At 43.8% G+C, this 48,897-nt stretch carries 55 protein-coding genes; 25 read left to right on the top strand and 30 right to left on the bottom strand.

Annotation, left to right across the window (positions count from 1 at the left end; translation table 11 throughout):
- Window positions 1-127 precede the first annotated feature (127 nt).
- Both H6F44_RS04495 and H6F44_RS04500 read left to right on the top strand, forming a co-directional pair.
- Window positions 128-1,123 carry a histone deacetylase family protein gene (locus H6F44_RS04495; protein ID WP_190349758.1) on the top strand — a complete coding sequence of 332 codons (996 nt, stop codon included), beginning with the start codon at window positions 128-130 and terminating at the stop codon, window positions 1,121-1,123.
- 70 nt (window positions 1,124-1,193) lie between these two features.
- Window positions 1,194-1,520 (top strand): ArsR/SmtB family transcription factor, encoded by a 327-nt coding sequence (locus H6F44_RS04500; protein ID WP_190349759.1) that lies wholly within the window; start codon window positions 1,194-1,196, stop codon window positions 1,518-1,520.
- Window positions 1,521-1,622: 102 nt separating this feature from the next.
- Here the strand turns inward: H6F44_RS04500 and H6F44_RS04505 are convergent, their stop codons facing one another.
- The 8 genes from H6F44_RS04505 to psbN form a co-directional block, all read right to left on the bottom strand.
- Window positions 1,623-3,377: a helicase HerA domain-containing protein gene (locus H6F44_RS04505; RefSeq protein ID WP_190349760.1), complete on the bottom strand. Its 1,755-nt coding sequence runs from the start codon at window positions 3,375-3,377 to the stop codon at window positions 1,623-1,625.
- A 160-nt stretch (window positions 3,378-3,537) separates the two neighbouring features.
- The gene (locus H6F44_RS04510) at window positions 3,538-5,916 is read right to left on the bottom strand and encodes a SpoIIE family protein phosphatase (RefSeq protein WP_190349761.1); all 2,379 of its coding nucleotides are present in this window, start codon (window positions 5,914-5,916) and stop codon (window positions 3,538-3,540) included.
- 25 nt (window positions 5,917-5,941) lie between these two features.
- A complete protein-coding gene (gene dnaK / locus H6F44_RS04515; protein WP_190349762.1) occupies window positions 5,942-7,912 on the bottom strand; it encodes a molecular chaperone DnaK in 1,971 nt (656 codons plus the stop codon).
- Window positions 7,913-8,126: 214 nt separating this feature from the next.
- On the bottom strand, window positions 8,127-8,612 hold the full coding sequence (locus H6F44_RS04520; RefSeq protein ID WP_190349763.1) for a CAAD domain-containing protein: 486 nt from the start codon (window positions 8,610-8,612) through the stop codon (window positions 8,127-8,129).
- A 173-nt stretch (window positions 8,613-8,785) separates the two neighbouring features.
- Window positions 8,786-9,103 carry an STAS domain-containing protein gene (locus H6F44_RS04525; RefSeq protein ID WP_190349764.1) on the bottom strand — a complete coding sequence of 106 codons (318 nt, stop codon included), beginning with the start codon at window positions 9,101-9,103 and terminating at the stop codon, window positions 8,786-8,788.
- 229 nt (window positions 9,104-9,332) lie between these two features.
- A complete protein-coding gene (locus H6F44_RS04530; protein WP_190349765.1) occupies window positions 9,333-9,947 on the bottom strand; it encodes a DNA-3-methyladenine glycosylase in 615 nt (204 codons plus the stop codon).
- A complete protein-coding gene (locus H6F44_RS04535) occupies window positions 9,941-10,384 on the bottom strand; it encodes a molybdenum cofactor biosynthesis protein MoaE (protein ID WP_190349766.1) in 444 nt (147 codons plus the stop codon). Before H6F44_RS04535 ends, H6F44_RS04530 begins: the two co-directional genes overlap by 7 nt.
- A 71-nt stretch (window positions 10,385-10,455) precedes the next feature.
- Window positions 10,456-10,587: a photosystem II reaction center protein PsbN gene (psbN, locus tag H6F44_RS04540; protein WP_190349767.1), complete on the bottom strand. Its 132-nt coding sequence runs from the start codon at window positions 10,585-10,587 to the stop codon at window positions 10,456-10,458.
- A 107-nt stretch (window positions 10,588-10,694) separates the two neighbouring features.
- On the opposite strand from psbN, the gene psbH reads away from it, so the two are divergent.
- The 4 genes from psbH to mnmG all read left to right on the top strand — a co-directional run bounded on the left by psbH (window position 10,695) and on the right by mnmG (window position 14,165).
- Window positions 10,695-10,889, top strand: a complete 195-nt coding sequence (psbH, locus tag H6F44_RS04545; protein ID WP_190349768.1) for a photosystem II reaction center phosphoprotein PsbH — start codon at window positions 10,695-10,697, stop codon at window positions 10,887-10,889.
- 282 nt (window positions 10,890-11,171) lie between these two features.
- Window positions 11,172-11,495 carry a TatA/E family twin arginine-targeting protein translocase gene (locus tag H6F44_RS04550; RefSeq protein ID WP_190349769.1) on the top strand — a complete coding sequence of 108 codons (324 nt, stop codon included), beginning with the start codon at window positions 11,172-11,174 and terminating at the stop codon, window positions 11,493-11,495.
- Complete coding sequence (gene pth, locus H6F44_RS04555) at window positions 11,488-12,105, top strand: aminoacyl-tRNA hydrolase (protein WP_199301988.1); 618 nt, start codon at window positions 11,488-11,490, stop codon at window positions 12,103-12,105. Before H6F44_RS04550 ends, pth begins: the two co-directional genes overlap by 8 nt.
- Window positions 12,106-12,233: 128 nt before the next feature.
- Complete coding sequence (gene mnmG / locus H6F44_RS04560) at window positions 12,234-14,165, top strand: tRNA uridine-5-carboxymethylaminomethyl(34) synthesis enzyme MnmG (RefSeq protein ID WP_190349770.1); 1,932 nt, start codon at window positions 12,234-12,236, stop codon at window positions 14,163-14,165.
- Between the two features lie 77 nt (window positions 14,166-14,242).
- Here the strand turns inward: mnmG and H6F44_RS04565 are convergent, their stop codons facing one another.
- A complete protein-coding gene (locus H6F44_RS04565) occupies window positions 14,243-15,610 on the bottom strand; it encodes a hypothetical protein (protein ID WP_190349771.1) in 1,368 nt (455 codons plus the stop codon).
- Window positions 15,611-16,014: 404 nt separating this feature from the next.
- On the opposite strand from H6F44_RS04565, the gene H6F44_RS04570 reads away from it, so the two are divergent.
- On the top strand, window positions 16,015-17,349 hold the full coding sequence (locus H6F44_RS04570) for a M16 family metallopeptidase (RefSeq protein WP_322096165.1): 1,335 nt from the start codon (window positions 16,015-16,017) through the stop codon (window positions 17,347-17,349).
- 2 nt (window positions 17,350-17,351) lie between these two features.
- Entirely contained in the window at window positions 17,352-18,608 is a 1,257-nt protein-coding gene (locus H6F44_RS04575; protein WP_190349772.1) for a M16 family metallopeptidase, read from the top strand.
- An 80-nt stretch (window positions 18,609-18,688) separates the two neighbouring features.
- On the opposite strand, the gene H6F44_RS04580 is transcribed toward H6F44_RS04575, so the two are convergent.
- The 5 genes from H6F44_RS04580 to recO form a co-directional block, all read right to left on the bottom strand.
- A complete protein-coding gene (locus H6F44_RS04580) occupies window positions 18,689-19,102 on the bottom strand; it encodes a putative toxin-antitoxin system toxin component, PIN family (protein WP_190349773.1) in 414 nt (137 codons plus the stop codon).
- Complete coding sequence (locus tag H6F44_RS04585; protein ID WP_199301989.1) at window positions 19,095-19,310, bottom strand: hypothetical protein; 216 nt, start codon at window positions 19,308-19,310, stop codon at window positions 19,095-19,097. The genes H6F44_RS04580 and H6F44_RS04585 overlap by 8 nt, the downstream gene beginning before the upstream one ends.
- A gap of 306 nt (window positions 19,311-19,616) precedes the next feature.
- Window positions 19,617-19,781, bottom strand: a complete 165-nt coding sequence (locus H6F44_RS04590; RefSeq protein WP_190349774.1) for a hypothetical protein — start codon at window positions 19,779-19,781, stop codon at window positions 19,617-19,619.
- A gap of 100 nt (window positions 19,782-19,881) precedes the next feature.
- Entirely contained in the window at window positions 19,882-21,273 is a 1,392-nt protein-coding gene (locus tag H6F44_RS04595) for an MFS transporter (RefSeq protein WP_190349775.1), read from the bottom strand.
- A complete protein-coding gene (gene recO / locus H6F44_RS04600; protein ID WP_190349776.1) occupies window positions 21,270-22,079 on the bottom strand; it encodes a DNA repair protein RecO in 810 nt (269 codons plus the stop codon). The genes H6F44_RS04595 and recO overlap by 4 nt, the downstream gene beginning before the upstream one ends.
- Before the next feature lie 74 nt (window positions 22,080-22,153).
- Between recO and H6F44_RS04605 the strand changes: the two genes are divergently transcribed.
- Together H6F44_RS04605 and H6F44_RS04610 are read left to right on the top strand one after the other, a co-directional pair.
- Window positions 22,154-22,669, top strand: coding sequence for a GAF domain-containing protein (locus H6F44_RS04605; protein ID WP_190349777.1), 516 nt, complete (start codon window positions 22,154-22,156; stop codon window positions 22,667-22,669).
- Between the two features lie 18 nt (window positions 22,670-22,687).
- Window positions 22,688-24,808, top strand: a complete 2,121-nt coding sequence (locus H6F44_RS04610) for a lytic transglycosylase domain-containing protein (protein WP_190349778.1) — start codon at window positions 22,688-22,690, stop codon at window positions 24,806-24,808.
- A 4-nt stretch (window positions 24,809-24,812) separates the two neighbouring features.
- Here the strand turns inward: H6F44_RS04610 and ispE are convergent, their stop codons facing one another.
- Together ispE and pipX are read right to left on the bottom strand one after the other, a co-directional pair.
- Complete coding sequence (gene ispE, locus H6F44_RS04615; protein ID WP_190349779.1) at window positions 24,813-25,721, bottom strand: 4-(cytidine 5'-diphospho)-2-C-methyl-D-erythritol kinase; 909 nt, start codon at window positions 25,719-25,721, stop codon at window positions 24,813-24,815.
- Window positions 25,718-25,987 (bottom strand): transcriptional coactivator PipX, encoded by a 270-nt coding sequence (gene pipX / locus H6F44_RS04620; RefSeq protein ID WP_190349780.1) that lies wholly within the window; start codon window positions 25,985-25,987, stop codon window positions 25,718-25,720. Before pipX ends, ispE begins: the two co-directional genes overlap by 4 nt.
- A 290-nt stretch (window positions 25,988-26,277) precedes the next feature.
- Here pipX and H6F44_RS04625 point away from each other — a divergent pair, with 290 nt between their 5' ends.
- From H6F44_RS04625 to H6F44_RS04645, 5 genes are all read left to right on the top strand, one after another.
- Window positions 26,278-26,718 carry a hypothetical protein gene (locus H6F44_RS04625; protein WP_242016437.1) on the top strand — a complete coding sequence of 147 codons (441 nt, stop codon included), beginning with the start codon at window positions 26,278-26,280 and terminating at the stop codon, window positions 26,716-26,718.
- A gap of 208 nt (window positions 26,719-26,926) precedes the next feature.
- Window positions 26,927-27,133 carry a hypothetical protein gene (locus H6F44_RS04630; RefSeq protein ID WP_190349781.1) on the top strand — a complete coding sequence of 69 codons (207 nt, stop codon included), beginning with the start codon at window positions 26,927-26,929 and terminating at the stop codon, window positions 27,131-27,133.
- On the top strand, window positions 27,133-28,167 hold the full coding sequence (locus tag H6F44_RS04635; protein WP_190349782.1) for a fatty acid desaturase: 1,035 nt from the start codon (window positions 27,133-27,135) through the stop codon (window positions 28,165-28,167). The genes H6F44_RS04630 and H6F44_RS04635 overlap by 1 nt, the downstream gene beginning before the upstream one ends.
- Before the next feature lie 111 nt (window positions 28,168-28,278).
- Window positions 28,279-29,562 carry a polysaccharide pyruvyl transferase family protein gene (locus H6F44_RS04640; RefSeq protein WP_190349783.1) on the top strand — a complete coding sequence of 428 codons (1,284 nt, stop codon included), beginning with the start codon at window positions 28,279-28,281 and terminating at the stop codon, window positions 29,560-29,562.
- A gap of 54 nt (window positions 29,563-29,616) precedes the next feature.
- Window positions 29,617-31,140 carry a glycosyltransferase gene (locus H6F44_RS04645; RefSeq protein ID WP_190349784.1) on the top strand — a complete coding sequence of 508 codons (1,524 nt, stop codon included), beginning with the start codon at window positions 29,617-29,619 and terminating at the stop codon, window positions 31,138-31,140.
- A gap of 37 nt (window positions 31,141-31,177) precedes the next feature.
- Here the strand turns inward: H6F44_RS04645 and H6F44_RS04650 are convergent, their stop codons facing one another.
- The gene (locus tag H6F44_RS04650) at window positions 31,178-32,278 is read right to left on the bottom strand and encodes a glycosyltransferase family 4 protein (RefSeq protein ID WP_190349785.1); all 1,101 of its coding nucleotides are present in this window, start codon (window positions 32,276-32,278) and stop codon (window positions 31,178-31,180) included.
- Entirely contained in the window at window positions 32,278-32,502 is a 225-nt protein-coding gene (locus H6F44_RS04655; RefSeq protein ID WP_190349786.1) for a prevent-host-death family protein, read from the bottom strand. The genes H6F44_RS04650 and H6F44_RS04655 overlap by 1 nt, the downstream gene beginning before the upstream one ends.
- Window positions 32,503-32,587: 85 nt before the next feature.
- On the opposite strand from H6F44_RS04655, the gene H6F44_RS04660 reads away from it, so the two are divergent.
- From H6F44_RS04660 to H6F44_RS04675, 4 genes are all read left to right on the top strand, one after another.
- Window positions 32,588-33,472, top strand: coding sequence for a prephenate/arogenate dehydrogenase (locus tag H6F44_RS04660; protein WP_190349787.1), 885 nt, complete (start codon window positions 32,588-32,590; stop codon window positions 33,470-33,472).
- Between the two features lie 336 nt (window positions 33,473-33,808).
- Window positions 33,809-34,042: a 50S ribosomal protein L31 gene (gene rpmE, locus H6F44_RS04665; RefSeq protein WP_190349788.1), complete on the top strand. Its 234-nt coding sequence runs from the start codon at window positions 33,809-33,811 to the stop codon at window positions 34,040-34,042.
- A 63-nt stretch (window positions 34,043-34,105) separates the two neighbouring features.
- Entirely contained in the window at window positions 34,106-35,224 is a 1,119-nt protein-coding gene (gene prfA / locus H6F44_RS04670; RefSeq protein ID WP_190349789.1) for a peptide chain release factor 1, read from the top strand.
- Between the two features lie 103 nt (window positions 35,225-35,327).
- On the top strand, window positions 35,328-36,815 hold the full coding sequence (locus H6F44_RS04675; protein WP_190349790.1) for an isochorismate synthase: 1,488 nt from the start codon (window positions 35,328-35,330) through the stop codon (window positions 36,813-36,815).
- 338 nt (window positions 36,816-37,153) lie between these two features.
- On the opposite strand, the gene H6F44_RS04680 is transcribed toward H6F44_RS04675, so the two are convergent.
- The 7 genes from H6F44_RS04680 to H6F44_RS04710 form a co-directional block, all read right to left on the bottom strand.
- On the bottom strand, window positions 37,154-37,636 hold the full coding sequence (locus H6F44_RS04680; protein WP_190349791.1) for an AAC(3)-I family aminoglycoside N-acetyltransferase: 483 nt from the start codon (window positions 37,634-37,636) through the stop codon (window positions 37,154-37,156).
- A 122-nt stretch (window positions 37,637-37,758) separates the two neighbouring features.
- Entirely contained in the window at window positions 37,759-38,292 is a 534-nt protein-coding gene (locus H6F44_RS04685) for a hypothetical protein (RefSeq protein ID WP_190349792.1), read from the bottom strand.
- Window positions 38,293-38,469: 177 nt separating this feature from the next.
- On the bottom strand, window positions 38,470-39,042 hold the full coding sequence (locus H6F44_RS04690; protein ID WP_190349793.1) for a Uma2 family endonuclease: 573 nt from the start codon (window positions 39,040-39,042) through the stop codon (window positions 38,470-38,472).
- 217 nt (window positions 39,043-39,259) lie between these two features.
- Entirely contained in the window at window positions 39,260-39,661 is a 402-nt protein-coding gene (locus H6F44_RS04695; RefSeq protein WP_190349794.1) for an HNH endonuclease, read from the bottom strand.
- Between the two features lie 4 nt (window positions 39,662-39,665).
- Window positions 39,666-40,019, bottom strand: a complete 354-nt coding sequence (locus tag H6F44_RS04700; RefSeq protein ID WP_190349795.1) for a hypothetical protein — start codon at window positions 40,017-40,019, stop codon at window positions 39,666-39,668.
- Between the two features lie 150 nt (window positions 40,020-40,169).
- Window positions 40,170-40,313 (bottom strand): PIN domain-containing protein, encoded by a 144-nt coding sequence (locus tag H6F44_RS04705; RefSeq protein WP_199301990.1) that lies wholly within the window; start codon window positions 40,311-40,313, stop codon window positions 40,170-40,172.
- A 36-nt stretch (window positions 40,314-40,349) separates the two neighbouring features.
- Window positions 40,350-40,595, bottom strand: coding sequence for a DUF2281 domain-containing protein (locus tag H6F44_RS04710; RefSeq protein ID WP_190349796.1), 246 nt, complete (start codon window positions 40,593-40,595; stop codon window positions 40,350-40,352).
- Window positions 40,596-40,825: 230 nt separating this feature from the next.
- Here H6F44_RS04710 and H6F44_RS04715 point away from each other — a divergent pair, with 230 nt between their 5' ends.
- Both H6F44_RS04715 and H6F44_RS04720 read left to right on the top strand, forming a co-directional pair.
- Complete coding sequence (locus H6F44_RS04715; protein WP_190349797.1) at window positions 40,826-41,044, top strand: hypothetical protein; 219 nt, start codon at window positions 40,826-40,828, stop codon at window positions 41,042-41,044.
- Window positions 41,037-41,432 carry a pepsin/retropepsin-like aspartic protease family protein gene (locus H6F44_RS04720; protein ID WP_190349798.1) on the top strand — a complete coding sequence of 132 codons (396 nt, stop codon included), beginning with the start codon at window positions 41,037-41,039 and terminating at the stop codon, window positions 41,430-41,432. The genes H6F44_RS04715 and H6F44_RS04720 overlap by 8 nt, the downstream gene beginning before the upstream one ends.
- 108 nt (window positions 41,433-41,540) lie before the next feature.
- Here the strand turns inward: H6F44_RS04720 and H6F44_RS04725 are convergent, their stop codons facing one another.
- A complete protein-coding gene (locus H6F44_RS04725; protein ID WP_190349799.1) occupies window positions 41,541-41,957 on the bottom strand; it encodes a putative toxin-antitoxin system toxin component, PIN family in 417 nt (138 codons plus the stop codon).
- A 5-nt stretch (window positions 41,958-41,962) separates the two neighbouring features.
- A complete protein-coding gene (locus H6F44_RS04730) occupies window positions 41,963-42,226 on the bottom strand; it encodes a hypothetical protein (protein WP_190349800.1) in 264 nt (87 codons plus the stop codon).
- Between the two features lie 357 nt (window positions 42,227-42,583).
- Here H6F44_RS04730 and H6F44_RS23490 point away from each other — a divergent pair, with 357 nt between their 5' ends.
- The 3 genes from H6F44_RS23490 (at window position 42,584) to H6F44_RS04740 (ending at window position 44,155) form a co-directional block, all read left to right on the top strand.
- Complete coding sequence (locus tag H6F44_RS23490; RefSeq protein WP_277874104.1) at window positions 42,584-42,718, top strand: hypothetical protein; 135 nt, start codon at window positions 42,584-42,586, stop codon at window positions 42,716-42,718.
- Between the two features lie 55 nt (window positions 42,719-42,773).
- Window positions 42,774-43,727, top strand: a complete 954-nt coding sequence (locus H6F44_RS04735) for a restriction endonuclease (RefSeq protein ID WP_190349801.1) — start codon at window positions 42,774-42,776, stop codon at window positions 43,725-43,727.
- A gap of 74 nt (window positions 43,728-43,801) precedes the next feature.
- Entirely contained in the window at window positions 43,802-44,155 is a 354-nt protein-coding gene (locus tag H6F44_RS04740) for a hypothetical protein (protein ID WP_190349802.1), read from the top strand.
- Here the strand turns inward: H6F44_RS04740 and H6F44_RS04745 are convergent.
- Window positions 44,145-44,927 carry a hypothetical protein gene (locus H6F44_RS04745; protein WP_190349803.1) on the bottom strand — a complete coding sequence of 261 codons (783 nt, stop codon included), beginning with the start codon at window positions 44,925-44,927 and terminating at the stop codon, window positions 44,145-44,147. The two genes, H6F44_RS04740 and H6F44_RS04745, sit on opposite strands and share 11 nt — an antisense overlap.
- 217 nt (window positions 44,928-45,144) lie before the next feature.
- Entirely contained in the window at window positions 45,145-45,699 is a 555-nt protein-coding gene (locus H6F44_RS04750; RefSeq protein WP_190349804.1) for a hypothetical protein, read from the bottom strand.
- 309 nt (window positions 45,700-46,008) lie between these two features.
- On the opposite strand from H6F44_RS04750, the gene H6F44_RS04755 reads away from it, so the two are divergent.
- The gene (locus H6F44_RS04755; RefSeq protein ID WP_190349805.1) at window positions 46,009-46,977 is read left to right on the top strand and encodes a hypothetical protein; all 969 of its coding nucleotides are present in this window, start codon (window positions 46,009-46,011) and stop codon (window positions 46,975-46,977) included.
- 7 nt (window positions 46,978-46,984) lie between these two features.
- On the opposite strand, the gene H6F44_RS04760 is transcribed toward H6F44_RS04755, so the two are convergent.
- A complete protein-coding gene (locus tag H6F44_RS04760; protein WP_190349806.1) occupies window positions 46,985-48,763 on the bottom strand; it encodes a TPM domain-containing protein in 1,779 nt (592 codons plus the stop codon).
- Between the last annotated feature and the right edge of the window lie 134 nt (window positions 48,764-48,897).

The raw sequence follows: 48,897 nt of genomic DNA on the forward strand, positions 1-48,897 counted from the left end.
TACGGAAAAAGTTACTAAAAAATTTTTCTCAAGATATTGCCAACCAGTCAGCAATGCCTAAAGTATAACGCTAGTCTCTATTATAGAAAACAAGTATTACCTGATTTATAAATCAGCAAAAGTGCGTATGTTGTCATCAAATTATGCCAAGCTTGCCAATTCCCAGCAATTCCCCATCCAGTTTCCCATAATTTACTCTGAAAAATTTTTAGCCCATAACACTGGTACTTACCATCCAGAAAAGGCGGGACGTTTAACGGCGATCGCTGATTTTCTCAAAAATTCATCCATCACTTCCCAGTTAGCTTGGCATGAACCCACCCCGATCTCCACCCGTCAGCGATCGGGTATGGATATTTTGCAAGAGGTGCGCCGCTTCCATACGCAAGAATATATCCGCGATCTGCAAGCAATCACAGAGCGCGGTGGTGGCTACATTGATGGCGACACGATCGCCTCAGCCCAAACCTACGATGTGGCTCTATTGGCGGTTAGTGCATGGCTTGATGGCGTGGATTTAGTTTTAAAGTCGGGTCGCCCTGCCTTTGTGTTAGCCCGTCCCCCTGGACACCATGCCCGCGCTCGCTCAGGTATGGGTTTTTGCATTTTTGGCAATGCCGCGATCGCCGCGATGTCTGCCTGCGATCGGCTCAACCTAGACCGCGTGGCTATCCTTGATTGGGATGTGCATCATGGCAATGGCACACAGGAAGCAGTTTGGGATCGCGCTGACATTGCCTATGTTTCGCTGCATCAGGCTCCTTTTTATCCCATGACGGGACTGGCGAGCGAAAAAGGCGCTCATAATAATATTTTGAATATTCCCATGCGGGCTAATGCCACCATTACCGAATATCTGCCCGCCTTTGAGAATCAAGTGATCCCATTTCTCAAAAATTTCCAGCCCGACTTACTCATCATTAGTGCAGGTTTTGACGCGAATGCCGATGATCCCCTCGCTGGTATTTTGCTAAAACCAGAAGATTTCGGTGTTTTCACCAGGCTCTGTTTAGAAGAGGTTACTCCCAAAATTTTGTTTGGACTAGAAGGTGGTTACGATTTTGACAGCCTATCGCGATCGGTATTTGCCGTAATTGAGCAAAGCCTCAATACAACCTATTAAGAGCCTGTTGGAAAAGTCTTGACCTTCGGCATTGGTTCCATTTTAGATTGATTCATGGCAGTATAGGTTTATGAACTCAAACCTATCGATCGCCTGTTGTCCACCCTTGTTGGAAGGTCGGCTTACCTCTAGCGATGCCAGTTATTTAGCCAGTATTTTTCGAGTATTGGGGGAACCTGCGCGTTTACAAATTTTGAGCTTGATTGCGGCTCAGCCAAGCCAAGAGGTCTATGCCTGTGAATTAGTAGAAACCTTGGGCATCTCGCAGCCAACTGTCAGCCACCATCTGAAGGTTCTCTATGAAGCAGGATTAGTTACCAAAGAGCGGCGCGGCACTTCGATTTTCTATCGCATTTTGCCAGAAAGATTAGCGATGTTGCGAGAGGCTTTATCCTAGTCAGCATATTAAACCCTAAAACCAGAGATTGTTCCGCCCGCGTAGTGGGCGGAACAATCTCTTCGGTTTTGAGTTTATTTAGGCATTTTGTGAGATTGCAGTTTAAAATCCTAAATCGGCTTTAGCAGTTTCTGCAACCCGCAAGACTTCGGCGGTGGAGATTTCTTCCCAAGGTACTTCGCCAATCTCGCGATAGAAAGTCTCATCATAGGGACGGGTCTGCACCACGACAGGCATCGGCACAGCATGACCAAGGACGAGCGCCTGTTGTTTAGAATCTAATTTCGATAAAATTGTGCGTAAATTGCCACTGCCTGCCACCCCTGTAAAAATGGCATCGATATCCTTCTCATCATTGAGCAGCGCGGTAATTCTTGTGCCAATCTGAGACATCACTTCATTGTCAATGCCCGATGGTCGTTGATCGACAATTAGCAAAGTCACAAAATATTTTCGCATTTCACGGGCGATCGTGCCGAATATGGTCTGTCGTGCTGTATTTGGCGCAAGGAATCGATGGGCTTCTTCGATGGTGATGGTTAACTGTTGGGGGCGATCGCTAATATTTTTAGTCTGCAAAAAGCGTTCAGCTTGCTGCACATAGGAATGATGAATCCTGCGCGTAATAATATTGGTCGCTAACATATAGGAGAGCAGATTGGACTGTGAGCCAAACTCAATTACAATATGTCGCCCTGCGGCGATCGCCTCTAAAATACGCTTGATATAGTTTTCGGGACAGGTGGGACGCAAATATTTAAGATCATCAAGGCGATTGAGCTTGCGTTGTAGCGCCATAATCGAGGACTTACTGCCCATTTTCTGCTCACAAAATTCTTGAATCTCAGTATTAGTCATCGCCAGTAAGCGCGAGATCCAGCCCTTGCCAAATTCATTCCGCAAAATAATCGCATTTTCCAAACTTGCTTCCGAAAGATTTAATTCCTCTCGAATCAACATCAAATCTTCCACTTCAATTTGATCGTAACTAATGTAAAGTTCCTGCGCGTCCCGCACCCCGCGCCGCTTTGTGGAGTCAATGTCAAGGGTATAGATCTGCACCTGTGCGGGAAATAACTGCCGCAACCCCTTCACCGTGCTGAATTTCTTACCCTCCGTTGCCGCCTCCCAGCCATATTCTGAGTGCATATCAAAAATTAAATTCACCGCCGCTTGTTTGCGGATAATTCCCGACAGTAGTAACCGCGTTAAGAATGATTTACCCGTTCCAGACTTGCCGAATACGCCATTACTGCGCTCCACAAAGCGATCAAGATCCAAGCAGATCGGCACGGGCATATCGATGGGCTGCCCGATCGCAAAGTTACGTTTGTGCGGATCATCTTCCCAACCAAATACAATTCTAAAGTCACGTTCTGTTGCATCAAATACCTGTGAGAAATGACTAGGAATGGTTTTGACGGGCAGCAGTTGGAATTCCCCTGATGCGCTGCTCGGTTCACTGACTAGGGCGGTAATTTCCTTTTTGCGTTTGGCGGATTTTTTGAGGCGATCGCCACTATCCGATCGCCCAGAACGCTGGGCAAATAAATCGAGAGGGTTCGCAGGCACAAACATCAACATGGGCGTGAGATTGATCGTGCCGAACGTACCTGTACCTGCCAAAATCTCAGTGAGAAAAGTGTTAGCAGGATCGGGCGGATTCATCAAAATGCGGGGACTGGCTGTGCCGAGGGTGACATCGGTGAGAATGCAGAAAAAATGGGTATGTCGCCCATGCACCACCAAAAATTTGCCAACCCGCATATCTTCGACCGAGATCTCACCATTGAGCCGCACTTCTAAGCCATCGCTCAAAGAACCCTGAACAACAATACCTAATGGTTGCAAACTCACAGCCAATTCTTCTCTCTAGAACTTCCGATCTCTGTATCTTATAGCTTATATTAGGATTTACGCAAAAAAAAGCCAAAATTAAGGACAATCCACGAACTGCCACGCCCTTAAATGTGGGTTTCAAGTCTCTTTACTTGATTAAGTCCTTTAGCTATCCTAGTTATCTTTGTTTGATTACTAGCAGCGTGATGTCGTCATACACCTTTTGCGAACCGATATGCGATCGCAAATCATCAATTACCGCTTGGCGGATATCATGCGCCGAACCACTGGCACTCGCGCAGATTACCTCACAGAGGCGATCGATGCCATACATCTGACGCTGTTCATTTTCCGCCTCCGAAATGCCATCGGTATATAGCACCACCACATCCCCCGTATAAAGACGCATCTCCTTTTTATCTAAGAAATCGCCAATCTCTTCTTCTAACCCAATGGGGAATCCTAGATCAATTGTGTCGAATCGTTCTAATTCACCATTTTGACGAACAATGATCATCTCCTCATGCTGACCACTTAGAGTTAATAGACCATGTTCATAATCTAACAGTGCAAGGGATAAGTTTTTATTAGAAGCCATACGCTGGATGTTGCCATAGATCGTGCGATTCAGCGTATCTAGAAAGCGCACAGGATCATTCTCTTCATTTTGCAGGAGGGTTCGTACCGCAGTCTGCACCATGATCATCAACATTCCACTTTCTAAACCATGCCCCGTGACATCACCAATGCCAATTTTGATTTTGCCATTTTGTTGCAGCACATCATAATAGTCACCGCCAACTTCTGCCGCAGGTTCCATAAATCCTGCGATCTCTAAGCCTAAAATCTCCGATAGTTCCTGCTCTTTCGGCAAAATCATCTCTTGAAACCTGCGCGTCACCTCTAGCTCACTACTCATTCGCAGGTTCTCTTCTTTAAGCCGATTATTTAACGCAATAATGTGATGATTGGCTATTTCTAGAGCAATTTCTGCATCTTTCCTCTGAGTGATATCTTCAACCGTGCCTTCATAGTAAATAATTTTGCCATCTCCATCTCGAAAGGCGCGGACATTTTCACTAATCCAGATAGTTGAGCCATCGCGCTTATAGACCTCTGATTCAAATCCAGTGAGTGTATCATTTACTTCCATCAGTTGTTGAAAAGCATGGCGGCGATCGCGATCGACATAAACATCATTCGCAATACTTGTCACCATTGAGAGCATCTGCTCCACAGATTCATACCCATAGATTTTTGCTAAGGCTGGATTCACACTAATATATTTGCCATCAACCGAAGTTTGAAAAATGCCATCAACCGAATTCTCAAAAATACCGCGATACTTCTGTTCCGATTCTCGCAATGCTGCCGCCACACTATTAAAAGCTCGAACAACCATAGATAGCTCATCCCTGCTATCAATGCGAGTTAATGCTGCTCCGCCGTCAGTCATTTGTTTAGCTGCCATATCTAGCTGCTGCACCGTTCGCATCACCGATAGATAGAAACCGACAAAAAGATAAATAACTGTAACTAAAATTACGGCTACAAATATCAGAATAAATTGCTTTCTTTCCTGAAAACCGCGCATTCGCCGCTCAAGAAGAATATTAAGATTTTCACTAACATCATCCCAGAATTTAAAACTGCTTGCTAAGGTAGCTTCAATTTCTAAGTTAAAAGAGTTATCGTTAAAAGCCGAAGCATCATTTTGAGTTGATAACTGACTACTGTAGGAATTAATTTCACTAATATTAACTAAAAAATTACGCAGTCTAACCCCCAGATTTTTGCGAAGTTGATTTTGCGAACTATTATTAAAGGAGCGCTCTAAGTTATTTCCTAGATCTTGATTGTGGTCACTTAACAAGCTTACCAAAGAAATTAATAAAGCCCGATTCTCGTCAGATATTGTTTGTTTAAAAGCAATCTCTAACTGAGTTCTTCGCATTTTATATAGCAGCTTTTGCATTTCTGGCAATTTAAAAGCAATAGCATCCATCAAATAATAGGTGTCTAAATCAGGATCAAGAATTAAATTAGAGAAGTCGACTATATGCCTACGAAATGCATTAATTTCCTCTAGCAGTAAGTCATGATTGCGAAATCCTAAAAACTCTTGACTATTCAAAACAGATTGCCAACGAAACTTAAGATCCTTTAATTTGTTATTAGTTCTGAGAACCTCTCCCATTTGTGTGTCTAGTTCAGTAAGCTTTGAAAATTCATCCGCGATGTTTGCTTCTATCTTTGATAATTCTTCAGTGACAGTTATCTCACCAATCGTTAGTGAGTCCTTGTAAAACTGTTGTTGTAAATAAAACTGTCTGAGGGGTATATTTTGCCACAACTGATTGATAGGACGCAGATAGGTATTGCCATAAATTTCTTTTTGGGTAAATTTGATACGGCTATCTAACTCGGTAATCAAAAAGTTTAATACCAAAGCTAAGGGTAATATGAATACTAAACTAATCAACAGGAACTTCTGAGGATATTTCAGCCGATTCATCAGGGCGATCGCTGGTGTAAATGCTAGTCTAAATAACGCCATGTTGTAATTGCGATAATTTTACTAGTTAGAGCCATTCATCATCATCATCGTAGGATACTTTAATATTGGGGCGGCGGCGATCGTCTTCATCTTTTTTACGCTTATTACGGCTGGCAAAGCTACCAATACTCTCTAAAATGCCACCAAACAAGTCGTCATCCTCATCATCAAAATATTCGTCATCTTCGGCATAGAGTTCGCTGGATAGGGCATAGAGGGCTTCTTGCAACTCTGACTGGGCGCGATCAATTAAGGCATCATCTTCCTTAGAAATGGCATCTTTTAACTTCTTGATGGCTCCTTCAATTTGTTTGCGCCGTTCATAGGTGAGTTTATAACCGTAGTTTAGGGCTAGTTCTTTGAGTTGGCGCTCTGCCCCAACTGCTAAATTGTCGGCACGATTTAATTTTTCGATGCGATCGCGTTTGGTGCGATCGCGCTCAGCATATTGATTAGCCTCATTAATCATGCGCTGTACTTCTTTTTCATCAAGGGTCGAGGCTCCCTTGATCGTTACACGGCGCTCTACACCTGTGCGGCGATCGCTGGCAGTCACCGCCAAAATGCCATCGGTATTCAGGTCAAAGGTGACATCCACTTGAGCAATGCCCCTTGGTTGTGGGTCAAGCCCACTGAGCTTAAATCTGCCTAAGGACTTGTTATATTCCGCCAGATCGCGCTCCCCTTGGACTATGTGAATTTCCACGGAGGTCTGGTTATCTTCCGCCGTGGTAAATAGCTCCATCTTGCGACAGGGAATAGTCGTATTTCTGGGGATCAACCGTTTGACCACGCCGCCCGAAGTCTCCACCCCCAAAGATAGCGGCGTAACATCAAGCAGCAATACATCTTTGATTTCACCCGACAGGATCGCCGCCTGAATTACTGCACCGATCGCCACCACTTCATCGGGGTTCACACTTTGGCTAGGGGGCTTACCGATCGCCCTTTCCACCATTTCCTGTACCGCAGGAATTCGGGTTGAACCGCCCACTAATACCACTTCATCGATCTGACGGGGATTGATTTGGGCATCCCGTAGCACCCGATCTAAGGGGATTTGCAAGCGCTCTAATAGATCCGCACTTAACCGTTCAAACTGCGATCGCTTCAAGGTTGTTTCCAAATGCAAAGGACCTTCAACGGTTGCCGTAATAAAGGGCAGATTAATCTCCGTCACGCCCACCGTTGACAGTTCAATTTTTGCCTTTTCCGCCGCCTCCGTTAGGCGTTGCAATGCTTGGCGCTCCTTCCGCAGATCCACACCCTCAGCCTTCAGAAACTCTTCGGCAAGGTAATCAACAATTTGGCGATCAAAATCATCGCCGCCTAACTGCGTGTCCCCCGTAGTCGCCTTGACTTCAAATAAGCCATCACTGACCTCTAGCACCGACACATCAAACGTACCGCCACCAAGGTCAAATACCAAAATTTTCTTATTCGACTTTTTATCTAAACCATAGGCTAGGGAAGCTGCCGTGGGTTCATTTAAAATGCGCTTCACCTCAATTCCCGCAATGCGCCCCGCATCCTTAGTCGCCTGTCGCTGTGAATCATTAAAGTAAGCAGGTACAGTAATTACCGCCCCTGTTACAGGCTCACCCAAATAGCGGCTCGCCTCATCCACCAATTTTCTGATCACCATCGCCGAAATTTCTTCGGGGGCAAAGTCTTTTTCCAGACGTGGGCTCTTAATCTTAATATTGCCCTGCTCATCGCGGCGCACTGTGTAGGGAACCCGCTTAGTTTCTTGGGATAGCTCACTATGCTTGCGCCCGATAAACCGCTTGACCGAATAAAAAGTATTATCGGGGTTCAGCACTGCCTGACGGCGTGCCATTTGACCGACTAATTTTTCGCCATCCTTGGTAAAGCTGACAACTGAGGGGGTGGTGCGGCTACCTTCTGAGTTCGCAATTACAACGGGCTTGCCGCCTTCCATTACAGCTACCACAGAGTTAGTCGTACCCAAATCAATACCTACAATTTTACCCATCTAGATGTATGTTCCTCTTTTGCTTGCCAAAGTTGCTATTTATAGTTTAAGTCATCATAATTTAACACTCAAAATTATCCTAACAAATAGGTTAGGCAGTTACGACTCCGCCCAGTGCAAAATCATACAGCGTTTGTGATTTGGATTGACACAGCAAGATTTATGAGTGGTGATTCCCGCCATTCATAAATCTTTGAGATATTGAAATCGAGCCTTAGCCCACAATCTGCTGTTTCCAGTTGGCGATCGCATCGGTGATCTCTTTGCGGGTATGGGCAAACAAGAGATAGCGATAGACAAACCAAACTGAATAGCCAAACCCGACTAGCTCAAAGAGGCTAGGCAATAGGGGGATTTTGTTTAAAAAATCTAATAGTGATGAAACTGTTGCTAAGAGGGGAATAGTGGCAATGAGGATAATTGCTAGGATGAGGTTGGATTTTTTACCTTCCCCAAAATATTGTTGCCATAGCTGGGCAATTTGCTCCAAGATTTCAATCTTGGAACTGAGGGGCATGGCTTCGTTTGTGCTTGTGGGGGTATTGTCAATGGCGGCTGGTTCAGGAATATTTAAACTGGTTGGGCTGCTTAAACTAGAGATGCCTTCAGCAGCGACAACGGATTTACTGATTTTTTCAACTTCTACAGTATCCACAACATTTTTCGCAGTGGTTTCTACAGTAGTGGGCTTGATGTCCATGATGATATTAGTTTTAGCTGCTATGGTAATGAAGAGATTTTAACAATACAGCAATTTTTCATCAACTCAGCTTCAAGTTTTATTCCAACTCTCGAAAACGTGACAATACTTTTGTGATTTGATATAACCCGTAAAATCTTTGCAAGTCGCCAATTTTACGGGTTTTAGTGAACTTAGATATTCTGTAGCGATCGCTCAAATTGATGACGGTTTTCAAAGACATCAAACAATCTGTTCAACGATGTGACCTCTAGCAAAAAGGACACATATTCGCTGATCGAACATAGGGCAAGCTTACAACCGATCGCCTTAGCACTGCGTAATGCAAATACCAAAGCACCTAAGCCTGAGCTATCCATTTGCTTGAGATGCTGTAAATCAATTAGCAAAACATCGGGCTTTTTATCTAAAACTCGACCTGCCTGCTGGCGAAAGTGACTAGTGCTGGTGGCATCAAGATAGCCTGTTGGTTGCATTACTTCAATACGCATTGCTTTTCCTCAAAATTTTAATAATTTTTAATAAAATAAATAAATATGTCTGAATAATTATTAAAACTTGTGATTTTTATTCAAGTTTTATCCGTAATTTTTGTGCAATTACGTTAACTAATTCATTTGATAGATTTGCGAACTGCGTTAATTTTACTGATGCCATCCTAGAATCTAAAAGTTATAAACTGAACTCATAAAAGTTATCAAAAGGTTATAAATTGACCTTTTAATAACCTTTTGATAACTTTTGAATAACTTTATCTTTGACCTTTGAAACAGAAGGGCGATCGCGTAAGTACCAGCGCCAAGGCAAATCCACCCCTTGTGTCAGCCCAATGCGCGTAGTTTGCACGATCGCCTCATTAAATTCAGGAGATCGCCCCTCGATCCATAGATTGTTGGCGGGGTTTAAGGAAACGCCGTTGAGTTGGCGATCAATTTTTAATAATTGGCAAAGCTTACCAGGTCCTGCCGCCGCCCGATGGGGTTTGTCTTTAGGGTTGGGCAAGTCCGCAGGCAGGCGATCGCACTCCAGCGCCCTAATCAATACCGCACTGCAAAAGTCTTGGCGATCGGTGACAATATTGACACAGTGATATCTGCCATAGATTAAATACACATAAACCGTAGCAGGTGCGCCAAAAATAGCTGCATTTCGCTCGGTCTTGCGCCGATAGCCATGACAGGCGGGATCAGTTGCGTCATAAGCCTCTGTCTCCACAATTAAGCCTTGATAAATCTCGCCATCCATGCGCCGCATCAAGCGACATCCCAAAAGTTCGGGGGCGACTATCTCAGCAGGACGGGCAAAAAAAGTTGTAGGTAAAAGTTTGTCTAACAAGTTTTCTTAACGACCCAACTACTATCACCATCTCGCCAATATTCTTTTTTCCAGATGGGCGCATCGGCCTTGAGCGTATCGATCGCATTTTCACAGGCGGCGAAGGCGGCGGCTCGATGGGGTGAACCCACTGCAATCAGTACCGATATTTCGCCAATTGACAACTTGCCCAAACGATGATGGATCACCACCGATGTGATTTCGGGATAATGCTCATGGCAGCGATCGCTAATATTTTGAAAAATTTGCAAAGCCATCGGCTCATAAGCCTGATAGTCCAAATAATCAACGGCTCTCCCCCCCGTTTGATTGCGTACCATGCCACTCATGATTACCACAGCCCCATTATCAGCTTGGTCTGCGAGAGCGTAAACTGTCGCCATATCTAATCTAGATTTGGTCAACCATAGTTTGGGTAAACCTGACAAATTATTCATATTTTTTGTCTAGTACATATCAATTTCAGAGAGACAGGCTTCGCCTCTCCCCCTAAAAACTGATGTGGATGTTAGTCTTCGTGTTCTTCAAACTGATCCACCAATTGCTTGTTAGGTGGACCAAAGGCAACATAGATAGCATAGGCAGTTAAACAAATAACACATACAGCAACGGTTACGGCGATCGAAGTAGCACTTTCCATGGATTAAACCAATATTTTTGAATGTTTTAAGTTATTGTTACAATTATACTATTCAGTAGCAACCCCCTTTAAGAATACAAATTAGACCCTAGTTAAAACCTAAATTTATGTCACAGCGCACTTGGCTTGGCGATATTCTTCGCCCTCTTAATGCCGAATATGGCAAAGTTTCTCGCGGATGGGGAACCACCCCCCTTATGGCTGTATTCATGGCTTTATTTCTCGTGTTTCTGGTAATCTTGCTCCAGCTATACAACTCCTCCCTGATCCTTGATGGCGTAAACCTCAATTGGGGCGGCTAATATTTAGCTATGCCATCGTCCCACGCAACTGAGTGTCAGTACTTTGTGCTAGCACTCAGTTGTAAGCTAAAAATCTAAGGGCTTTGCAAGCACAAAATGGCTATGTCATTTTGTGCTTTGCTATAGGTTCTCCCAATTCATGAAAGTGTGAAAACATTTTTGTGAATTAAAGTTTGCGAATTAAAGACTAAACCCAGTCAGGGTTTTTAAATTAAGAAACAGCTATGTCGTTTCCTAATTTGGCATTAAATCTTCTAAATATCTCAATTTGAGGCTGTTTTTATGAATATTTTTGGTATTGGCTTACCTGAAATGATCCTGATTATGCTAGTTGCACTGTTGATTTTTGGACCCAAGAAATTACCAGAAATTGGGCGTAGCATGGGCAAAGCCATTAAGGGATTTCAAGATGCTTCCCGTGAGTTTGAATCGGAGTTTAAACGTGAGTCCGATCGCCTAGAACAAGAGCCAGCGATCGCCAAAACATCAGCAGCAGCAATCCCCGATGTAGTTGTCGATGAAGATGTTGCTACACCAGTGGCGGCGACAGTGGAGGTTTTAACTGCCCCTGAAACCAAGGAAGTGTCAAAGATCGCTGATGCCTGAAAATATATCAATCTCCTTAATAGTGGGGTTGGGTAATCCTGGTACAGAGTACGAACATACCCGCCACAATATCGGATTTATGGCGATCGATCGCCTAGCTAAGGCTTGGGATATCTCCCTTGGCAAAGAGAAGCGCTTTTACGGAGTTTTTGGAGAAGGACGACTATCGCGGCAAATGCTCACAGGCAACAAAATCCGTCTGCTCAAGCCCACCACCTACATGAATGCTTCGGGGCAGTCGGTTCGTGCCTGTGCAGACTGGTTTAAATGCAGCCCAAGCCAGATTTTGGTGATTTACGATGATATGGACCTGCCCCTTGGTAAGTTGCGTTTGCGCCCTTCAGGTTCCGCAGGTGGTCACAATGGCATTAAATCGATGATTTCCCATCTCGGCACTCAAGATTTTCCGCGTTTGCGCCTCGGCATTGGTCGAGCTAATAAGACGGGTGATGGGGCAAGTGTCACCAATCATGTTTTAGGTGGCTTTAGCAGTGCAGAGACTAAATTACTGCCTGATATTTTGCAGCTTGCCACAACCACTGTCGATAGTATTTTGAATGATGGCTTGGACAAAGCAATGAGTTTATATAACAGCCAGTCGGTTGGCTAAACAAAGAATCTTCTGAATGCGGCGCTTGTAAAAGTTTCTCTTTAGCCAAGGCTATAATCACATAGAGCAGTGAGCTAAAATTGTTTGCTGTGGAATTTTTTGATTTTGTTGGGTTAGGTTGGTAAGTAATGAGCGATCGCGGAACTAATGTAATAGCTTCAGCCAATCAAGTGGAATTTCTTGGTGAATTTGAGGTGGTGGTCGTTGGCGCAGGTCATGCTGGCTGTGAAGCGGCACTGGCAGCAGCGCGGATGGGCTGTCAAACCCTATTGCTGACCCTCAATCTCGATCGCATCGCTTGGCAACCCTGCAACCCCGCCGTTGGTGGTCCCGCCAAATCGCAACTCGTCCATGAGGTCGATGCCCTTGGCGGCGAAATGGCAAAAATTACCGATCGCACCTATTTACAAAAGCGGATTCTCAACAGCTCGCGGGGTCCCGCAGTATGGGCATTACGGGCGCAGACCGACAAGCGCGAATATGCCGCCGAAATGAAAACGGTGGTGGAAAATGAGCCGAATCTCTCGGTACGGGAAGGTACGGTCATTAATGTGCTGCTCGATCCTAATCAAGCAATTATCGGAGTGGAAACCCAATTTGGTGTGGGTTATGGTTGCAAAGCTGTAATCTTAACCACTGGCACATTTCTCAATGGCAAAATTTGGGTGGGCAATCGCTCCATGTCCGCAGGCAGGGCAGGGGAATTTGCGGTGACAGGACTAACGGAAACCCTAAATGCCTTGGGCTTTGTGACCGATCGCCTCAAAACGGGAACACCCGCAAGGGTCGATCGCCGCACCGTTGACTATAGCAAGATGGAAGTCCAGCCCTCTGATACCGAACAGAACTGGTTTAGTTTCGATCCCACTGCATGGGTAGAAAGGGAACAGATGAACTGTTACCTCACCCGCACCACGCCCGAGACCCATCGGTTAATTCGCGAAAATCTGCACCTTACCCCTGTTTACGGTGGCTTCATCGATGCCAAAGGTCCGCGATATTGCCCTAGCATCGAAGATAAAATCGTGCGTTTTGCTGACAAAGAGAGCCATCAAATCTTTATCGAACCAGAGGGGCGCAATATTCCCGAACTCTATATTCAAGGCTTCTCCACAGGAATGCCCGAAAATATTCAATTGCAAATGTTGCGATCGCTGCCAGGTTTAGAAAACTGCCAAATGCTCCGCGCCGCCTATGCCGTGGAATATGATTACATCCCCGCCACCCAGTGCTATCCCACCTTGATGACCAAATTGATCGAAGGGCTATTTTGTGCAGGGCAGATCAATGGCACAACGGGCTATGAAGAGGCGGCGGCACAGGGCTTGATTGCGGGCATGAATGCGGCGCTCTTTGCCAATGGGCGCGAGATGGTGGTACTGCCTCGTGCCAGTAGTTATATCGGTACGCTCATCGATGACCTCTGCACCAAGGAACTGCGAGAGCCTTACCGTATGCTCACCAGCCGTTCGGAATATCGCTTAATTTTGCGATCGGACAATGCCGATCGCCGCCTCACGCCCATTGGTCGCGAAATTGGTTTAGTGGATGATCGCCGTTGGCAAATGTTTTGCGATAAGCAAGAGCGCGTCCATAGAGAAGTACAGCGACTTAACGAAACCCGTGTCAAGGAAAAAGAAGAACTCGGTCAAAGAATTACCGCCGAGACTGGTGAAGTGATTCGCGGTGCAATTACATTATCAGATTTATTACGCCGTCCTAAATTCAACTATGCGGAACTAATCCATTACGGCTTAGCCGATGCCAATCTCAATCGTTTTGAGCGTCTCGCCGCCGAAATCGAGGTGAAGTATGTGGGCTATATCCAACGTCAAGAACATCAAATCGAAGAAGTCGCCAAACATAGCGATCGCAAGTTACCTGCCGATATTGATTACAACGCGATCGACACCCTCTCCAAAGAATCACGGGAAAAGCTCAGCAAAATCCGCCCCATGACCATCGGACAGGCCACCCGCATCGGCGGCGTTAATCCTGCGGATGTCAATGCCCTATTGGTATATTTAGAAATCCAACATCGACTCGCTGGCAAAAAGTAAAAGTCTCCCCAATTCTGCTCCAAATGACAATGCATATTTTTACTGGCTATGATGACTATGATGAAGCGAATAGAGCGTTACTTAACTAGGGTTTGTTTGCGGATATCAAACAAAGTTAAAACTGCATTTTTGATCATCGCCATCACCTGGGGATCGCAACTAGCAATCAACTCCTCAGCAGTCAGCGTACCCTTAAAAAAATCCTTCGCTAGTTTCAACATTCTTTGCATTTCGCCAAACCCCATAGACTTGACCATAAAAGTTGCCACGGGTGAGTTTTTGACATCATAGCTAGAGTCAACAGTGCGCCCCTTATCCAATAGTTTTAAGACTTCAGTTTCAAGGGCATTAGTCGGTTCGCAAGGATTAGTAACTTCGGGAAGAAACTGCTCTAAACCAACTACGGGCATATTCGGACTAGGTAACTCACCCATCATTGTCGAAAGGGAAATATCACGCCCGATCCGAAATGATAAAGCTTCGAGAATGGCGATTGAGGTTAGTTTAGTGCCTAAATAGAGCCGCGATACTTCTAGATTCTGCTTAGTTTGTTCTAATAACTTGTAGTAGCTTTTTTCGTCTGGCTCATCACGATAGCGGCGAAATACTAATTCAGGCGAAAGGAAGTTCATAAATCCTTCCATTTTTTGCATCGATACGCGATAGCCATGCACGCTGTAGGAATTTCCATTCTTGAGATCATGGTTAGTCTCTGGAATCAAGTTCCAAGTGTTATTCAAAAAACAAGAGGCATCGGGGCTGGCAAAGTTTTCCACATCTCGGTTAGAAATACGGACAGCCCGTTTAACGATGGTGGCGATCGCCTCATCATCCCAACCAAACTCAAAGACCTCATTGGCTTCTACCAATCTGCCAAACAGGAGGTCAGAACAGGTCAAACCCGACTCAAATTTAGGACGAAAGGGAATAGTGGCTTCAATGCAGGCGGCAATTTCTGCCAAGATGGGCAGTGGCAGCATGGTTTGAAGGGTTTTGCAGGCAATAATGGCGCTCAAAAACTCGTTTTGTCCAGACATCGGCAGCAATGACTGTCCATGTTTGAATCCGAATAGCATCAATACCAGCCTAAAGATATCATCTTCTTGCAGTTCAGGTGGTTCTAGAATTACTAGTTTTTCTTGATCCTCTTTGATGTATGAACAAATGTAGCGGCTGATGTTGACGCTGATCCCCTGATCCACCTGTACATATACCAAGTCATGAAATAGAGCCGCAATAACTTCAACTTGATCGCCACCTTCGCCCACCTCGAAGATGTGATTGGGAGTATGAAATGAGCGCCAAGGTCCAGTCATCGTTTGGATGATCAGATTGGAGATTGTGAGTAGCTGATGTTCATCTACTCGACCATGCAGGTCAGCGATCGCTTGTGTTAAACAATCTAGGCATTTCTGCTTATCTGTTTTATCTGTTGCCCTACTCATCTAGATCATCTCCGCATTTAACGTCTTTCTGATTACAGCTCTTTAGAGATTGTTTTTTAGAGATTGTTATATAGATCGATTGAGAACCACCCAAAATCTGCATATAGTTTGTTAGTGATTTGGATTTGGTGCAAAAAGTCAGGAATCCTAAATTTTGCAAGTTTAAGGGCTTATAAAGCTATAGATCCATTAGCTTGAGCCTAGAATTGTTGAAAACAGTCTATTTTGGGATCATTGATGAAAGAAAATTTAGCATGATTTGTTAGTCGTACACTATATATGATTCATCAAATTAGAGCAGATGTATATCGTTAGTTTGGCTTGTATGGATATTTAGTATCAGAGAACACAGTCGCTAGGAGGTGCGTTTCATAATATTATTTTATAATTTCTTAACAATTACAGTGCCAATTACCTGCGATCGCTCCACAGCAGCATTATCATCCCCTGTTTTTAGTCAAACTGGGGCTTCGGCAACATTTCTCAAGCTAAATCATGGCTTAACCCTGATCCATCAAGAAATATCCAGTGCGGCGGTGGTAAGTGTGGATATTTGGGTGAATGCGGGGGCAACTAGCGATCCTGTGGGGGCGGCAGGGATGGCGCACTTTTTAGAGCATATGATTTTTAAGGGGACTGAGGCGATCGCCTCTGGGGAATTTGACTTGGCGATCGAGACTGAGGGCGGCTCTTCCCGTGCGGCAACTAGCCATGACTATGCCCATTATGCCTTTACGGTTGCGGCTAATCAGTTTCCTAAGACCCTTGACTATCTGGCGCAAATGTTGCTAAACGCCAAAATTGATGCGGAGGCGATGGAGCAGGAAAGGCTGGTGGTATTGGAGGAATGGCGACAGGCAAATGATGATCCCGATTGGGTTGCCTATCAGCATTTAATGACCACTGCCTATGGTGCACATCCCTATGGTGGTTCGGTATTAGGCAATGAGGAAAGTATTCGCAATATCACGGCTGTGCAGATGCGCGATTATCACCGATCGCATTATATTCCTAGCCAAATGACGGTGGCGATCGCGGGGGCTGTTGATCGGGATGCCGCCATTGAGGTGGTGAACAATGCCTTTCGTAATAATTTTGCTGATCGGTTAGATCATTGCCAAGAGCCGATGGCAACCGTGGCAGCGACCGTGGCAATTACGGGGATCAACCGCCAAACCATGAGCTTGCCGCGCCTTAGTCAGAGTCGCCTAAATTTGGCATGGGTGGGCGTGGGTGTGGACAGTTTTGTGGAGGCGATTCAGTTGGAATTGCTGCTGACGGTATTGGTGGAGGGGCGATCGGCGCGATTGGTGCAGCAACTGGTGGCGGAGCGCGGCTGGGTACAGGATATTGCTGGCAGTTTCTCGCTGCAACAAGCGCCCAGTTTATTTACGATCGCCGCTTATCTGGATGCTGAATATTTGGATCTGGTGGAAGCACATATTATCGAGCAGGTGCAGGATCTGCGCGATCGCCCCTTGCCATTGTCAGAATTAAATAAGGCAAAGCGATCGCTTAATAATAATTTCACCTTTGCCCTAGAGTCACCATCACAATTGGCGAGTTTCTTGGGATATCATGGTTTATTGGGCTGTGAGAGCCTCTGTCGAGATTGGTCAACAGCGTATTGTGCCATTGTTCGCAATACCGAAGCTGAAGATTTACAGCATCTCGCTCAAAAGTATCTCTCCACCCAAAATTATGTTGTCACTAGGCTAATTGCTGAGGCTAATTCCTAAAAATGTCAAAACCAACTAGCGATCGCTTGGTGCTATCCAATGGCATTGTGGTGTTAGTAACTGAAAACCCGACGGCGGATATTGTCGCTGCGCGTTGTTTTTTTAAGGGCGGCGATCGGTTGATTACTGCACCCAAGGCGGGACTGCCTAATTTGGCGGCTTCTCTAATGACACGCGGCACGGATCGCTATTCTTCCTTAGAAATAGCCGAACAGGTGGAGTCTATCGGTGCATCCCTAGGCACTGAATCGGCTAACGATTACTTTTTGCTGTCCTTGAAAACGATTTCGGCAGATTTTCATGATATGCTGTTGCTGAGCGCCGAGATCCTGCGATCGCCTAGCTATCCCAACAGTGAATTAGATCTAGAGCGTCGCCTCACCCTGCAATCGATCCGCTCACAACAGGAGCGTCCCCTCGCGATCGCCTACGAAAAGTTGCAGACCCTCGTCTATGGCGATCATCCCTATGGCTTGTCTAGCATTGGCACTGAGGACACCATCAACAATATCACTCGCGATCACTTGGTCGATTTTCACCATACCCATTTACGCCCCGAAGAAATGGTGGTCAGCATTGCGGGTAAGATCAATCAGGAACAGGCGATCTCGCTCATTGGCGAAGCTTTTGGCGATTGGCATAGCCCCCAACCCGCGATCCCCATTTCAACACCAGTGCCAAATTTTCGACCGCAGTTAGTCACCCATGAGCAGGACACACAGCAGGCAGTGATCATGATTGGTTATCCTGCGCCGCCTATGGGTTCCCCCGACTATGCCGCCCTCAAAATTATTTCCACCTATCTTGGCAATGGTCTATCTAGCCGCCTATTTGTGGAATTGCGGGAAAAGCGGGGGCTTGCCTATGAGGTGTCAGCTTCCTATCCCAACCGCCTTGAAAATTCCCAATTTCTAGCCTATATGGGAACAGCCTCCCCAAATGCCAAGATTGCCCTCGATGGTTTGCGCCACGAATGCGAACGCCTAGCTACGGAAAAATTAACGGATCAAGAATTAGCCACCTGCAAGAGCAAGCTGCTGGGTCAATATGCCCTTGGCAAACAAACCAACGCTCAAATCGCTCAAATTTACGGCTGGTATGAGGTGATGGGCTTAGGCTTAGAATTCGATCGCTTATTTGTGGCAGCGATCGCGGCGGTGACAGCCGATGATGTTTTGCAAGCTGCCCAAAGATATTTTCAGACTCCTGCTATTTCTGTTGTCGGTTCGGCTGATGCCTTGGCAAAAGTTACGGGATGAATTACGCATTCCCTAACAAGCGATCGCATAAAGCTTTAATACCAAATCAAGAAAAGGCTTAGCCATTTTTTGATTTGGTATTACGGACTTTGGGTTAGAAAGTCGGCTGGGGTGAGAATCTGGATATTTCTAAAAGGATGTAAAACTAACAAGTCGCGATTGCCTGTGATCAAATAATCAGCTTTGCCATTGACGGCTACTTCCAGAAATTTATCGTCTTTCGGATCGCGACAGATGGTTATTGTCTCAGTAATCTTGATCGCTTCTATTTTGGATGCTAGGGTTTGCAAAAAATTTGAGCGTTTGAATAATGGGGCATAGCGATCGAATTTTTTACGGGTGAGGACTTCGGTTATTTCTGTGACTGTGGCTTCTGACATTAAAATAATTCCATGAGCCATGCTGTAGTCAAATAGTTTTTGAGGTGGTGTATTTTTGCTCAAAATACTACTGATAAGCACATTGGTGTCGAGGACAAAGCGTAATTTATTCATCTTCTAGAAGTTTCTCTAGTATTTCTGGGGTTAATCCGTTGGCTTCGGCTTCGTCTCGAAGATCGGCAACTATATCTTCTAAGGATTCTTCTAATGAACGTTTTAAGATAGATGTCATTAGTGCTTGAAATTGTTGTTGGCTCTGTGGTTTGAATGCTTTATACACCCTAGCAATTTCTGGTTCGACTTCGATGGTGATGGTTTCCATAATTTACCTTGACGTAACAGTTATTTATAGATTTCTAAGTTGGACATATTCACATAATGCTTGCAACTGATAAGCGTTTGGTTTTGCATCCTTATGTTTCATACTGACTTCGGCGATCGCCATGTTAATTTTCATTTTTTTAATGGCAATTAGATAAATTTCAGATTGAAAATTTTCAAGAGACATAACCACACACCCATCACTTAATACCAGTACAATTTTATAGTCTGTGTAGCATTAAACTATTACTAATAGTCAGCCGTAGACATCTTTTCCCCGTCCAAATTGATCCCAAAATCGCCTTTTTTACACCGTAATGGGAAATCGATCCAAATACTCAAACTTGTCACCTAAATAACGGGTTGAGGTTGCCTCTTGGCGAAACTGCTCAAGAATATAGCGACTTAATCCCTGTTGTTCACAAAAAGGTCTGATGGCATGGAGAGTCAAATGGTCATCCAGCCCAATCACACATACTTCCGCGATCGCCGACTACATCTAGAAAAACCTAAAAATCCAAAATTAGCTATATTACTAAAAGCCCATTGAAGCCGCGAAACCGCAGACTTCTTTACTCAATCCATTGACGAGCGATATACCAAGTTAGTAAACCCGTGAGCAGGGCGATCGCACTGAGGGAAAAAATAACGCGCTGCAAACCAAAATACGATTCGGCGATACCAGCCACCGACAGGGGCAGGCTGAGGGCGATATTTACAGCGTTGTTTTGTAAACCAAACACTTTGCCGCGTACTTCTTCGGGAGTTTCCTCTTGAATTACGGTTTGCATCGGGATCACACATAGCCCACCGAATATACCAGTGCCAGCGATCGCCACTAGTCCTAACCAAAAGCGATCGCTAAATATTGCCAACATTCCTAAAAATACCGCCATACCCAAGGAACCAATCAAAGCAAGGGTTTGGCGGCTGCAACTATGCCCTAATTTCGCCACGATGCCCGCACCGATCGCCATGCCCACACTTGCCACTGCCAATAAAAAGCCAAACTGCTCCGATTTAATTTCGGGCATTACCTCCGCCAGTCGCACCGCCAAAACCGTGAGCGCCGCAATAATCGAAAATGTGCAAATTAGCTGGATTAATGCTGACAGAGAGGTTTTCTTATGCCTGAGATATTGCAAGCCCTCTTTGATATCTTCCCAAATATGCAGGCGATCGCGATGTAAATTTTCCTTGGTTTCTCCAGTTTTCAGCAATAGCAAAATCAACCCTGCTAGTAAATAACTGCCACCCACTAAAGCTTCTTGACCAAAGTCTTGCCATAGATGATCCGATAGGGCTAACAATGGCTCCCCAAGGGCAAAGCCCAAAATCAAAGCCGCCATAATCGTGGTTGTGTAGAGGGAATTGGCGGCTAACAACTGAGGCTTATCGACCACGAGAGTAATCGCGGACTGCTCGGCGGGGGTAAAAAATTGGGTAAAGGTGGATACACAAAAAGTAATGGCTAGTAAGCCCCAAAAGCCTGTGGGTGCGCCCCAAGGTAAGGTACTGCCCTTGGTTGCCCATAGCAATAGAGGAATACAAATAACTAGCAGCCCCCGCACAATATTGGAACTAACTAAAACCGTTTTTTTATTCCAGCGATCGACATAAACCCCAGCGATCGAGCCAAACAAAATCGCGGGAATGGTAAATGAAACCATGACTGCGGAGACCCACCCGCTAATGGTTTCGCCGCGCTGCTGAAATTGGGTAGAAACGATCGCAATTACCAGCACTAAAAATATTTTGTCGGCAATCTGCGAAAAAACTTGACCACTCCATAGGGACAGAAAATTAGGATTTTTTAAAACCGATGGTGAATTGACTGTTACATCTAAGGCAGCTTCATTCCGAGAAATTTCTGTAACCTTACCGTTGGTTTGTCCAGCGTCTGCATGGGTGGAATGGTGATCTTCTGGCAGGTTGGGGGTGGGAGGATCGAATAAATGGGTCATATATTAGAAAAGCAGTTATCAATCAGAGCCGAAGACTGGATGGGTCTATCAAAATGATACTGTGCATAGGCTCTCAATAGTCTTTCAACTGCCAGCCAATCGGCTAAACCAGTTTGGAGAATATGCGTGGTCAAATCAATCTGAGCAAGGGCTTGGAGGGCGCTTAGTTCGGTGGCACTTAAATAATGGCTGATGCGCGTGTGAACGATATCGGTGAGAGCGCCATCCTCAGTTTGTGGTAAGGATGCCAAATCAATTACACCGCCACCAATGATGCTAAAGCCCGATCGCCATTTAGGTATATCTATTCTAGCAATTACAGGACTTTGACTAAGGCAGCAGCTATGGACTTGGGGTGCAAATCCTGCGATCGCCAGTAAATGATAGATGCCGTGAGTTAAGTGGGCGATCACATGATCGTTTGCGGCATCTTGAATGCGGTAGAGATGCTCTAGCAGCAACAGGAATAATTCTTCCTGTGGTTGCGCCGATAGTGCCTGCATCAATGCTAACTCAGACAAATATTGGGCGGCAGTGAGTTTGGCGAGGGTTTTACCCAGTCCCACAAAGGATTGCAACATTTCCGCATTTTTAATGCGATCCATATTACGCCCGACCGCGATTTGCAAATCATTGACCACAAACAGCCCCGATCGCCCCGCCATTGCCGAACGATGTTTTCGCGCCCCTGCGGCAACCACCCTCAATAATCCTTGCTCCTTAGTCAGAATTGTCAATAGGCGATCGTTTTCACCAAGGGGCATCCCCTTGAGGTTTATTCCTGTAACTCGATATTGCTTGGGCATATTTGATATAGTAGCTGCAATTGAGAAATACTGAAAATGTCTCTAATCGCCAAGGCGGCGCGTCCTGTAAGACTATGCTTCACTTTCAAAACCGAGATCATCAAGGCTTAATATCCGTCTTAACTCGTATTACCAAAAAATTAGATCAAGATGTGCTTGTCCATGACACCATCCATGAACTTCGTGACTTACTCGATGTCGATCGCGTGGTTTTGTACTATTTTTATTCCCACTGGCAAGGGCAAGTCACCTTTGAGGCTCTCAGCGATCGCCAATATTCGATTATCTGCTCCACAGGCGCAGATCAATGTTTCAACGAAAGTTATGCCCAACTTTACTTAGAAGGACGCATCTACGCAGAAAATGATATTACTCAAGCCCCAATCAGTGAATGCCATCGTGAGTTTCTGCGAGGTTTACAAGTACGCTCAAACTTAGTTGCGCCCGTGATCGTTGGCAATAGACTGTGGGGGTTGCTGGTTGCTCACCATTGCCAAGACATCAGACAATGGCAAACCTCAGACTTCACGGCGATTTCCCAATCAGCTTACCGACTAGCCTCAGCAAGTTCTATTAATATTTCTGCATAATTCAGGATGGAAAAATCAATGCGTTGGTCAATTTTGCTAATGCTCAGTGCGACCCTCATCGGCTCAAGCACCCCCATAGTAAAATCCTCTACCGATAATCCGATCGCAGTTGGCGCTAATTTTGATGATCAATCCCCAAATTCAGTCCAGTCAGTTCAGATATTTGATCCTTTTACCTATTTCCCCCTCGATCAGCGATTAGTTAAGTTAAATGCTATATCTGGCGGCTCCGATCAAATTCGGGCAAGGTTAGTCAAAGCTGATATTTTTATTAATAATCGTCAACCCAAGGAAGCGATCGCTGCTCTCAACCAACTAGAACAGAGCTATCCCCTGCTTGCTGACTACATCCTCTACAAACGCGCCCAAGCCTATACCCAGCTCGGCGATCGCCAATTGGCAAATGCCACATGGCAAGCTTTGATTAGCCAATATCCTGATAGTCCTGCTTCGGCGGAGGCAATGTTTGCGGTGGGGCAAAATGAACAGCTCTTAACCAAATTTCCCGCCCATCCTCGATCTCAGGATCTGGTTTTGCGCTTGCTTTCCCAAAATCCTAACCGTGTGGATTTGCTGTTGCATCTTGTCACCTATTTTGGTGACTATAAACAGATTGTGCCGATCGCCGATCGCTTAATGGCAAGTTCTACCAAACTCACCGCCGATCAATGGTGGTCGATCGCTGAGGTGTATTACAAAAATTGGGAATTTACCAAAGCCGCCACTGCCTACAGCCGCGCCACGGTCAACCCCATCACCGCCTACAACTATGCCCGCAGCCTCCAACGCAGCGATCAAGATGCAACAGCGATCGCCGCCTACAATCGTGTCGTCCAACAGTTTCCCCAGAGTCCACAGGCTCCCCGCGCTCTAATCCGCCTCTCGCAGGTCGCTAGCCCTCAAAATGCGATCGCCGCCCTCGATCGCCTGATTGCCAACTACCCCGATACTGCCAGTGAAGCTCTGGCAATTAAAGCCGAAATTTTGCAAAATAAATTGGGTAGCCCTCAAGCTGCTAGTGTCGTTCGTAATCAATTATTAGAGCAGTATGGCAATAGTAATGAGGCGGGAGAATTGCGCTGGCGGATTGCCAAGGGCTTGGCAAAGAGTGGACAGTTAGCCAAAGCGATCGCCGCCGTTGATAATTTGATTGCCACTAGTCCCAATAGTCTGGATGCGGCAGAGGCAACATTTTGGGCAGGTAAATGGGCAAATCAAATGGGCGACAAGACTAAGGCAAAGAACCTATTTGAATTTACAATCCGTGAACATCCTGATTCCTATTACGCATGGCGATCGGCGACCTCCCTCGGCTGGCAGGTGGGCAACTTTACAAACGTTCGCTATACTGCCCCCGCGATCGCCATTCCCAGTGAGCGCCAGAGTCTTCCTGCGGGATCGGCGAAGTTGCAGGAGCTATATATCCTTGGGTTAGATCGTGATGCGCGATCGCAATGGCTGACCGAACTAGCAGGCAAAAAAATCCTTACCCCCAAAGAGGTGTTTACCGATGGCGTATTGCGGGTCGCCTCGTTGGATAACCTAGCGGGGATCAGAGCCCTTGAAAGCCTCGATTGGATCGATGTCCCCGCCGCCCAAAAAGCAGAAATCCCCAAATTAAAACAGCACCCTGCCTACATTCGATCGCTCTATCCATTTCACTATTGGGATAGCATCCTCAAATGGTCGCAGGAAAGGCAACTTGCCCCTGCCTTGGTCATTGCCCTCATGCGTCAAGAGTCAAGATTTGAGGCACAAATTCGCTCTAGTGCTGGCGCGATCGGCTTAATGCAGGTTATGCCCGAAACAGGCGCATGGATTGCCAGTCAAAAGGGGGTTAAAAGCTATAACCTTGATAGTCCCATGGACAATATCAACTTCGGCACTTGGTATCTAGACTACACCCATAGCCGCTATGGCAATAACACGATGTTAGCGATCGCCAGTTACAATGCAGGACCTGGGGCGGTGGGCAGTTGGGTGGAGTCACGAGGAATCGGCGATCCCGATGAGTTTGTAAACAATATTCCCTACAGCGAAACGCGGGATTATGTATCGAAAGTATTAGGCAACTATTGGAATTATTTACGGCTCTATTCGCCAACGATCCAACAGCAAATCAATACCCTAAAACATTAGATCTCTAGACATCAGTAATAGCACTAATCACACTCTTCACAACCCATACATCCACTTCATCGCTCCTAACTGCTGCCGCAATGCTATTAGCGCGGTCAAGGTCAGGGGCGATCGCAAATACGGTTGAGCCAGAGCCAGACATCATCGCCCCCAAGCATTCCTGCTCTAATAGTTGCTGCTTGAGATGGGCGATCGCAGGATGTGCGGGCAGTACCACCCGTTCGAGATCGTTGTAAAGCAGCCTGCCAATGCGATGGGGCGCACTATCACCACCAGAGGCGATCGCTGCCACCATTTGACTAGATAGATTGTGCTGCTGCACCTCACTAGTCGCCAATAGGTTCTGCGATCGAAAGGTTTGATAGGCCCAAGCCGTGGCGATCGCGATTTGACGGGGCTTGCAGATTACCAATACTAAATCCTTGAGATCGGGCAGAGGCGAAAGAATTTCACCGCGCCCTGTTGCCAAAGCCGTACCACCCGATATGCAAAAAGGAATATCCGAACCTAGCTGCGCTGCCAAATCACAAAGCTGTGACTGGGTTAAACCCAAATCCCAAAGCCGATCAATTCCCACCAAAACGGCGGCGGCATTGCCAGAACCACCAGCTAAACCTGCACCCATAGGAATCTGCTTATCGATCTCAATTTCGAGTCCACCAATATCTGGATAGATGCTTTGCATTAGCGCTGCCGCCTTATATGCCAAGTTGCTGCGATCGCAAGGCACATCGGGATGATTGCAAAGTATGTGAATTTCATCTTTACCAATTTTGCGAATATCAACGCGATCGCACAGATCAATACTTTGCAAAATCATCACCAAATTGTGGTAGCCATCCGCACGATTTCCCGTAATCTCTAGGTAAAGATTAATCTTGGCTGCTGACTTGAGAGAAATCCGCGAGTTCATTGAGAAAAAGTACGCTTGTATATATGTTGGAGATTTTTCTGATCAGTATCCGATCCCACCCGTCGCAGCGATCGCATTTGATTTTCAACCATGAGCTTAGCATCTGCCCTAGTAACTGGTTCAAACTGGATACCTTCAGGACTGGTCGTAATCAAAAAGAACAACCTTTGGGCATAAAGCGTAGTAAACAAACTACGAAACTCGTCCACCCTACAGAGGCGAGATAGCAAGCCAAAAGTAGGATGATTTAAATAGTGTTCGGACATTTGGCGGACTGAAATTTTTGAGTAAGGTGACGTATCAGTAGGGAGCATACGGGGCGACAAGGCTGATAAATTTTTTAAGCCTTCTGTATCAGAGGCAACATTAGTTTAACAAAAGCCTCGTCAATGAGCATTCACAAGAATCTTAAAAAACTCTTAGAAATTAGGCAACATAACCCATCTAAACAATACTGTGCTTATTATTTTGATACGTTTGGTGTGACTAATTAGAAAATGTTATCAAACCTTAACGACTTTCCTCCCTTGGTCTTTCTGCCAACTCCTCAATAAATATGAGCCACCCATCCCATATGCGTAATCTGACCAAGCTTTGTCTAGCCTATGTCCTAGCTATTGGACTGGGCATTATTCTTGCCTGTTCACCCTTTACCTTGCCATATCCCCAAGATCAAGCGATCGCTGCCGAACGCCGTCCTGTCATTCCAGCCCATGGGCAGCCGATCCTGAGTGGCAATATTCACGGCACAGAATGGCTGAAGGCGGCTCCAGAGTCCAAACAAGCCTATTGCGAAGAGGCATTTGCAATTTTTCGGGGATCGGCCGCCCAAAGTTACATTATTAGCCACAATATCCAAAGCCTTAGCCCTCAAGGACTATGCGATCGCATCGATCAGTATTACAGCCTTGAAGAATATATTGATGATCGCCTTGGTTCTGCCGCCGCGATCGCCCCAGTACTATTTGCAGATACCCCAGTAGGCACAAAGTATTAGGTTACTGAAAGTAAAACGCAAAAAACAACTGGTAAAGCATGAATTTCGTTTAATTCAGTATAAGTACTTATCAGATCTGTTTATAGATATACAAAAATACACATCACATAGGCTAATATTTGTTTCATTACAAAAAATTTTAAAGTGCCTTAAATTTATTGTGGTGTGATCACAGCATTTTAATTTTATAAGACTCTTCAGGGAAAGTATGAGCCAACAAACTGAATCTTCATCAAAACAAACCTCAGTAAGCGTATCAGCAAAAATGTCAACAGCAAACGCCACGCCTAAAAAGCTTTACTCCGAGCAAGTACAAGCTGAACTTCAGGAGTTACAATCAGATATTGATGTTCTGTTTCAGCAATTGCAAAGCCTCAGCCGCCAACGTTTGACCACCGCAGGGAGTGTTCAGTAGTGGTTGCCATACAAAATTCCTCACACACTCTTACCTCAGAGACCACCCTCCGCGACATTATTAAAACCATCCCCACCACATATTTTGAAAAAAAGCCACTCAGGGCATGGTTTAGCGTTTTATTTTCAGTGATTGCTGCGGGGCTTGGCTATGTCAGCATTGCCTTCGCACCTTGGTATCTTATGCCCTTAGCATGGATTTTTACGGGTACAGCCCTTACAGGTTGGTTTGTAATCGGTCATGACTGCGGACATCGCTCATTTTCCAACAAGGTTTGGGTAAATGACCTAGTTGGTCATATTGCCTTTCTGCCCCTGCTTTTCCCATTTCACGGCTGGCGCTTCAAGCATGATCACCATCATCTGCACACCAACAAAATGAGTGAAGACAATGCTTGGTATCCCTTTACTATTGAGGAATACGAGCAAGGCAAGGGACTAGTTTCTAACGTATACAAACTAATTCGCACCCGCTTCTGGTGGATTGGTTCAATTATCCATTGGGGTAATCTTCACTTCAATGCCGAGCTATATCCAGAACGCCAGCGCGATCAGGTCAAATTCTCTTACAGGTTAGTCCTAGCTTTTGGCGCAGTCATTATCCCGACGTTGATCTACACGGTCGGTCTTGTGGGGTTAATCAACTTTTTCGTAATGCCTTGGCTGGTCTATCATTTCTGGATGAGTACCTTCACAATTGTGCATCACACCATGCCCGACATTGCCTTCAAAGATAAAGAGCATTGGCACGCCGCAACGGATCAATTAACAGGAACCGTCCATTGTGATTACCCTGCTTGGGTTGAATGGCTATGTCATGACATCAATGTGCATATCCCTCACCACATCTCCACAGGCATACCTTCCTATAATTTGCGTCTAGCCCATAAGTGTCTTGAAGAAAACTGGGGTGAGTATTTGTACAAGACCAAATTTTCTTGGGAACTGATGAAAGACATCGGCGATCGCTGCCATATTTACGATTCTGAGAAGTGCTACAAGACCTTTGCAGAAGTTGATGCCGCGAACAGCTAAGAAATAAGTATTTAAAATCGAAGTTGCGCCGTCCTGCGGCGCAATTTTTCTTTTAGGTAATCCTATAGAAAATCAGACGATCATTTTTACCATTCAAAACAATTTCCCCAAATGAAAATCCTTATAGAGCAGAGTGGACATCATTTGAACAATATGGGAGACGTGGCTATGTTACAGATTGCCGTGACTCGTCTCCAAAAATTATGGAACAATGTCGAAATTCATATTATTACAACCGATCCCGAACTATTAGCAAAATATTGTCCTAACACCCATCCATTTCTGCCTTCTGGTCGCAATATCTGGTCTTTTAAATATGGATCAAGAAACCCCTTTCTCAATAAAATTATCAACTACTTCTATAAATTAGGTCTAGATCAAAAGCTACGTAGGCGATCGCCTCACCTAATGAAATGGTTACTAGAATTTATTCTTAGAAAAGATCAAAAGTTCTTAGAAGAATTTCAATCATTTAATAAAATCCTCTTTAGTGCGGACTTGGTAATGGCAACTGGAGGCGGATATATTAATGATGTATTTCTTGATAATGCTAACGGAGTCATCAATACCCTCGAATTAGGAATTGCTCTGCATAAAAAGACGGCGATCGTTGGTGTTGGCTTAGGACCTTTAAAAGATGCTGATACGATCAAAAGAGCTAAGGCGGTCTTCCCTTATGTTGATGTAATTAGTCTGCGCGAAAAGAGGGCTAGTGTGCCATTGCTTCATAGCTTTGGGGTGACATCACAAAAATATATAACCACTGGTGACGATGCGATCGAATTAGTCTATCAATCGCGCACCGAAAATCTAGGCAATGGTATTGGTGTAAACCTCAGAATTTCCAATTATTCCAATCTCAACATGGAAGTAGTGATAGCTGTCAAAAACGCTCTGCACAAAGCAGTTGCAACTTATAGTTCATCACTAGTGCCAGTACCCATATCCCGACACTTAGATCCTAATGGGCTAGAAGATCCCGATAGTGTGGCTATTCAGCAGTTGATAGAGGGTTACACCGATCAACCTGATGGCGGCTGGAGCCTAGACAGTCCTACAAAAGTGATCAAAAATGCGGGATTATGCCGACTAGTCGTGACCGCAAGCTACCATGCGGCAGTTTTCGCTCTGTCTCAAGGTGTGCCAGTTGTGGGGTTGGCTAAGTCTGAATATTATGTTGATAAATTTGTGGGGTTAGCCGATCAATTTGGTGTGGGTGTTCAAGTCGTATTCTTAAATGATGGCAATATAGAAGAAACACTTTTTGCCAGGATTTGTCACCTATGGGAGCAATCTGAAAGTTTGAGACCCCAACTTTTAAATATGGCAAAGCAACAGATTGAATTAGGTCATGCAGCATACCAGCGTATATATGACTTAACAGGAAACAAGTAGATGCCTCGCTCTGCATCCCCTCTACCAACAATATCAAAATTCATTGGGTAACTTATGGAAGATCGTGTAACTTGGCTAATTCCTGTTTTGAATGGTATGCCTTATTTGCCAGAAACACTAGCTTCTATTGAAGCTCAGACCTATAAAAATTGGGAAGTCTTGGTTTGGGACAATGGCTCAACCGATGGCACGCTAGAAGAATTAGCCAAATGGATTCCCGATCGCTTGCCTGGTAAAATCTTCACAGGTGAACCCCATGGTGTGGGAGGTTCACTCAAACGTTTAGTGGAAGAATGTCAGACCGAGTTTTGCGCTCGTATTGACGCTGATGATATTAACTTTCCTGAGCGCTTAGAAAAGCAAGTTGCCTTCTTGCAGGCACATCCCGAAGTCGCAATTTTAGGCAGTCAAATGAAGTATATCGATGGAAACGGGAACATACAAAAGCCTTTATATCATGTGCCAACTAGTCATGATGACATTGTACATACCCTGTTGAAGACAAACTGTATCGGTCATCCCTCAATTATGTTTAGACGCTCGGCTATACTTCAAATTGGGAATTATAGGGAAATCCCTAATGTAGAAGATTATGATTTGTGGTTAAGGTTGGTGGTGCGGTTCCAATTCTCTAATCTTAAGGAGCCTCTGGTTTATTATCGGGTTCATCAAGATGGCACTACACAGGTGGCAATTCGGGAGAAACGGATTTCAGTGCTGACTGATAATTGTTTTAGTGACAATGCTTTGCCTCTATTTGGCTGTTTACAAAATGAAGCAAAGTTATTACGAGAGCGTAAACATCCCATGGCGATCACCGTTCTTTGGCAAATTGCCCGTCATTTACAAAAAACACAAGGTGGCAGTTTATTAGCTCGGCTTCGCTCAGCTTCCTTTATTAGTTCTAGTAAAGCTCTGATCAACCCCGATGATATTTTATCGCGCCTATCTTTGTTAGCTATTAATCTCGATAAGCCAGAGTTCTATCAGGATTTGCGAGATATTCTCAGAACAATAGTTCTGAAGATTCCACTGCTTCAGCAAGCAATTAGTAAGTTCAAGTTAAAAAAATGGATTAAGAATCACAGAAAAATTAATACTGAAATCCATTCATCGATCAAGATTTTGGGGATTGATCCACCATTTAAACTCATAGACATATCCCCCAATTGTCAATTTTCTCAAAATTTAACCATTAAATTTGCTGAATTTCAATGGTGGGAAGAGCCAAAACTAACTTTCCAGTCAGGAGTTCGTATTGGTTCTAATGTATTGATTGCGGTAAAGCGATCAATTAGTATTGGCAAAGATACTAGTATTGGCAGTGATTGTTCTATTACATCACATCTTCAAGATGAACACATATCCGAACTAGCCACTAAGGTAAATGCTTTAGTCGATGCGCCGGTTGAGATTGGTGATGGGGTTACGATCGCCAATAAAGTGACTATATTTGCAGGGGTCAAGATCGGCAAGGGGGCAGTGATTGAGTCAGAAAGTGTTGTTTGTGAAAATATTCCTGCCTATGAGGTGTGGGCAGGTGTGCCAGCTAAGTTTATCAAGATGCGCCCCCAATAGCTTTTATACAAATTCACGAAAGCGTAAGGTGAAAAGATTATTGGCAAAATTTGGCGATCGCAGCATCATAAATCTCGGTCAATTTTGCGGCATGGATGGATAACGTAAACTCCTCCTCAAATAATTGATGTCCTGCGATGCCGATCGCTTGAGATTTCTCAAAATTATGGGCTAAATCATTAATTGCGGCTGCGAGAGCCTGTTCATCGTTGGGTTTTACCAAAATTCCTGTGCGATCGCGCATATGTTCAGGAATACCGCCAACGGCACTGGCGATGATCGGGCGAAAGCGGGCATATGCTTCTAGGGTAATCAGTCCTGCTGGCTCTGGCCAAACACTAGGAAAAACCACCGCCATACTTTGATGGTAAAGATCCTCTAATTTTTCTTGATCGCACCAACCATGCCAAGTCAGGCGATCTCCAAGTTTCAATTGTTCTGCTAACTTTCGCATCCTTGGCAAATCCCAACCTTCGCCAGCAATATCTAAATGAATTTGGCTATCAACATAGGACAGCGATCGCAGGAGCCAATCTAGTCCTTTCTCAGGCACAATCCTACTGGCAAAAAGGATGCGCTGTCTTTGGTGCAGGGTTTTGGTCAATGGCTCATGGGGTGATCGCGGCGAGATAATCCCACAGCGCAGAGTTACCACTTGTTCGGGGGCAAGTCCATTAAAAATTAATTGCGATCGCACATAGTCACTATTGGCAATTACAGTAATTCCCAGTTTTTGCAGCAATTCCAAATTACTGTAGGCTCTCTGAAATCCTGCCAATATTTTTTCGGGTCGCCGACTGCCACAACCATCAACGATTTGACCCCACGTACATCCTAGATATGACATTTGGCGATCGCATATTTTTTGCGAAGCGGTTAAATATTTCGTACCACTAGGACAATAGCTATCATGGTTGTGCAAAGTGTAAACCGCAGGGCATTGTCCCGTTAAGTCCGCCAACATCGTCCCTTCATGGATATGCAGCAGGTCATATTGAGATTGATCTAAATTCGCTAAGGATGTAATCAGATGGCGATCGCCCATCTCAGGCAAAGCCGTCAATAGTCCATCTACATAGGACTTAATGCCGCCCCCTGCCAAAGCCAAACCTGCGCCACAATGGTGAACTTTATACATTACTGATTTTCCGCAGGAATACCCTTGCCTTGAGCAAACTCATCAAGTCCTTTACGAATTCCCACGATCGTCTCTAGATAGTCAATGCGATCTAAAAGCTCTTGATATGATGCAGATGGATATTGTGAAGGAGATTTAAGTGTCTTTAAAAAGCTAAATAAGTCCTCTAGTAAAGCAGATGGAGTATTATCAATTTCCTTAATTAGTAATTCTTTGATAGTCATGGCATTGATTCAGGTAAGACTTATAATCTAGTATACAGGACGAAAAATCAGAATGCGCGTGGCAGCTCTCAATAAATTTTTACCTATGAATATTGGCATTGTTGGTTTAGGTTTAATTGGTGGCTCTTTGGGGTTGGATCTGCTGTCGCTCAATCAAGAAAATCCTGCAAATAGTAATAATAACTTTGTATGGGGCATTAGCCGTAATCCTGATACTTGCCAACAAGCAGAAGCGATCGCCGCCGTGAATATTGCCAGAACTAATATCCAAGAAATTCCCGATCGCTTACTTCAGCAAACCGAGATCGTGGTCATCTGTACGCCGATCGCCGCGATTTTGCCAACTATTACCAATCTTGCCCCCCAGCTTCCCAAAGGGCTAATTTTTACGGATGTTGGCTCCGTCAAAGCGGCGATCGTGGAACCTGCTACAGCTATCTGTGCAGCCTCTGGTCAAACCTTTATTGGCAGTCACCCCATGGCAGGAACCGCCTTTCAAGGTATCCTCGCTGCCGAAAAGCAACTATTTCGCGATCGCCCCTGTGTGATTACATTTAGTGATGATGTGGCGGCTTTGGCAAAGGTGCGATCGCTGTGGCAGTTGGTGGGAATGCAAATATATGAATGTAGCGCCGCCGATCACGATCGTGCTGTCGCCATGATTAGCCATCTGCCTGTAATGATCAGCGCCGCCTTAATCCACAGTTGTCAAAGCGAAGAGAATCCGCAAGTATTGCAACTTGCCCAAAATCTAGCTAGTTCAGGCTTCCGCGATACTAGTCGCGTTGGTGGCGGCAATCCTGAATTAGGGCGGTTTATGGCGGAATATAATCAGTTAGCTCTACTAAAAGCATTGCAAAATTATCAGCAATCTCTGCAAGAAATCATTGCACTTGTGGAAAATAGCCAATGGCAAGAATTAGAGTCTTTATTAACTAACACTCAAAGCGATCGGGCTAATTTTTTGTAATTAGGAATTAGGAATTAGGAATTAGGAATTAGGAATTAGGAATTAGGAATTAGGAATTACGAATTATGAATTACGAATTATGAATTAGCAGTTGTGGCAGTTTTTAAATGACTAACCTACGGAGCAACACAGAAAATGTAATGGCAATTCATGAATTGCCATTACATTTTTTGTGTTGCTCTCAACTGAAAACCGCTATAGGAATTACGAATTACTGCTCTAAATTCGTAATTCGTAATTTACATCACAGATTATCACTGTAAATTCGTAATTCGTAATTCGTAATTTCTATGCTAGACTAGAAAAGCTAAATTTCTGATTTTTATACCTAAGACTATGCCTAGATCTGGAATTCATCCAAAATGGTATCCCGAAGCAAAGGTAGTTTGCAACGGTGAAGTGGTTGCTACCATCGGTTCAACTCAGCCCGAAATTAACGTTGATGTATGGTCAGGGAATCACCCTTTCTATACGGGTACACAAAAGATTATCGATACGGAAGGTCGTGTGGAACGCTTCTTGCGTAAGTACGGAATGTTTGACGAAGCCGCAGCTAAGGACGAAAAGTAGGATTGGGGCTAATCCCTGCAATCTATTTCCGTTTTTATATTCCTTCTTGATAACGCCAAATCCATGCCTGCTGCTTATCTAATCAAAAAGCTCGAATCTGTTGAGCAAACTTTCAATGAACTGACTCGTCGGATGGGTGATCCTGACGTGGCAACCGATCACGGCGAGTTTCAGCGCATTGCTAGGGTGCGTGCATCTCTAGAAGAAACTGTACTTACCTACGAATCCTTTCAGAAAGCTGAGCAAGACTATAAAGAAGCCCAAGAAATCCTCAAGGATGCCGAAAGCGATCCTGAAATGAAAGAGATGGCAGCTTTGGAAGTTGAGGAACTAGCAGCCAAGCTTGAAGAATTAGAAAAGAAATTGCAAGTCCTCCTACTGCCGCAAGATCCCAATGATGATAAGAACATCATGTTGGAAATTCGGGCGGGTACGGGGGGCGATGAGGCTGGTATTTGGGCAGGGGACTTGGTGCGTCTCTATACACGCTATGCCGAGCGTCAGGGCTGGCGCGTGAAAATGGTCAGCGAAACCCTTGCGGAAATGGGCGGTTTTAAAGAGGCGATCATTGAGGTGCAGGGCGATCGCGTTTATAGCAAATTAAAGTTTGAGTCGGGAGTACACCGAGTTCAGCGCGTACCCGCAACGGAGTCGCAAGGGCGCGTGCATACTTCTACCGCGACAGTGGCGATTATGCCTGAAGTGGATGAGGTGGAGGTGCATATTGATCCGAAGGATATTGAAATGTCTACGGCGCGATCGGGTGGCGCAGGTGGACAAAACGTCAATAAGGTGGAGACGGCGGCGGATTTATTTCACAAGCCAACGGGTATTAGAATTTTTTGTACTGAGGAGCGATCGCAGTTACAAAACAAAGAAAGGGCAATGCAGATCCTGCGAGCTAAGCTCTATGAGATCAAAATGCGTGAGCAGCAAGCCGAGATTACATCCATGCGGCGATCGCAGGTGGGTACAGGCTCCCGTTCCGAAAAAATTCGTACCTATAATTACAAAGACAGTCGTCTCACGGAGCATCGTCTAGGTCAAAATTTCACATTGCAGCCAGTTTTAGAAGGCGACCTAGAGGATGTAATTCAAAGCTGTATTTCTAAGGATCAGCAAGAACGTTTACAGGAATTGGCAACAGCAACGGGTGACGGGCTAGACAACCTGATTTCCTAGGCAATTTGCCCCTAGATCATACAAATTTCTTAGATAAAAGCAGAAAATGGCTATGGTATTTTCTGCTTTGGTATATTGCTGACGACTGCTATAAAATATAGTCATGCAACTTCGTCAGAGTATCACCTACAGCCACCGCGATTCTAAATCTCTGTACGATGGGATTACAAGGGCGATCGCCAATGCCCAGAATGTGGGAGCGGCAGTTTTATTCAGCTATTCCCAAGATTGGGACTGTGCCAATCCCTTACTATTATTGGCAAGCAAAGCTGATAGTCAGCAACCTAAATTTTATTGGGAAGAAGCTAATGCTGATTTGATCTTGGCGGCGGCGGGGACAGTGGCGGAGATTGCGATCGCCAATCAAGATGGGGGAGATCGCTTTGACTTGGCAAAAAAATTTATCGAAAACCACCTCGATTTGGCGATTAGTGCCGATGATGGCAATGTGAATTTGTCCGCATCGGCGATTCATGTATTGGGCGCATTTTCCTTTTATGAAAATACTGGCGATGCCTGTGCCGATCTTCCTGATTTCTGTGAGTATCGCACTGAAATAGAGTTTCCCAGTCTATTATTCTTTATTCCCCGATGGTTATTGCGCCATAGTTCCTCCTCCTGCATTTTGACCATTAACGATCAAATTCAGCCTTGGGATGAGGTGGATGCAGTATTGGCACGTTTAGAACATTGGCGATCGCATTTGCAAGCAACATCCTATTACCAGTCGCCAACATTGCATGAGATTAGCCAAATCAAGGAAGTGCAAGGTCGGCAAGGATGGACTGAAATAGTCGAGAGGGCTTTGCAGTTGATCCATCAAGGGCATTTTCAGAAAGTGGTGCTGGCAAGGGCGATCGATGTGTTAGCCAACCGTGCCTTTGATCCTTTTCAAATTCTCCATGTCTTGCGGTGCGAATATCCTGAGTGTATTTCTTTTTTATTAGATTGTGGTATGGGTAAGACTTTTTTGGGGGCAACTCCTGAGATCGTGTTGCAATTTAAGGCACAGGGCGATCGCCTGAGGTTACGCAGTGATGCCCTTGCAGGCTCCATCGGACGCGGTAAGACATTGCAGGAGGATCGTCTTCTTGCCGAACAGTTACTGCATAGTGAGAAGGATCGGCGCGAACATCAGTTTGTGATTCGTTCCATTTGCGATCGCCTGCAAACCATGGGGGCAAATATCGATCCGCAGGTAAATACAAAATTACTAAAACTATCCAATGTCCAACATCTGCATACACCGATTACTGCGGAAATTTATAATTCCAATTGGCTAATGATTCTCGATATTTTGCAACAGTTACATCCTACGGCGGCGGTCGGTGGTGTCCCAAGGGATCGCGCTGTTTGCTTTATGCAACAATGGGAAGCCTGCGATCGCGGTTGGTATGCGGCTCCCATTGGTTGGTTAAATGGCAATGGCGAAGGAACCTTTGGCGTGGGCATTCGTTCTGGCTATATTCAAGGTGATCGGGCGAGGATTTTTGCAGGGGCAGGGATTGTGGCAAATTCACAGGTAGAAAATGAGCAGAGTGAAACCACAATCAAGTTTGCTGCATTACTGAAGGCTTTGGGGGCGCTCTAAGATAATGCTAAAGTTACCAGAATTAAAATTGTTGAGATTTTGGTCGGTGTTTGTCAGTAGCACGATTGTTTTGGGACTGCTCTTAGGAGTCAGACAATTTAGGGGACTGCAACAATTAGAGTGATTAGTGTTTGACCAGATGATGCGATCGCGTCCAGACCAATTAACTGCTCCCAGATTATCGTCCGTACCAAGGTGAAAACCGCGATAATAGCGGGAATAGTCAATAATATCGGGATCGTAGAAATCTTGGGACTTATTTTCGCGATTTGAGGAGTTCGGCGATCGCTATTCCCATAAGTCGTAATTTTTAGGCGATCGCATCAACAATCGAGCTTCTAAAGGCGATCGCTGTTATCGTCAATAGCAATATCAAAATGAAGCACATCTTCACGCACACCAAGCTTTGTATAGAGTGCGATCGCAGGGTCATCGCCGAGGTCAGCCTGTACGTAAATAACGTAGGCTGCTCGCTCGACAGCAATCTTCTTTAATTCCTGAATTAAGGCTGTGGCAATTCCTTCACGTCGATGATCTGCGGCAACCGCCAGATCGTAAATATAGATTTCACTGCGCTCTTGTTCAAATTTCTGAAGTTCGTAAGCAGCGAGACCTCCAACGACTGCTCCATTTTTTAAAGCCGCAAGTGTAATGAAATAATCGCTACTTAGTAAACGCTTAAGATATGACGCGCTTGGACGAGACGAGCTATAGGTATCAAAATCTTCAAAAGCTTCACCAAAGACAGCCAATAGTTCTTCCATAAGTGTCAAGTCATTGGCGGAAAGCTGGCAAATACTATATGGTTTAGAAAATGTCATTAGGAAAATTACTCCAGATTTTGTGTTAGGTCAATCCCGATCGCACCAACAATGTCAATACAGCCAGAATCCAAGCGGATTGTTACATAGATTGCAATGAAGCTTAATCCAAAATTCTTGGTTTAGGATGAAATTAGTGCGGTCTTCATTTTCTTCGCTCGCCCCGAAACTGATTTTCTGGAATCATGAGCTAATCTTTCCAAATGTGGTAATAACCATTCCTTTAATATCGAGTCATTCTTTGCCCATTTGCTTAAGGTTTCCATTGTATTGTTCAGAACGATCCAATCGGTGTAAGTTTCAAGATTTTTTTGAAGAATATTCTTTGCTTTGTTTCTCTGTGTATTTGACATGAAAACTGAAAGAGTCTGAAATAAGTTGGCTAGAGTCCATTGAGCAGAAGGCTGATTAATATCTGATATTTCAGAGATAAGTTTGTCAATATACGGAATAAGCCATTCAGGATTTTCTAAGGATATTCTCTTGATAGCATTAGACGTGCGAAGTCGAACAATTTCATCAGCACTGAAATAACAATTGTATAAATCCAAAAGTCTTGTGGAATTAGCTAATACCATGTCAACTACTTCAATTGTTCTACCGAGAGAGTTTGGATGTCCTCCCGAAAGCATTTCTTCAAAAGATTCACTTGTCATATCTGATTTCCCTTTGAACTAAGGCTGATTTTCCTTAAATATTGTAGGCTATCCATTAGAGGTCGCAATTACTATGAGTCATGATTTCTAGCCGATCGCCCCAACAATCTATCTCCGTAAAGCCGATCGCTATTACTATGAGTCGTGATTTCTAGGCGATCGCACCAACAATTATACTCAAAGCGATCGCAAGTCTAAACTAAACTCAGGCAAAACATCCTCACCAGATAACAGATCGGGATTATTGAGAACTTCCACCACCTGATTTTGACGATAAATCTCGACAATATTTGCCCTGCGATCTAGCAACCAACCTAACCTCGCGCCATTTTCGATATATTCCAGCATCTTCGCTTGAGTCTCCTTGCGCGTATCCGTTTGTGACATCAACTCCAACACAAAATCAGGCGTAATCGGTGGAAACTTTTCCTTGTGAGAATCGGTTAATGCATCCCAACGCTCTAAACTAATCCACGACACATCAGGCGAACGATTCGCATTATTCGGCAACTTAAAGCAAGTCGATGAATCAAATACCTTGCCAAGCTTCAAGCGATTATTCCAAATCCAAAACTGAGCAATCAAACCCGCATTATAAATTCCCGTTTCGCCACCTGTCGGAGCCAAAATAATTACCTCACCTCTAGAATTACGCTCAAACTTGACATCAGGATTTGCTAGACATAGATCGTAAAACCGATCATCAGCGATTTTGGCGATCGCCTCAAGATTTAAAGTTACCGTATTCATACTTTTAATTTGGAAATACAATCATATTGAAATCTTAGCAAAAAAAGAAATGTAAAGTATAATGACAATTAATGAATTACTACTGCCGACAAATTCTCCAAATCAAGCGATCGCCCCAACAATCTATCTTCTAAAGGCGATCACTATTACCATGAATCACAATTTCTAAGCGATCGCCTCAATTATCTATCTGTTAAAGGGTTTGTAGGCGAAATAGTTATGGAAATAAACCCAAACGAACCCATAATTTTCGAGCAGCTACTTGAGCAACACTGTTCATCTTTAAATTTTCCACAGTGACCTTTCCAATCGCAGTAATTCCCATAACCATACCAACTTCCATCTCAATTTGAAAATGTTCACTCCACAAATTTTGTCTGGGGTTAAAAAATTGAATTTCTTCATTTGAATCAGAATCAATAGCGCTGATACAAGTCCCCTTACGAAGATTACAAGACCTACAGGCAAGAGCTAGATTTGATTCTTCATTTGTACCTTGTCGAAATAGAGGAATGATATGCTCAACCTCGAATGGAAAGTTAAAAACTAGTTCTGGAGCATGGCAATATTCACAACAATGGTTAGCACGTTCCGCGATCGCACTGTAATATGGGTTCATTGGTTTAGTACTGCATCAAAGCGTTTGTCCGTGCAGTTGCCGCCTGTAATTCAGCATCAACTAAAGCGTCTAGTTCTGCTTGTTGATCCAGTAGCAATGTTGCTCCGCAATCGCGGGCTACTCGCCATAAATCCATCAATTCCGACAGTCGCTTTTGCTGATTTGCACTGAAAAATAGGTCGGGATTAAAGTTTTGAATAACAAGTAGCGCACCAAATTCTGATTCAGCTAATTGAGCAGTTAAACCATCCAGAGCTTGCCCAGCAGTTTTTCCAATCCACTGCTTGTCGCCAGCGATCGCTCGATAAGATTTTTCGCCGCTAACACCTGATATTGGCAAGATTGATATTGTAGTCATTTTTCTAACCAAAAGATCTCTTACTTTCTCGTATTATAGCTTTAAGGGATCTAAGCTGATCGCTATTATCATGAGTCATAATTTCTAGGCGATCGCATCAAAAAATTATCTTTTCAAAGTGATCGCTATTACTCTCTTTATGCAATTTGTTTAGAGATGGTATAGCTTGAGATTTTCAATAAAGCGAAAGTATTTGATATTGAGTGTGTACAGTTCTAGGTCGTTGGCTAAGGCTGTAGCGGCAATCAGGGCATCGGGAATTGTGAGCTTATGGCTTAGAGAGTAGTTTGCCATGAGTTAAATGAATTGCTCTGAGATAGGATATTGGTATCACACAAAATCATTATTTTTTTCACCCCATGCGTCTTTGCGAATGTTGTCTAAAGTGATATCCTTCCCTTCCCAAATCCCCGCTAGTGCGAAAAAGTCTTGATTTTGCTCAAGAGTTGTTTCAGGTTGTTTTTTTTGTTGTCGATGAGCTTGAAATTCGAGAAATTCTATATATTCAATAACTTTATTGCGTTGTTCGTGGGGGAATTGTTGAATTTTTTGGATGGCAGTTTCTAGGGTTAACATGGGCTTCTCCTTGCTATGGAGTACTTTGAGATCATATCATTTCTGGGTTGGGTATATAGTGCTTCAGTGCAGGTTACTGCGATCGCTATTACCATGAGTCATGATTTCTAGGCGATCACATCAAAAATTTATCTTTTCAAAGCGATCGCTATTATTGTTAGTCGTGATTTATAGGCGATCGCATTAACGATATATACATTATTATAAGTATAGGTTTTGGAGTTTAAAATATGTCTCTCGCTGAATTACTTCCCTTGGTGAATAATTTGAGTCAGCTAGATAAATTGTCACTCATCAAACTTCTAGCCGCACAAGTCCCAGATGCTGAGTTACAAGTTATCTTTTCTGCTTCAGAGTATCCAGTTTCCTCGCCATACGACTCAGTAGAAGCTGCAAATATTCTAATGCAGATGATTCGGGATGACCAAAAGGTAGCTAATCATGCGTAATACGTTCGAGTTTCCCTTTTCTGTCGATGAAGCATTACCCATGATTCCGATAATTTTGAGTTATGCAAACTTTTCTGTCTCCGCAAATGCATTGTTAGATAGTGGCTCTACCGTCAATCTTTTACCTTATGACATTGGGCTACGATTGGGGGCGATTTGGGAGGAACAGACTGTGCGCTTACCATTAGCTGGAAATCTTGCAAAGGTTGAAGCAAGGGGTTTATTTGTAGATGTTCAAATTGGGAGTCTGGAACCAGTTCGCCTAGCATTTGCTTGGACGCAAGCTGCTCATGTGCCACTAATTCTTGGGCAAACAAACTTTTTTCGAGAATTTGATGTCTGTTTTCAGCGATCGCGACACATGATCGAAATTACTCGTTTCCACTAAACGTTTATCATCAAATGCACATGCTCAGTAGCATGAATCGTAATTTCTAGCCGATCTCCTAAACAATCATCTACTAAAGCCGATCGCAATTACCATGAGTCATGATTTCTAGGCGATCGCTATTGCATCCAAAAATAAACGGGGAGTCAATATTTGAGTGCCATGATAGTACTTAATAGAAAGTAAATGATTGTCCAAAGAAATAAGGTAATCAGCTTTTGTTTCAAAAACTGCCGCCAAAAATTTATTGTCATCTGGATCAATTTCATCTAATCTAGTAGCCTCATAAGCACCAGAGATATGCAGAGAAATTTCACCGATTACGCTAACTAATTCCTCAATAGTTTCTTCAGGCACTCCAAGCTGTAATAGTTTTAATACGAGTTCTTGAAGTAGCTGAGGAGCCATAATCAGAGTAAACCTGCTTTGCTGCCAAGCTTGTAAAACTAGGTGTGGTGAGCTTAATTGAGATTTAGATAGTAGAGCAGAAACAAATACTGAAGTGTCAATAACAACTTTTAACATCTTGTTTATAAATGCTGCTCGGTTGTTGCTACACTTTCAGAAATTCTATTGCGAATAGATTCAAATTCTGCCCAAATTTCTGATGATGATCGCTTTGGCTTGGATAGCGCAGTATTTAATCCTTTTTGGATAATCGCTTCCGCCTTGCTTAACTGCCCAACATCGTGAGTCAATGGAGTTTCTAAAAAATACAAAAAACTAAGCACCTTCTCCAGATAAGACTCAGGGATGCGATCAAGTTCTTGAATAATTTGCTCTTTAATAGTCATAGCTATAGGCTGTATCACTAAAAACATTCTACATCAAAGACACTACTTCAATTTTTGGAAAGTAGGAGATGTTAGCGGTGGTGTGATTGTGGCGATCGCTATTACCATGAGTCTTGATTTCAAGCCGATCGCCCCAACAATCTATCTGCTAAAGGCGATCGCTACTACCATAAGTCATGATTTCTAGCCGATCGCCTAAACAATCATCTACTAAAGCCGATCGCTATTACCATGAGTCATAATTTCTAGGCGATCGCATCAACAATCTATCTTTTCAAGGAGATCGCTACTACCATGAGTCATGATTTCTAGGCGATCGCCCCAACAATCCATCTCCTAAAGCCGATCGCTATTACCATGAGTCATGATTTCAAGGCGATCGCACCAACAATCCATCTCCTAAAGGCGATCGCTATTACCATGAGTCTTGATTTCAAGCCGATCGCCTCAACAATCATCTCCACAAAAGCGATCAGCTTTTACAATCAGTAAGATGATCACTTATAGTAAGTAATACAATTGTTGGGTTAATAGGTATGTTAGTTAAATGGACAATTTTTATCCTTATATTCTAATAGACGGAGAAATTTTAGAGATTGATGGTAAGCCAGTTGTTGATGTAGGGAAACTAACCCTTAACGAGTGGATTCAAGCGTGCAGTAATAATAATGTCTATACTCCTAATTATAAGTTCCCAACTGACGCTCATAAGATGGAGTATATATCCACAATTCATGAGCGCTCAGATAAAGATTTTCGAGATTTACTTCGACAGTTCCTTATAGAACCCACTACTTTTCCAACGGATCTTGATGGGCTTGAATATCGTTTAATATATCGTCCCGATCTAATGCTTGAGTTTGATCGGCGAATATTAAATGGAGAGCCTGCGTGGGAAGGAATAACTTGGATTTTAGATTTACTACCAGATGAGCCTGAATCAGTTTTGGAGGTAGTTAGGACATACTTCTATACTCATGCCCAACTTTTACCTGATGGTCGGCGCGTAGGAATTTCAGATGCAATGTCTCTTATACGAGCAAGATATTTAAGCATTCCTCAAACTTCAGATGAAATTCACAAAATGCTTCTTAAGCTTGGTGATAGGAGATTTGAAATTTTAGTAGCTAAACTTTATGAAAGAATGGGTTACGAAGTAGAATTAACTCGACGCAGCAAAGATGACGGTGCTGATATGGTTTGCTATAGAACTGATCCTGGAAGAAGGGAACTGTTAATAGGTCAATGTAAGTGTTATACAGGGAATGTAGGTTTGAAGCATTTCAAAGAGTTATTAGGTACTGTTACAGATAGAAAAGCTACTAAAGGAGTTTTAGTAACACCAGGCAAATTCACTAAACCAGCTATTGAAAAGGCAGATAGTAATCCAAGCATAGAACTTTTAGGGGGACTAGAGCTTCAAAGTTTACTCGCACAGCATTTAGGTTCCCGTTGGATAATAAATTTAGATCGTTTAACTATAGAAAGCACTAAAAACTAGAATTACAGAAATTTGTTAGAATAAGGATGCTTCATATCCTTAATTGCTTCACCATCATAAAAGTAGGCAAATAAATGTTCAATACACGAAAAACAAAAATCGGGATTCAATTACAAAATGAGCGCCGAGCATGGGAAGATTTTCAGCTAAAGTTTTCAAGAGTTCATACTTTAATTGATGCTAAAAAGCTTGTGAAACAATTACAAGTACAAAAGCATGAAACGTCAGGGCGTAAATACTATGCAAATCTAAATTTTTTCCTTGAATCATTTAATGTACCTTCTGGCTCTAGCTATAGTGAACGGTTAAATTATATCCAATTCATTCAACGCTTAAATGAATCAGATACTTCTAAAGTAGGGAAAGTGGAAGAGATACTCAAAGCACTACAAAAATCCCTAGATGGGCATTCATTGCCTACTTTTTAAACTCGGAAGATTTGATCCCTCTACAGCAGGGATCATCGCTCCTCCACGGGGTATCTCCTTGAACAATAGTTTCATCAATACCATAAGGTTGACTATCTTGGCGGCTTACGACAATTGACCAACAATCCTGACATAGATTTGCGATTTTACTTACAAAAGAGTTATAGATGGGAGCGGATGAAGGAATTGAAACATAATTTGAGGGATTAGACTTGACAACTGAAACCAAACTTTCAGCATAAATTGCTAAGCTTATTTGATCCGATTTAGATAGTTTTTTCCATCCTGACTGAGGAATAACGATTCTAACGACAGGTATAGCAGTAGCTTCTCCAGCAGTTTGATGAATCCCATTAAGACTTCTAAAAACTTCTCCCCCACGGATAATCTGAGTGTTTTGCAATTTCACTTGCGCTTGTTCCAATCGACTGGCATTCTGTTGGGCATTAGTTAATCTTTTTTTATATTCCATTACTCTTTGTTTTGCGGCTTTATAATTTGAGCTTGACGTAGATTCATATTCCATGAAATTAATTGCAGATTGCCATTCTGCTTCCACCTGTCTCCATTCACTTGCAGATTTTGCTGTTTGAGCAAGCTTTGCTGCATTAGTAGCCTTATTTACTCCACCAGCAAAATAATCAACCTGTTTTGTTGGAGATTCAGCAGTAATTGGAGAGATTGAGGTATCTGTAGGTGAAGACTGGCTTGTGTTTTGACTGGAACAACTAACTAAAAGTAGCAAGATAATTAAGATGGCTGGACATTTCATAAGAGCAGCAAATTACAGATAAAATTTATTTGATTAAAAATTGGAAGCTAGGAATAAGCTTTTGACCATTGCCCCACAGAGCACTTTAAAGAATGCACGGAAATTTTAAAACTATTGCAGTTTGAGTATATACACAAGTATTCAAACAATAAAGTGCTATCAGATTTAAGCAAAAAATAGGTAAAAGCTAATCAAATTTTACCGTAAGCTAGTTTGTCTAACCGCCAGTGAAGAAAACGCATTTTGCGCCAGTCTCACGTTTTACCTTGTCTTTGTAGTCTCCATAAGACATTCCTCTAGGAACAGATGATTCAGGTATATATAGGCAATTAGGATCTTTAGTCTGTACAGATGGCGTGGTTGGGGCTGTTGATGTCGTGGGCGCACATCTTGAAAGAAGTCCTAAAACTATAAGTATGAGAACTAAAGCAGATCCACCAATAAGTGTTTCCTTGGGCGTATTAGCTATGTTTCCATCACTGTTAATTGAGCTAGAGTTAGACCACTCTTGCTTTTCTTCAACACGCCCAACAAGCATAAATTGAGTAAATACTCCTTTCAAATCTTTTGAGGATAATCTAAGAAACAGTCGAAGAGATTCCCACACAGAATCATAATTAGGCTGTTGTTCTTGAGTTGTAGCCGAACGATTCAATGTTACTTTTAGTAAATCATCTATAGCTTCAACTTTTACAGAGAGTTTTTGAGCCTGTGGTAGTGCCTGAATTTTACTTTGGAGAGACTGTAGTACGGGATTGACAGGTAGATTCATATAACATTCAGATGATTTTGATAGCCATTGTAGCCCATTCTCGCAATAACTGCTGTAGTAGGACTATAGCAACAGCAATTCTCATTATGAAAAACTAGGTCTTTGAAGTGGCGATCTCTGTTTGATTTTTGTAAAGTGGCGATCGCTATTACTGTGAGTCGTGATTTTTAGGCGATCGCCCCAACAATCTATCTCCTAAAGGCGATCGCACTTACCGTAAATCTCGATTTATAAGGCGATAGATCGCATCCTGATAGCGGCGTGGGATATAGTGAAGTTCAGGAGAGTCGAGATTACGGATTCTATATTATGAGCGATCGCACAGATCAGAGTTCATCGCAAGCATGGCAATTAGGGCAAGACACGATTCTTCAGCTACTAACCGAGCTTGACCAAGCATCTCAAACTCAACGTGATTGGGATTGGATGTGGCGCGATCATGCAAGTCTCGGTCCCATCTGTTTAAAGATCTTTGTGGACAGAACATCTGCTGAACTAAAAGAGTGGTTTGCCGATATCATCACCAGACGCATACCTCAAAATAACTTCTATCCATGCTTGTACAGCAATCAATCTGCGAACGCTCAAGAACTAAGCATTCATTTTGAGGATTTAGCAATCACGGAACTATCCGCAAGTGAATTTTATCAATGTGTTGAGGAGTTACAAACTCAGCGTCAAGGGCGATTGCCTCAGGTATACTGCCCTGACAAAGATTGTAGCTATGTGGCTAAATCAAGTGATATCCGCACTGGGTGGATAGTTTTGCGCGATGGTCTGTTTTCCTTGGATCGTAGCTTCCACACACCCAAGTTCGATCAGCAATCAATCGATGCAATGCTCTTGACGGCAATTATGGCGGGAGAGTTGGGAGAGATTTCTTGGGATCTATTTGATAGTGATTATATTTACTTTGAAGCCACAGGAGAAGGGTTGGAGTCTCTGAGAAACTATCTTGACCCTAATTCCGATGCCGATCGCCTGCGGCAAGAATTCTCTCGACTGCTGTTTCGTCATGATGTCGAGGCATCATCAGCAAATAATGTTCAGGAAGCTGCTGCACTAATTAACCAACATTTTCAAGTTCCCCTGACTGAATTAGATGCGATCGCGAATTTAGAAGCTTGGCTTCGCACAACCGCGATTTCCCAACTGCCGCGCTATGTTACCGTCGAACTGCCCAGAAGACTGGGAAGCACCTATAGGGAAGACCCAAACTATGGGCGGATTATTTCCGCGAATTCTCGTATTCTATGGCGATGGTCGTTTGGTGGATAATGTTCCTCTACCAATCACTACCCGCGCCTCCACCATCACTACTACCGCCGCCAAAATCACTACCAAAATCATTAGAGGAACTTCCATAATCACTACTATAGGAACTGTCATAGCTACTAGAATCATTACTGGAACTACTATAGCTAGAATCCCTAGAACTATAATTGCTGGAATCACTGGTAGCCATAATTGCGGGTTCGCGTTGATCGTAAGCAAAGACACAGCCACAAAAATGACAGCTATAGACCGTTTGCTTTACTAGGCGCGTAGAGGTAACTTTTTCTTTTTGTTGGCGATCGCTCTTTTTGCTATTTTTGTTATTCTTAGGTGATTCGATCGCTCTCTCAACGGTTTGCTCAGAAACATCAACTGCATAGGATTTACAATGGGCGCAAACACTGGCGCTACTATCAATACGCTGAACTAGATAAACCTGTTCTCGCGTAATAGGTAAAGCAAGTTCAGCCTCTCGCCATCCCCGAAATTCTAATTTCCCTAGCGATCGCGCCGAAATTTCCTTTGGAGTTAGTACAGTTTCGATCTCTTGATCTGTAAGTTCTTGTGGAGTCTTGCCTGTGCGATCGCTACGATAATCCCGTTGACGTTTGAAACTTAAATAAGGATTGATCAAAGTTGCCCAAGCAAATGCAGCTATAGTCGAGACTAAGAACATGACGATAATTCCATTTTCACTCCAAGCTGTCGTCATGATAAAGCCAAAAGAGCCACTCAAAAATGCAAGCAATCCTGCTACCAACAGAGATAATCCAACTGAGAGCCAAGGCAAATCACGGGAAATAATCCGACTAACCAACAGACCCCAAAGCCACCCCACACTGCCAGCCATTCCGAAGACAAACCAAGTCAGGCGATCGCTTTGCCAAAATTCTGCTTCAGGATACATCAAGACAAATTGCCAAAATCCATAGATTAATCCAATTCCCAATATCCATCCACCTGCCAAGATATTGATAGCTAAGCTAGGGATTTTCTCGTCAGGGCGATCGCTTTTGACGGGGTAAACTTTAGCAATTAAAGCAGGAAATGAATAGGAAGCCAATAGTTGAGAAGATGAAAACGCATCGGTATTAAATCCTTGTGTGGGGATGAGTATTTGCACTGGAGTGAAGCTTAGGTTCATCACTTCCACTGTACTGAAAAGCGCCCAACCTGGGCCACCGATCGCAATCAGCCAAGGAATCCACAGGAAAATCTTCGGCATCCAGTCTGGGAAAATTGTGCTAGGGAGTCGCGATTCTAAGCGTTGAGCGATCGCATTTACGCCCTGAGTAATTCCCGTAGCATATTGCTGCTGCTGAAATGAAGGCACGATCTCTTGCTGAATCAAATCGCTAACTTCGCGATCTGGCAAGACCTCACCCAATCCTTTGCCAGTAATGACTTCAATACGCCGATCGCTTTTGCTGACGAATAGCAACACTCCATTATTAGTCTCTTTCTTACCGATGCCCAAGGCATTAAATAGCTTTAAGGCAAACGCACGAGGAGATTGCTCGATTTCTATTTTTGGGATGGTGGCGATCGCTAATTCAGCGCTGGTTCTACCAACTAATTTGTTAATACGAAGATTCAACTTTAATTCTGTTTGCCAATCCAACAAATCAGCGTGATCGTAAATCCACTGCTGTTTGACCTCCTTTTGTTGTGGATTAACCCAATCATCAATCGATTGAGCGATCGCAAGTGGTTGAACTAGCAGTATGACTATCAAAACTATGCCAATTAATAAACCTAGATTTTGATAAAAGCTTTTGGAAAATGACATATTTTATAAATTTAGAAATTTTTATAATTTTTGATATCAGGCACTGGTTCCGCCCAATGAGGAGCAGAAAGTCTTATTCAGCAAGGAGTGTAGGAATCTGTTGTCAAAGCTGGTTAACGTGGTTTTTGAGCAAA

The sequence above is a fragment of the Pseudanabaena cinerea FACHB-1277 genome, assembly GCF_014696345.1.
GTDB lineage: Bacteria > Cyanobacteriota > Cyanobacteriia > Pseudanabaenales > Pseudanabaenaceae > Pseudanabaena > Pseudanabaena cinerea.

What these genes read in the sequence shown, in the direction of transcription:
- H6F44_RS04495 (WP_190349758.1), top strand. Translation starts at nt 128, where the DNA reads ATGTTGTCATCAAATTATGCCAAGCTTGCCAATTCCCAGCAATTCCCC.
- H6F44_RS04500 (WP_190349759.1), top strand. Translation starts at nt 1,194, where the DNA reads ATGAACTCAAACCTATCGATCGCCTGTTGTCCACCCTTGTTGGAAGGT.
- H6F44_RS04510 (WP_190349761.1), bottom strand. Translation starts at nt 5,916, where the DNA reads ATGGCGTTATTTAGACTAGCATTTACACCAGCGATCGCCCTGATGAAT.
- dnaK (WP_190349762.1), bottom strand. Translation starts at nt 7,912, where the DNA reads ATGGGTAAAATTGTAGGTATTGATTTGGGTACGACTAACTCTGTGGTA.
- H6F44_RS04520 (WP_190349763.1), bottom strand. Translation starts at nt 8,612, where the DNA reads ATGGACATCAAGCCCACTACTGTAGAAACCACTGCGAAAAATGTTGTG.
- H6F44_RS04525 (WP_190349764.1), bottom strand. Translation starts at nt 9,103, where the DNA reads ATGCGTATTGAAGTAATGCAACCAACAGGCTATCTTGATGCCACCAGC.
- H6F44_RS04535 (WP_190349766.1), bottom strand. Translation starts at nt 10,384, where the DNA reads ATGAATAATTTGTCAGGTTTACCCAAACTATGGTTGACCAAATCTAGA.
- psbN (WP_190349767.1), bottom strand. Translation starts at nt 10,587, where the DNA reads ATGGAAAGTGCTACTTCGATCGCCGTAACCGTTGCTGTATGTGTTATT.
- psbH (WP_190349768.1), top strand. Translation starts at nt 10,695, where the DNA reads ATGTCACAGCGCACTTGGCTTGGCGATATTCTTCGCCCTCTTAATGCC.
- H6F44_RS04550 (WP_190349769.1), top strand. Translation starts at nt 11,172, where the DNA reads ATGAATATTTTTGGTATTGGCTTACCTGAAATGATCCTGATTATGCTA.
- pth (WP_199301988.1), top strand. Translation starts at nt 11,488, where the DNA reads ATGCCTGAAAATATATCAATCTCCTTAATAGTGGGGTTGGGTAATCCT.
- mnmG (WP_190349770.1), top strand. Translation starts at nt 12,234, where the DNA reads ATGAGCGATCGCGGAACTAATGTAATAGCTTCAGCCAATCAAGTGGAA.
- H6F44_RS04565 (WP_190349771.1), bottom strand. Translation starts at nt 15,610, where the DNA reads ATGAGTAGGGCAACAGATAAAACAGATAAGCAGAAATGCCTAGATTGT.
- H6F44_RS04575 (WP_190349772.1), top strand. Translation starts at nt 17,352, where the DNA reads ATGTCAAAACCAACTAGCGATCGCTTGGTGCTATCCAATGGCATTGTG.
- H6F44_RS04580 (WP_190349773.1), bottom strand. Translation starts at nt 19,102, where the DNA reads ATGAATAAATTACGCTTTGTCCTCGACACCAATGTGCTTATCAGTAGT.
- H6F44_RS04585 (WP_199301989.1), bottom strand. Translation starts at nt 19,310, where the DNA reads ATGGAAACCATCACCATCGAAGTCGAACCAGAAATTGCTAGGGTGTAT.
- H6F44_RS04595 (WP_190349775.1), bottom strand. Translation starts at nt 21,273, where the DNA reads ATGACCCATTTATTCGATCCTCCCACCCCCAACCTGCCAGAAGATCAC.
- recO (WP_190349776.1), bottom strand. Translation starts at nt 22,079, where the DNA reads ATGCCCAAGCAATATCGAGTTACAGGAATAAACCTCAAGGGGATGCCC.
- H6F44_RS04605 (WP_190349777.1), top strand. Translation starts at nt 22,154, where the DNA reads ATGCTTCACTTTCAAAACCGAGATCATCAAGGCTTAATATCCGTCTTA.
- H6F44_RS04610 (WP_190349778.1), top strand. Translation starts at nt 22,688, where the DNA reads ATGCGTTGGTCAATTTTGCTAATGCTCAGTGCGACCCTCATCGGCTCA.
- ispE (WP_190349779.1), bottom strand. Translation starts at nt 25,721, where the DNA reads ATGAACTCGCGGATTTCTCTCAAGTCAGCAGCCAAGATTAATCTTTAC.
- pipX (WP_190349780.1), bottom strand. Translation starts at nt 25,987, where the DNA reads ATGTCCGAACACTATTTAAATCATCCTACTTTTGGCTTGCTATCTCGC.
- H6F44_RS04625 (WP_242016437.1), top strand. Translation starts at nt 26,278, where the DNA reads ATGAGCCACCCATCCCATATGCGTAATCTGACCAAGCTTTGTCTAGCC.
- H6F44_RS04630 (WP_190349781.1), top strand. Translation starts at nt 26,927, where the DNA reads ATGAGCCAACAAACTGAATCTTCATCAAAACAAACCTCAGTAAGCGTA.
- H6F44_RS04640 (WP_190349783.1), top strand. Translation starts at nt 28,279, where the DNA reads ATGAAAATCCTTATAGAGCAGAGTGGACATCATTTGAACAATATGGGA.
- H6F44_RS04645 (WP_190349784.1), top strand. Translation starts at nt 29,617, where the DNA reads ATGGAAGATCGTGTAACTTGGCTAATTCCTGTTTTGAATGGTATGCCT.
- H6F44_RS04650 (WP_190349785.1), bottom strand. Translation starts at nt 32,278, where the DNA reads ATGTATAAAGTTCACCATTGTGGCGCAGGTTTGGCTTTGGCAGGGGGC.
- H6F44_RS04655 (WP_190349786.1), bottom strand. Translation starts at nt 32,502, where the DNA reads ATGACTATCAAAGAATTACTAATTAAGGAAATTGATAATACTCCATCT.
- H6F44_RS04660 (WP_190349787.1), top strand. Translation starts at nt 32,588, where the DNA reads ATGAATATTGGCATTGTTGGTTTAGGTTTAATTGGTGGCTCTTTGGGG.
- rpmE (WP_190349788.1), top strand. Translation starts at nt 33,809, where the DNA reads ATGCCTAGATCTGGAATTCATCCAAAATGGTATCCCGAAGCAAAGGTA.
- prfA (WP_190349789.1), top strand. Translation starts at nt 34,106, where the DNA reads ATGCCTGCTGCTTATCTAATCAAAAAGCTCGAATCTGTTGAGCAAACT.
- H6F44_RS04675 (WP_190349790.1), top strand. Translation starts at nt 35,328, where the DNA reads ATGCAACTTCGTCAGAGTATCACCTACAGCCACCGCGATTCTAAATCT.
- H6F44_RS04680 (WP_190349791.1), bottom strand. Translation starts at nt 37,636, where the DNA reads ATGACATTTTCTAAACCATATAGTATTTGCCAGCTTTCCGCCAATGAC.
- H6F44_RS04685 (WP_190349792.1), bottom strand. Translation starts at nt 38,292, where the DNA reads ATGACAAGTGAATCTTTTGAAGAAATGCTTTCGGGAGGACATCCAAAC.
- H6F44_RS04690 (WP_190349793.1), bottom strand. Translation starts at nt 39,042, where the DNA reads ATGAATACGGTAACTTTAAATCTTGAGGCGATCGCCAAAATCGCTGAT.
- H6F44_RS04695 (WP_190349794.1), bottom strand. Translation starts at nt 39,661, where the DNA reads ATGAACCCATATTACAGTGCGATCGCGGAACGTGCTAACCATTGTTGT.
- H6F44_RS04700 (WP_190349795.1), bottom strand. Translation starts at nt 40,019, where the DNA reads ATGACTACAATATCAATCTTGCCAATATCAGGTGTTAGCGGCGAAAAA.
- H6F44_RS04705 (WP_199301990.1), bottom strand. Translation starts at nt 40,313, where the DNA reads ATGGCAAACTACTCTCTAAGCCATAAGCTCACAATTCCCGATGCCCTG.
- H6F44_RS04710 (WP_190349796.1), bottom strand. Translation starts at nt 40,595, where the DNA reads ATGTTAACCCTAGAAACTGCCATCCAAAAAATTCAACAATTCCCCCAC.
- H6F44_RS04715 (WP_190349797.1), top strand. Translation starts at nt 40,826, where the DNA reads ATGTCTCTCGCTGAATTACTTCCCTTGGTGAATAATTTGAGTCAGCTA.
- H6F44_RS04720 (WP_190349798.1), top strand. Translation starts at nt 41,037, where the DNA reads ATGCGTAATACGTTCGAGTTTCCCTTTTCTGTCGATGAAGCATTACCC.
- H6F44_RS04725 (WP_190349799.1), bottom strand. Translation starts at nt 41,957, where the DNA reads ATGTTAAAAGTTGTTATTGACACTTCAGTATTTGTTTCTGCTCTACTA.
- H6F44_RS04730 (WP_190349800.1), bottom strand. Translation starts at nt 42,226, where the DNA reads ATGACTATTAAAGAGCAAATTATTCAAGAACTTGATCGCATCCCTGAG.
- H6F44_RS23490 (WP_277874104.1), top strand. Translation starts at nt 42,584, where the DNA reads ATGAGTCATGATTTCAAGGCGATCGCACCAACAATCCATCTCCTAAAG.
- H6F44_RS04735 (WP_190349801.1), top strand. Translation starts at nt 42,774, where the DNA reads ATGGACAATTTTTATCCTTATATTCTAATAGACGGAGAAATTTTAGAG.
- H6F44_RS04740 (WP_190349802.1), top strand. Translation starts at nt 43,802, where the DNA reads ATGTTCAATACACGAAAAACAAAAATCGGGATTCAATTACAAAATGAG.
- H6F44_RS04745 (WP_190349803.1), bottom strand. Translation starts at nt 44,927, where the DNA reads ATGAAATGTCCAGCCATCTTAATTATCTTGCTACTTTTAGTTAGTTGT.
- H6F44_RS04750 (WP_190349804.1), bottom strand. Translation starts at nt 45,699, where the DNA reads ATGAATCTACCTGTCAATCCCGTACTACAGTCTCTCCAAAGTAAAATT.
- H6F44_RS04755 (WP_190349805.1), top strand. Translation starts at nt 46,009, where the DNA reads ATGAGCGATCGCACAGATCAGAGTTCATCGCAAGCATGGCAATTAGGG.
- H6F44_RS04760 (WP_190349806.1), bottom strand. Translation starts at nt 48,763, where the DNA reads ATGTCATTTTCCAAAAGCTTTTATCAAAATCTAGGTTTATTAATTGGC.